Origin of the sequence: Shewanella sp. Sh95 (assembly GCF_001308045.1) — a bacterium.
Taxonomy (GTDB): Bacteria; Pseudomonadota; Gammaproteobacteria; order Enterobacterales; family Shewanellaceae; genus Shewanella; species Shewanella xiamenensis.
This window is the reverse complement of sequence record NZ_LGYY01000096.1, coordinates 1-57,671: the sequence shown is the minus strand read 5'-3', so window position 1 is coordinate 57,671 and position 57,671 is coordinate 1. Positions and strand designations below refer to the sequence as shown.

The window sequence follows — 57,671 nt, the reverse complement described above, 5'->3', positions numbered from 1 at the left end:
GTGGAAGGTTCTGAAGCCGTGGCTGAGTTTCATTGGCGTCTAGCAATTCCGTTGGCGATTCCTATTATGACCTTAATTGCAGTGCCTTTGGCTCGGGTCAATGTGCGACAAGGCAAGTTCGCCAAAATGCTCCCCGCTGTTCTCTTGTACCTAGGTTATTTTGGTCTGATGGTTGCGGGTCGTAAAGCGCTCCAAGATGGCGTTATTCCACAGTATTTAGGCATGTGGTGGATCCATTTGTCGGCACTGATTATGGGGATTTTACTGCTCGGTAAAGACAGGCCCCTATTTGCCCGTTTATCAGCGGCAATGGCGCGTAAAAAGGTGGCTGCATGAAGATTTTAGACCTTTATATCGCCCGAGTTTTATTAAGCACCTCGGCGTTATGTTTACTGGTGCTGACAGGTTTGTCGGGCATTATTAAGTGGGTGGACCAACTGCGCTTAGTGGGCCGCGGCACTTACACTATGATGGATGCGGGGATTTATGTGCTATTCCTTGTGCCCCGCGATATTGAAATGTTTTTCCCGATGGCTGTGCTGTTAGGTGCCTTGATCGGTATGGGGATGTTAGCCTCTAATTCGGAGCTTGTCGTCATGCAAGCATCGGGCATGTCGCGTTTGCAGATCACGCTATCGGCGATGAAAACCGCCGTGCCGCTGATGCTGATGGTCATGGCATTGGGTGAGTGGGGCGCCCCAATTGCGGAGCAAAAGGCTAATGAACTTCAGGCCATCAAACTCTCCGGTGGCAGTTTGATTAAATCTCACCGAGGTATTTGGGCAAAAGATGGTGATTTGTTCGTGAATATTGGTGAAGTTGCGGATATCGATAAGCTCAACAATATCACTTTATATAAGTTTAACAGTGAGTTAAAACTCACCAATGTAGTGCATGCTAAAAGTGCATTGTTCAGTAAAGACAGCTGGCATCTCTCGGATGTTAAGCGTACCGATTTAAGCTATGACGAAGTGAAACTTGAGCATTTAGATGAAGATATTTGGCGCTCAAGTTTAACGCCTGACAAGCTCAGTGTGGTATCGGTTAAGCCTGAGGCCTTATCGATACGCGGCTTAATGGGATACTTAGAGTATCTTAATAGCAATAGCCAAGACCCAAGTCGTTACGAATTAGCCCTTTGGCGCAAGGTAATGCAGCCTGTTACCGTAGGGGTGATGATGCTGGTGGCGTTATCTTTTGTATTTGGACCGTTGCGGACAGTGACTATGGGGGCGCGGGTGTTACTCGGGGTGGTTGCTGGATTTAGTTTCTATATCAGTAATGAGATATTTGGCCCCATGAGTATTGTTTATGAACTACCTGCGTATGTCGGGGCGATGGCGCCAAGTCTACTATTTACGGGTATTGCCTTTTACTTTATCCGGCGGTGATAAACGCGGGTAATAAAAAACGACGCAATGGCGTCGTTTTTTATTGGGACAATTTTATAAGCGACTAAAAGCTAAATTTAAGCGCCATGCCAATTACGCATTTGGTTAGCTTCTTTGGATAACACGACTACTTCAGAACGGGTCATCATATCCTGCAGTGCGAGTTTATCGTCGTTGATCAGTACCCACAGATTACCAATGCCGAGTAATGACCAGACGATGCGTGCATAGGCGGTGATAAGGCTTAAGTTTTGGCCATTGGGATGTTGGATCTTAAGGCGCCAAGCGCGCATTCCGAGGGTTTGGCCACCTTTACTCCAAAATAGCGCATAAAAAGTACCTACGCAGAGCGCTAACCAAAGTTGATAAATCCCATGGTAAATCGGTGTGCCATTGAGGGCGTCGGACACATGCTCGAAGCCATTCATGCTAACGAGGCCAGAGGCTGTGAGTCCAAAAAAAATACCAAAGCCAATAGCGCCCGAAAACATATATACGGCTACCGCTAGCAGTAGGTCATAGATGATTGCCCCTAGGCGGCGAAAGAATCCGGCGCGGGGAAAGTTGGCATGTTCAGCATTTAACATCGGCGATCCTAATTCTAAATGGATAAATGACGATAAGGTTTAAGCTTCTGGTTCTTCATCACGTACAAAGTGGATATTGCTAAACCCAAAGCGAGCAAATTCGACTTTGCGATAATCTTTTTCAGCCTTGGCGCCTTTGCGTGAGGTCATGGCAATTTGTTGCTCCATCGCCAGAAACTTGGTTAAGTCTATACCTTCGGCCTCCGCTACGGCCTCGTATAAATCGTGGTGTTTAGCATAACTAAAGGCAATGGTTTTCGTCTCACCTTTGAAGGTGTAAGTCACTTGACGCGCCATGGATATCTCCTGAAATGGTCTCGAAATGGTTCTGAAATTAATTAAATTCGCTTCTAAAAATAAAATACACCGCACCGAGGATGCACAGACCCGCCCAGAGATAATCGAGTTTCAGTGGTTCCTTCATGTAGAAGTAGGCGAAGGGCACAAACAAGCTTAAGGTAATGACTTCCTGTAGGATTTTTAATTGTCCGACATTCATCACTGTGTAGCCGATACGGTTAGCCGGCACTTGCAGTAGGTATTCAAACAGGGCGATGCCCCAACTGACCAAGGCGGCGATAATCCAAGGCTTTGAGCCTAAGGACTTTAAATGTCCGTACCAAGCAAAGGTCATAAAAATATTGCTAAGACAGAGTAAACCAATAGTCGTTAGGGTGGGGTTCATCATTCTTCTCGATGATTAAGTTTATAAATCATGTACATGGCATCATCAGTGTAGCTACCAAGGCATTTCTCTATGGCTTTAGGTTTAAAGCCCATTTTGCGCCAATAGCTATCAGCGCCTTGCACCGCCACTAAGGAGAGGGAGCTCAAGTTAAAGCGATCGGCAAGCTGCTTTAGACGCATTAAGGCTTTAGACCCAGCGCCTAAACCTTGAGCCTTTGCCGATATCGCAATATCGTGCAGATACAAAGTATCGGCCTTAGGTAAATGGGTGATTGGCTCATAAAGTGCGGGAGGCATATTGGTGGTCCAAGGATGAGCAAGACAATAGCCCACCACTGACTCATTTACCTCAAATACAAAACAGGATTGAGGTGAGACGTGCCACTTGCTTTGCAATACATGCAGGGGTTCAGGATCCAGTTGAGAATAACATTCTTCCTGGATCTGTAAAATAGCATCCCAATCCTGTGGGGTGATTGCACGCAGTAACATGGTCGACCTTTTTCCGTCCAAAAGCAGTTTGAATAAATAAGTCAGGGATTATATACCCAAATCGCAGCAAAAGCTTTGAAACTCCGATAGTGATGCGATTGCGGCAAGTCTAAGCGCTAGAGTGTTATTGCCAACGCTTTATGACCTAGCGCTACTGCATTTAGCCCAAATAGCGTTGAGTTAAATGCTTAGCCAGATATTGACTGTTTAACGGCTCGCCCGTGGCTTGAATGATGAGTTCATCCGTTGTCAGTAATGAGCCTTTGGACCAAATATGCTTGCCAAGCCAGTCAAATACTTGGGATAACTGACCGTTATCGATAAGGTTTTCAATGGGGCCTAAACTTCGCTCCATTGCAAAACGGCACTGAGCAGCATACATAGCGCCTAGGGTATAGCTAGGGAAATAGCCAAGTTCACCGACTGCCCAATGGATATCCTGCATACACCCATCGCGATAGTTACCATCGGTATTGATCCCGAGCAGTTGTTGCATCTGGCTTGACCAAAAGTCGGGTAGGTCATCCACACTCAAGCTACCGTCGATAAAGGCTTTTTCGGCCTCGAAGCGCAATAAAATATGGCAAGGATAGGTGACTTCATCGGCATCGACGCGGATAAGCCCTGGATTGACGCGGGTGTAGTGTCTTGCCAAGTCTTGGGCGCTGAACTCGCAGCCTAAGTGCTGTTTAATCAGTGGCTGCAATTGCCGTAAAAACGCGGGATTGGCACCGAGCTGCATTTCACAAAATAAGCTTTGGCTCTCATGGACTCCCATGGAACGAGCCAGTCCTGCGGGTTGACCGCGCCATTGTTTCGGTAAACCCTGTTCATAACGGGCGTGGCCAGTTTCATGCACTATGCCCATGATAGCACTACTAAAATCGGCTTGGTTATAACGCGTCGTGATGCGCACATCACTCGGTACACCGCCGCAGAATGGGTGGCTACTGATATCGAGCCTGCCATGGTTAAAATCAAACCCTAAATAGGCCATCACATCGAGGCCAAGGGCTTGCTGCGCCTTGATATCGAAGGGGCCATTAAGCTTAAGTGTTGGCTCACCGGCTTGTTTTTCGAGTACATTTTGGATGAGCGTGGGGAGCCAAGTTTTTAAATTACCAAAGGTTTGCTCAAGCTTTGCGGTAGTCATGCCAGGCTCAAATTTATCGAGCAGGGCATCATAGGGGGAAATATTTTGCGCTTGGGCGCGGATTAAAGCTTCTTCCCTCGCAAGGGCGATTATCGCCTTAAGATTAGGTTTAAAGCCTTGCCAATCATTGTTTTTACGTTGCTCACGCCAGGCATTTTCACACTGATAGGCCATCTTGGTTTTGGCTTGAACCAGCTCACCCGGCACTAGAGTCGCCTGTTGATACTGATATTGCATTTCCCTTAGGTTGGCGTGTTGTTCTGAGGTAAGCGCTTCTTGCGCGGCAAGAGCGAGATTGTCACCAAGGTGAGGGGACGTTTTAAGGGTATGGATATGCAATGCGAGTTCAGCCATGGCATCGCCACGCTCACTGCCGCCGCCCAAGGGCATCATTGCTGCCTGATCCCAATCACCTAGCGCACTAAAATGTTCAAAATGTGAAATTTTCTGGAAATGCGTCGTAAGTTTATCGTAACTTGGCGTAGGTTGTTTGGTGTTCATAGCGGTATCCATAGACTCAATCTTAAGGTGCGGTCGTTATCTATTAGCACGAAAAATAACAATAACTGCATGATAATATCATGCAGTCAAAAGCACACTAGACCCCTAAAGGGAGGACGTGAATATTATTGACCATAACGGCTCACGCCATTATGGCGTAATGGGGAGTTATTCAAATCTGCTTTAGGATAAATTTTTGTTTGGAAACTAAGCTTGCCTTGCTATGCTGTCACTCGTAAGTTGATAATTACAGTGAAGTAAATGGACTGCTGTATCGTTCAAGGAGATGACTATGTGGGCGTTTTTAGTTGAACAGCCTAACCTACCTTACACTATTGCCTTCGCCTGTGTGCTTGTCCTTGGTGTTTTTGAAGCCTTATCACTCGTCATAGGATTAAGTATGATGAGCGCCTTAGACCAGTGGGTGCCTGCTGATGTTGAGTATGATGCTGATATTGGTGGTAGCGGACTCACAGGGATTGCTGGCTGGCTTTGTCTCAATCGTTTGCCGCTACTTATCTGGTTTGTGCTGGCACTAACCAGTTTTGCCATTGCAGGCTATCTCGTTAATTACATTAGCTTAATGGTCTCGGCTACCTTGCTGCCGCAACTATTTACCTTACCTATCGCCGTAGTTGGCAGTGCATTGTCTTGTCGCTATCTTGGCCGAGTACTGGCCGATTTGCTCCCCAAAAATGAATCTACCGCCATCTCCCTTGATGACTTAAGCGGTTATGTCGGCACTATCACCTTAGGCTGCGCCATTAAAGGCATGCCATCGGAAGCGGTTGTTCGCGATAAACATCAACAAAAACATTATGTATTAGTCGAGCCTGAAACTTCAGGTATCGAGTTTGCTAGTGGTACTCAAGTGGTGCTGCTTAAAAGAGAGGGAAGAGTCTGGTCTGCGACTCGCTTTGATAATTAATTTTCCAAAGCTATTAACGAAGAAGGAAAGCAAATGGATGTGTTAAACGAAGTCACCAGTTCGAGCAATTTTGTGTTGTTGGTTGCCGGAATGGTATTGATTGGCCTGATTGTGATTGGTCTGATTTTCGCCAAGTTATACAAACGGGCAACGAAGGAAATGGCCTTTGTGCGTACTGGTTTTGGTGGTGAAAAAATCATTAAAGACGGCGGCGCAATCGTCTTGCCCGTGCTGCATGAAACCATTGCAGTGAACATGAATACCCTGCGTATCGAAGTGGAAAAAACTCAAAAAGATGCACTGATCACCAAAGATCGTATGCGGGTTGATGTTAAAGCAGACTTTTATTTGCGGGTGGCACCTAATGCTGATGGCATTTCGATGGCGGCACAAACCTTAGGTACCCGTACCACGCGGGTGGAAGAGCTGAAAAAGCTGATGGAATCTAAGTTTGTCGACGTGTTGCGTGCGGTCGCCGCGGAAATGACCATGACTGAGATGCATGAGCAGCGTGCCGATTTTGTACAACGGGTGCAGAACAACGTTGCTAACGATTTAGAGAAAAACGGTTTAGAACTTGAATCCGTTTCCTTGACGGGATTTGACCAAACCGACTTGCAGTTTTTCAATGAAAACAACGCATTCGACGCAGAAGGTCGCGCGCGTCTAGCTAAAATCATTGAAGAAAAGCGTAAAGAAACCAACGATATTCAGCAGGAAAACCGCATTAAGATTGAGCAGCGTAACTTAGAGGCTGAAAAAGAATCGCTGGAGATTGAAAAGTCGGAAGAAGAAGCACGTCTTATCCAGCAACAGTCACTCGAATTTAAGCGCGCCGAGCAAAAAGCCGAAATTATTAAGCAAAAAGAAAACAAGGCCCGTGAAGAACGTGAAGCCGAAATTGCCAAAGAACGTGCTATCGAAACCGCGGAAATTGAAAAGACCAAAGATATTGAAACCCGCGAGATTGAAAAACGTAAATCTATCGAACAGGCGCGTATTCAACAGCAACGTGATATCGAAGTCGCCGAGCAGGAAAAACACATCGCGGTAGCCGCTAAATCGGAAGAAGAGTCGGCCGCCCGTGCCCGCGCAGCAGAAGCGGAAAAGCTGAAAGTGGAGAAAGAGGAAGCGGTTATCACAGCGCGCCAAGTGGCAGAAGCCAATCGTCGCAAAGAAATTGAAGTGATTGATGCCCGTAAGGAAGCTGAGCGTGATGCTGTTGGTGTGACAGTACAAGCTGAAGCTGAGAAACGTGCCGCGGAAGACAGATCGAGTGCGATTTTGATTGAAGCGCGTGCCAGTGCCGATGCGAAAAAACTGCAAGCCGAGGCGGATGAAAAAGTCTATGCCGTTGAAGCGGCTGGTAAACAAGCTCTGTACGAAGCCGAAAACGTGCTGCGTGATGAGCAGATTGCGCTGCAAAAATCCCTTGCAATCTTAAAAGCCTTGCCAGAAATTGTTGCTCAAGCGGTTAAACCATTGGAAAACATCGAAGGTATTAAAATTCTTCAAGGTTATGGTGCTGGTCATCAATTTGCCACGGGTGGTGATAGTTCCGCCATCAACCAAGGTGGTATCGCTGAACAAGTGACTAGCGCAGCCTTAAACTACCGCGCCAATGCGCCAGTTGTCGATGCCATGCTACGTGAATTAGGCTTAGTCCAAGCGGATTCTGGCACTTTGAACGATCTGCTCAATGGCAATAATGCACTGACGACCGAGGCCTTAAATGTGGTGAAATCGGCCAACACTGGGCTGAATGGTTATAGTCAGCAACAGGCCATGATTGAACCAAAGATAAATAATTAAGAGTGGTCAATCACCAAAGACTAAAGCGCCTACGGGCGCTTTTTTATGCCTGAAACGGCTGTATCGATTTGTAGTATTCCACTATTACCCTAAATTTAATGGTCGGAGTAGAGTGAAATCCGCTGTTGCGTTTTCCCTTATCGAATAAAAGGAGTTTCTCATGGCCAATATTTTGATCATCGCCGGTGATTTTGTTGAAGATTACGAGTTAATGGTGCCGTTCCAAGCCCTGCAAATGGTGGGTCACAATGTAACGGTTGTTTGTCCCGATAAAGTGGCGGGGCAAACCATTAAAACGGCAATTCATGACTTTGAAGGCGACCAAACCTATACCGAAAAACCAGGACACTTATTTGCCTTAAATGGCAATTTTGCCGGTTCGAACGCGCGTGATTTTGATGCGCTGTTGCTTCCAGGTGGTAGGGCGCCAGAGTATTTACGCCTAAACCCTGCGGTGATTGCCCTCGTGGCAGAATTTGCCGCCCAAGATAAACCGATTGCGGCTATTTGCCATGGCGCGCAGTTACTCACGGCGGCAAATGTGGTTCGCGGTAAAAAAGTGTCAGCCTATCCCGCTTGCGCGCCCGAGGTGAAACAAGCTGGCGCTGAATATTGTGATATTGAAGTCACTGCGGCAATTACCGATGGCAAATTAGTTACCGCGCCCGCATGGCCAGCGCATCCTGCATGGTTGGCGCAGTTTAACAAGTTATTGAATTAACGATACTCATCCTGTGTAATTTATGGCATAACAGTTCGGGTAGAGGCTTAAGTTGAGTATTCGCTGGGGACTTAAGCAAGGCGCAATGGCTGGAGCAAAGCGCAATAGCTGCTTGGGGAGTAATATTGTGTGTGAAATCTATTCCGGTGCCGAACCCGAACTGTTTGAACTCAAAACCCGCTCCATTCGCATCGATGGTGTGGTGACGAGCGTTCGGCTAGAAGCGATTTTTTGGCAGATTATTGAAGAGATTGCCGAAGATGCCGAGCTGAGTGTCGCGGTATTTTTAACCCGTATTTACCGAGAGGTGTTAACTCGCCACGGAGAAGTGGCTAACTTTGCTTCTTTATTGCGGGTCGCCTGCACAACCCATCTTAATCAGGGGCAGCGTTTGGTGTTAAAACCTAAGGTTGCACTAAACGCGAAATCCTCTTGAATATCCATTGCATCTTTGCGATTTGAAAAGACTAAAGTTGCTGCATACTTGCCGCGTTATTGCAGAGCCATTTTCTTGTGAGTACTTGGAAACATGAGCTTTTATCGATTTAGCTTGCGAAGGCTTGGGTATATTTGTTGATAATCTGCTCTACTTTTCCATTGGCTTTTAGCTGCGCTATTGCGTGATTGAGCGCAGGTAGTAGAGCAGCATGCTCTTTCCGTAGCCTTAGCACCAGTACGCCATCAGAATGCACCGCGGCTAATCCAACGGGGATCTTAAGCTTGTTTGACCAATATAAGGCGGGATAGTTACCCGAGATAATGGCCGTGATGCGGTGTTTATCTAATGCCTTAATCAACTCTTGTTCAGAGGTAAAATCGACACGGATAAACTCCTTGTCGTCATGGTACAAATATCCCCTGACGGTACCGATTTGCTTGCCTTTAATTCCAGTGATTTCTTTAAAGGATTCAACATTTTCGGGTCTGGTCACTACGTACTCAGTGATAGGCATGATGGGATCGGATTTCACGAATAAGGGACCAAAATCTTGGTTTTCAAACCAACTGGGGCTAACCACATCAAAATCTAATTGACCCGTTTCAAGGGCGTTGTTCGTCCGTTTGGGCGGCAAGGACAGATTTTCTCCCTCAATATTCGCTAAGGATAAAATCTGCGGAATTAATTCAGAAATTATTCCCGGAGCATCGGGTTGATTGGCAATAAAATACGGATACCAAGAATATGAGCCAGTAATGTTGTACTTGAGTTGTTCTGCATAGGACTGAGGGGCAAACAAAATCAGTAATAAAACGCCTTTAACGAGGCAACGATAGAGAATACTTCCTTTACCCATCGAGTCCTTCACTCCTTGGTTGATCGAGCTTAGTGGTTACTACGCTACATTGTATTCTTTCGTTGTGAAAAAATGGTTATCTGTGGCGCAGTTTACCTATTCAAGCAGTTTTCAGCCGTTAAGCCAACAGTTGGCACAATGCAGGTTGCTGATTGTGAGGATAAATTCGATAGGTCTTATGGTGTTTGATAAGACTCGTTTTCTTATTGCCCTGGCTTATCAACAAACCATGGGAGAGGGCGATTTGAGTCAACTGTTGCTCATCGGCACGGACATATAAGTTGATGGGTTTGATGAGCTGATTATCTTGAATATGCTGGGTAAATTCTTTTACATCAATGACTAAGCTCGATTGGCCATCGCCGTCTAGCTTCAGTTTCGTATTAATTTCTGTATCGGTAAACACTAACCACTCGCGCTCAGTCAACTCGGCAATCATAGCGTTTAACGCCGTACCTAACTCCACGTGCGAGTTTTCAACGCTCTGATATTGATGAACAATTCTTTCCAATAACCGCTTAAGTTCGGCGCCAGCACCTTGGCTGCGAGCCATACGGATCCACGTGGTCAGATCCTCGGCAACCAATTTTGAAAAGCGTTTTTCCTTCAGGGCCTCAACCATCCAGTTGCATAAAAAATGGCTTTCCTGTGCGGGTGTGCGTTGGGCTTTTTTGGCTTGAGCTGAAGTGGTTAAATCGGTAAGCCCCGCCAGTGCGAGTTCGAGTATGGCTTGATTATAGGTTTGAGAATTCATTGTGGCTCCGCCGCGGGCTAAAGGGATTGATCTGATTAAATTGGGGCGATATTTATTGCGGCGGAGCTAGTTTAGCAAAGCAGTCGCTAAATCGATAACGATTCTTAGCGGCTGCTTGGGTGGGATATGGATTATTATGGCGCACCGACGAGGCTAGCCGCCGTCAGAATCAACTTAGGCGCAGGTCTCACCTTGTAGTTGGGATTCACATATTGGAAATGGATTAATCCTTGAGTATCAGCAATATAAATTGCCGGTACTGGCAGGACTAATCTTTTATCGCCTTCGGGCGTTGTCCAAAGTGGATTATCCAGTTTTAAGCGGCTCAGGTAAGTCTCAGTAACTTGCTTGCTGGTATAAAAGGCAAGCCCAAAGGCTTGCGATGCAAGCATTTTTTCATCTGAAAGTAATAAGTATTTCAGCTCATTTTTCGCCGCCGAGGCTTTTAACAGTGCTGGCGTATCGGGTGATATACCCACTAATTGAAAACCCATTTCAATGAGTTTTGGCTCGATCGCTTTTAATTGTCCCATTTGGTTGTTGCAAAACGGGCACCAGCCGCCACGGTAAAAGAAGAAAATCGTTGGTTTTTGTGCCGTTAATTTGGCTAAATCAACATTTTGGCCATTCATGTCTTGCAAAGTGATTGCGGGGATTTGCTCGCCATTGAGTAGTGGGCTAACCGAATATTCATCTTTGGCGATAGGTTGAGCGAGCGTGCTAAAACTGCCGAGCAGTAGGCTGATGGTCAGTAAAAAGCGCTGTAGTGTGGACTGCATTAGAGCATATCTCCTTGTCATTAGTTTTTGTTTCAATTAAATATTCTGCTGTTAACGGTAAACCGTTATTAGCCTGTGTGCTTGGGTGGACTGAGCATGGGTAGTAAACGTAGAAATAAGAACGGCGAGATGCGAAATTTATTGCAGTATTTGTCGTTATTTAGTGGGTTTGTTAATCAGTGCTATCACTCGGATATTGCAATAAGAACAAGATGTCCGCAAATCACTCTGAGTCAGATAGGTTTTAAATGGTAATAAAAAAGCGTCCGTTTAAGGACGCTTTAACATTATTATTAGTGTATTAAATTAGCGCGTTAAGATAGTTATCAACACAACATTATTTGAGTTTTTTGCCTTTGCTTGGGGCTTGACCAACTTTCATTTTCACGCGGCGGCCCTGCATGCTTTTTTCGGCGATGATCTGCTCGCTGACGTTGTCGAGTCGCTGTTGTTTTTTGGCAAAACTGCGACGGGTTTGCAGCTGTTTTAACAACAACTCACGGCTACCGACCTCATATCCTGGAACGGTAATGCGGCGAATTTTTTGGCCGATTAGCTTTTCAATATCCGCTAGGGTGCGCTCTTCTTCACGGCTCACAAATGAAATCGCCACGCCACTTTTACCTGCACGACCTGTTCGGCCGATACGGTGAACATAGTCTTCGGCAAGGAAGGGTAAGTCGAAGTTGACCACATACTCAAGGCTGGGAATATCTAAACCGCGGGCGGCCACTTCGGTCGCCACTAGCACACGTACTTTACCGGATACAAATTCGCGCAGCGCACGGCGACGGCTACCTTGGGCTTTTTCACCGTGGACGACTTCAGAGGGAATACCATCTAAATTTAATTCTTTAACCAGAGTATCCGCTGCATCGCGGGTCGCGGTAAACACTAACACTTGTTGCCAGTTTTTCTTACCAATCAACTCCGATAATAGCTCGCGTTTACGACGCTGCTCTACCGGATACACCACTTGGCTAACGGTATCTGCGGTGGTGTTTTGTTTATCGGCGCTGATCACTTGGGGTTTGACCATCATCTCGTTAGCCAGTTTTTTCACTGCGCTGGAGAAGGTGGCTGAAAACAGTAGGTTTTGACGCTTCTTATTGACCGCTTGAAGAATTTTTTGAATGTCGGCACTAAAGCCCATATCCAGCATGCGATCGGCTTCATCGAGCACTAAAAAGTCAACGCTGGACAGACTTAAGTTACAGGCGGTAAGGTGCTCAAGTAAACGGCCAGGGGTCGCGACAATAATATCGGCACCGCGTTTTAACTTTTGCGCTTGAGTCTCAACTTTTACGCCACCGTAGATCGTTAATACGCTGAAATTTAAATACTTGCTGTAGGCTTCAACGTTTTCTGCTACTTGGGCGGCAAGTTCGCGAGTCGGAGTGAGGATTAATACCCGCGTGTTAGATTTTAAGGTTTCACTTGGGTTTTCAACCATTTTTTGTAGTATCGGCAGTGCGAAGGCGGCGGTTTTACCTGTGCCGGTTTGCGCGCTGGCGAGCACATCTTGGCCGCGGCGGATGGCTGGGATCGCTTGCTGCTGAATCGGTGTCATTTTTTGATAACCGCAATCTGAGATAGCGCGTAAAATCTCGGGGCAAAAACTAAAAGATTCAAATCTCATTTTGGATTCCTGTCATTCACTCATTCAATCATTCAAGCGCCTTACCCTATTACAGACACTTTTACAGCAAAGTATTCTGCCATGGGCGAACGTTAACGCACTTGTTTGTGCCTTTCTAACGCTTAGCGGTCAGAAAAATGGCGGGCGCGGAGTATAGCAAAATTTTCGGTTAAAACCTGTACTTTTTAACCCTTTGGCCGTTTATAACGATATTGCTGCTGTTTTGCTGATAATCAGAGGATTAACTTAAGGCGTGGATTGGCTTGGATAAAGGATGCCGCGCTATTGTGTGTCGACAATCGCGCGGCATTACAGCTAGCCAAAGGCGCGGCGTAGGCCAAGTGCTTTTTCAGCGCTGTGTTTTAAATGATTGGCGGCATCACCAATCTGATGCGTTGCCGCGAGGTTTTCACTGCTGCTTTGGGTGATGAAATGAATATTGTTGGTGATTTCATGCACCACTTGGCGCTGCTGATCGGCGGCCACCGCATTTTGCTGTGCAAAGGTGTGGATCTCGCTGACTTCTTGGTAAATGGTGTTGACGTTTTTGGCGGAGGTTTGAATGTCGTTAGCGCATTGCTCTGCATGTTGGCGGCTTTGCTCCATTTCTTTTGCCCACGCATTTAACATGCTGAACATCTTATCGACACTCTGCGAAATACTGTTGGTCGATAACTGAGTGCGGCTCGATAGGGCGCGCACTTCATCGGCCACCACCGCAAAGCCGCGCCCTTGTTCACCCGCTCTCGCGGCTTCAATGGCGGCATTGAGGGCAAGCAGGTTAGTTTGCTCAGCAATAGAATCAATCTCACCCATGGCACTGGCAACTCGTTCAGCTTCTTGATTAAGCAGATTGGCATTATTCGCTGCATCGGCGACGGATTTAGCCAGCTGTTCGACCTTTTGGGTATTAGCCTTCATATTGGCGCTGCTTTTTAGGCAGAGATCATAGGCGGTATTAATGCTGGTTGAGGTTCGTTGAGTGTTTTGAGCAACTTCGGTAATCGTCGAACTCATTTCTTCCATTGCACTTGCCAGTTGCTCGAGCTGGTTTTTCTCTTGATCTAGGCTGGCATAGGTTTGTTCAGTGGTGACCACAAGTTGATCGGCTATCGCATGCAATTGATTAGCTTGATCTTGAGTGCGGCCGAGTACGCCATTCATCTTGGCTTGTAATAAGATCAATTGAAAATCGAGAATCGATGAGGTGTCAGCTCCCGAGTAGATGTAGCGACTAATAGAATCGTATTTTGTTTGCATATCAATCAACTTGGCCGGAATACGAAAGGCTTCATCGTAGAAGATAGCTAAGTTAAGGCCCATTAAAATCGCGCCAGCGATAATCACTCCCCAACCCCAAAGGTAACCCGCAATTAATAATCCTGTCGATGCAACTACAGCAGAGACAACACGTTTTTGCATTAAACTAAGTGGCTTAGTAATGGATTTATTGTCCAATAACCTGCGGTAAATAGCTGTTGCTCTAGTGACATAGGCTGCCTGCGGTTGCAGACGAACCGACTGATAACCAACAATTGTGCCATTCTCAAACACGGGAGAAACAAAGGCATCAACCCAATAAAAATCGCCATTTTTACAGCGATTTTTAACTATGCCACGCCAAGATTGGCCGGATTTTAGTTTTTGCCACATCTCTTTAAAAGCGGCACTAGGCATATCGGGATGACGTACTTTGTTATGCTGATGCCCAATTAATTCTTCGGCACTGTATCCTGATACTTCGGCAAATCGTTGATTAACATAAGTAATAATCCCGCGGGTATCTGTGGTGGATATCAATTCGTCTTGAGGAGTGAGGCGGATCTCTTGTGCGTGATGATGGTTGTTACTGATTTTATTGTGACTAGGGTTACTCTGGCTCATTTCGTGTGTCCATTCTGGGCCGATATTATGATTAGGGTAAATGTAATGCTAAAGCTTGTGCCGACTCTCATGGGGGGCGGCTAATTATGTGATAATGGTATCATTTTTGTGTGGATATTGGAGAGTGGTTTTTAGCATTACCCATAAGAAAAGTAATGCATTTTTATTTTTCTAACTTTTTAAAAATATTAGTTTTTTTATTGCTATTTAAACGAGTGTTTATCCTGTTCATCGGCATATTTAGTGTGATATCTACTTTAGTATTAGCGGTTTTTGTCAGGTTAATAAGGTTGTTTTGAAGCAATAGGGAGAGGGTTTATACAAGCCAACGTCAGTGCATAAAGCGCTTTATATAGTGAATATTCGTCGTCCTTTGTGAGCCTCACAGGCATTGTGCCCACATGGTGCATTGACTTAAAAGGAAGTCGCGTCAATGCACCTTGGATTGAAATACCAGTGATAGTCCGAATTGATTAGATATCTAATGTTGTTGGTATTACATGATGATCTGCGGTTTACTGACGCACAAACCTAAAATGGTGTAGCTTCAATACTCTAAAACAATAAACCCAAGACAGTATGTCTTGGGTTTATCTAGTTACGAGGGGTTTTAACGATGAGTCATTAAATAGCTTTTGTCGCCTGTGTGAGCCACTCTAGTTCAGTGCCAGACATCAAAGGCGACAGGGTATTAAACACTTTCTGATGGTAAGCATTAAACCAGTCGATTTCGCCTTGGGTTAACAGGCGCTTATCGATAAGGCGAGCATCCATGGGGATCAGCGTTAGGGCATCGAATTCATACATTTCACGTTCGGCGCCCTTTAAGGCTTCGCAATGCTGCACTACCACTAGATTTTCGAGGCGAATACCAAAACTGTCGGCGCGGTAATAACCTGGCTCATTTGATAACACCATGCCAGGCATTAAGGCGATAGCATTAAGATTTTTACCTATGCGCTGTGGGCCTTCATGCACACTCAGGAAATGACCGACGCCATGGCCTGTGCCGTGGTCGTAATCAAAGCCATGTTGCCACAGATATTGGCGGGCAAAAGCATCGAGTTGTTGGCCTGTCGTGCCTTTAGGGTAGCGGGCTTGATCTAAGGCAATATGGCCTTTAAGTACCAGTGTCACCATCTTTTTCTGTTCATCATTCACTTCGCCAATGGCGATGGTGCGGGTGACGTCCGTGGTGCCGTCCAGATATTGAGCGCCAGAATCCACTAAGTAGATGCTGTTCATCGTCATCATCGCAGGCGTGCCATTGTTATGGTTATAGTGACACATGGCCGCATTGGCGCCAGCGGCGGAGATGGTGTCGAAGCTTGGCTCGCGATACTTGGGATCTTCGAGGCGGAAACTTTCTAACTTGTCGGCAAGAGTGGCTTCATCGTGCAGACGATTAGCCACGACTTCGGCATCGAGCCATGCAAGAAAACGGCTCACTGCTACACCATCACGGATATGGCTGGCACGCATGCCCGCTAATTCGGCGGCATTTTTTTGGGCTTTAGGCAGAGAGACTGGGTCGATACCAGCAATCAATTTGGCGCCAGCATCGCGGGCAAGATTTTGCGCCCAAGCGTTAGCAGAGTTGGGATCGGCCAGCAGTTTCACGCCCTGCAAACTTGCCAAGGTATCGGCAAGTGAAGCTTCACTGTTAAAGCTCACACCCGCTCCAACGTGTTCCTCAATGCCTTCGGGGAGTTTGCTCAAATCGGTAAACAGCTGCATATCACCATTGGCATGGAGCAGGGCGCAGCCGAGCACGACAGGGAGGCGAGGAACATCATTACCACGGATATTAAGCAGCCAGCAGAAAGAATCCAAAGCGGCTATTAGCGCGACATCGGCGCCGGCTTTTTTGACTAGTGCGCCAATCTCGGTCCGTTTTTGCAGGCTGGTCTTACCCGCACTTTCATTACTAAATAAGGTGATAGCTGCGCTCGACGGTGCAGGTCGATTTTGCCAGTGCTTATCAATCGGATTCTGTTCGACTGCCACCAGCTCGATTTGGGCTTTCGCTAACGTCGCTTTGGCGTTTTCAAACCAGGCTAAGGTGTGTAAACGGGCATCAAATCCGACACGTGAACCTGCGGGTAACGTGTCGCATAACCATTCGATTTGCGGAGTGTCTGTCAGGCTTTCATAGCTAAAGAGGTTTGCATCGACCTGTAAACGCACTTGTACCGTATAACGACCATCGGTAAAAATGGCGGCTTTGTCTTTTAGGACAATGGCCATGCCGGCTGAACCGGTAAAATCCGTCGCCCAATAAAGACGCTCGTTGTGCTCTGGCACATATTCGCCTAAATACTCATCGGCGCGCGGAATAATAAAGGCGTCTAAGTTGGTGTTTGCTAGCTCGCTACGAATGGCGGTAAGACGGTTGGCAATCTTATTTGATTGCAATGGTTGTGACGGCGAAGGTAACGACATAGGGGCTCCAAATTGATGGCATGGGCTACAAAGGTAGGCTGCCAAATTATCATGGGTAATGCTGGCGAAAAGGATGCAAATTGACAGCGATTATCGCAAGCTCAGCAACGAAGTTGCAAGGTATGGAATAAAGGATTTTGTATACAATTTTGTGTTTTAGCCGACATTTTGTGATGAAAATGGCTGTGATCTCTCGCTAATAATCAAATTAAATTGTTATCTGAATCACTCTGGAATCATGACTAATTCTTACAAATTAGCTACTTAAGTTTTATTCAATCGCTAATATTGACCCATTATGCTAACATTCGCCATCTCCGCTCGGGGTCAGAGGGGAGCACATGTATCAGTGGAGTTGGCGATGCAAACATTAACAATAGACGTGGGCGGTAGCAAAGCCCTGTTCGAACTTCAACTCAAGGGGCATACAGAACAATATAAAATCCCCACGGGTGAAGGCTTTAAAATTGAAGACTTAAATAATCAAATTGCGGCGCTAGAACGGGATTATGATTTGCAGCATTACCATTTAGCGATCGCTGTACCAGGGCTTGTACAACAGAATCGTTTGGTATCTTGTAAATCCTTGCCCGGTTTAAATGGGTTGAGTTTTGATACCTTGAAAACCCAAGGTCAGCTTAAGTTTATCTGTAATGATATCGATGCGGGCATGCAGGCAACCTGTGATGAAAAATATGCCTGTGAGTTGTTAGTCATGTGTGGCACCGGTATCGGTATGTCGATTGCCTTTAACGGCAAAGCGTACACCGGCGCAACTGGCGTCGCTGGTGAGTTAGGGCATTGCCGAGTGATGACAGAATCGGGGGAGTTCACTTTAGAGCAGCTTGCGAGTGGTGATTCTATCCGTAGTCGGAAGATTTCTACTGCCGATGATGTATACCGTGCAGGTACTTATCTTGGTATGGGACTCGCATGGGCGGTAAATCTCTTTAATCCTAATCGGATCTGGTTAGCGGGCGGCATGATGAACAGTGCGCCTTACTATAAAGGATGTCTGGACAGTTTAAGACGCATGGCCTTGAGTGCGCCATTAGCCGAAATGAAGATTAATCGTGTCGATGATATGGAAACCTTAGTTTGTCGTGGTTTATCAGTGATCTTGGCAAGGGATTTTTCGGATAAAGTTAGCGCGAGTGACTAACCGACAGCTTAAGCTCAAATCTTCGTGTTACTCATGCTTGATAGTGCAATTACCCTATAAACTTGGGGTGAATTGAGCTGATAAAATTGTTGTGAAACAATGCGGTCATCGGGCCCAAGTGATTGTTAACGTAATTATTTGTTAACTTAAACACTTTTATTCGATGATCGCATTTTTATTCTCTGCGTTTAGTCGCTTTGACATACATAGTATAGCGAACGGCCCAGTTAATCGTTTCGATATTGTGAACAAACACTCCGGCTGATAGAGCAAACCAAAGGTTGTCATGACAGCTAAATCTATCCTATTAATTTCTTTTAAATACAGATAATTATTTTTATTCCCCGTAGGTGTTCTTGACGAAAAATCCTTTTTGGTAACGAGTGTTGCACTAAAAATGTTGTTATTTGGTTGCAATTGGGTTTGGTTGCAGCCTATGCTAGTTACCACAATGACAACGTTGTCATTGGTGTGAAAGGCAAACCAATCGAAAGGTTGGGACGCAAAGCCTCCGGTCTAAAGGTTTGTGAATACCTATGATAGCGGGGATACCGCAGGTTGTTTCTTCGTGTCGCTATATGCGCATGGTGTTAAGATTTTTTTCCTGTCTATGCTTTGTTTGCCTTATTGATGCATAACTTACTCAATAGGGAATTATCATGTTTAAAACTCAAATATCCACCGCAGCGATGTTGGTGGTTTCGGTGCTGGCATCGACAGCCAGTTTTCATACATTGGCTGCCGCGCCAGGCAAACCAACGATAGGATGGGGCGAAACGAAGTTCGCTATTATCGAAGTAAATCAATCCGCTTCTGCTTACAATCAATTGGTAAAGGTTAAAGATGCTGCCGATGTGTCCGTTAATTGGAACCTTTGGAGTGGCAATGTTGGTGATACCGCGCAAGTTTTGCTGAACGGCAACCCCGTATGGGAAGGGCCATCTGGCACTTCTGGAACCGCAACGTTTAAGGTGAATAAAGGTGGCCGTTATCAGATGCAAGTGCAACTATGTAACAGCGATGGTTGTACAAAGAGCGATGCTAAAGAAATTCTCGTAGCAGATACCGATGGTAGCCATTTACTACCACTGAATGCATCTCTAAAAGAGAACAATCGCCCCTATGCGAACAAATCAGGCAAAGTGGTCGGGGGTTATTTTGTTGAATGGGGTGTTTACGGGCGTAAATTCCCGGTGGATAAGGTGCCCGCGCAAAACTTAACTCATATTTTATATGGCTTTACGCCCATTTGTGGCGGCAACGGTATCAATGATAGTTTAAAAGAAATTGAGGGTAGCTTTGAGGCATTACAGCGTGCCTGTGCTGGCCGTGCTGATTTTAAAGTGGCGATTCACGATCCTTGGGCGGCGGTGCAAATGCCACAAGCTGGTGTGAGCGATTACTCCGATCCCTACAAAGGCAACTTCGGCCAATTGATGGCATTAAAGCAAGCCTATCCCGATTTGAAGATCCTCCCGTCCGTTGGTGGCTGGACGCTCTCTGATCCCTTCTACTTTTTAGGGGATAAAACCAAGCGCGATACCTTTGTAGCTTCGGTGAAAGAGTTTTTACAAACTTGGAAGTTCTTTGATGGTGTGGATATTGATTGGGAGTTCCCCGGCGGCAGCGGCGCAAATCCAAGCTTAGGTAACGCCAATGATGGTCAAACCTATGTCATTTTAATGCGCGAATTAAGGGCAATGCTCGATGAGTTGAGTGCTGAAACCGGACGCACCTATGAACTTACCTCTGCTATCAGTGCAGGTGATGACAAGATTGCGAAAGTTGATTATCAGGCTGCACAGCAGTATATGGATTATATTTTCCTGATGAGTTATGACTTTAACGGTGGCTGGACTAATACTGAACTCGGCCATCAAACCAATCTCTACGAGGCAAGCTGGGATCCAAATACTCGCTATACCACAGATAATGGTGTTAAAGCATTGCTCTCGCAAGGTGTCACGCCAGGTAAGATTGTGGTTGGTGCGGCCATGTATGGTAGAGGCTGGACTGGCGTGAGTGGCTATAGTGGTAACAATCCATTCACTGGCACGGCGACGGGTAAAGTCAAAGGCACTTGGGAAGCCGGAGTTGTTGATTATCGCCAAATTGCCAAGGATTACATGGGGGCTGGTTGGAGTTATGCCTATGACGAAACCGCAGAAGCGCCTTCTGTCTTTAATGCATCTACAGGTGACTTAATCACTTTCGACGATGCGCGTTCGGTGAAAGCCAAAGGTCAGTATGTGCTGGCAAATCAGTTAGGTGGGTTGTTTGCGTGGGAATTGGATGCCGATAATGGCGATATTCTCAATGCCATGCACGAAGGTTTAGGCCATGGCGAGGGAACCACTCCGCCAGCGAATAGATCACCTATCGCAAATGCGGGCGCAGATGTGGCTGTCACAGGCGCAGTGGATGTACAACTTAACGGCAGTGGTTCGCGTGACCCTGAAAACGCAGTTTTAGGTTATCAATGGACACAGGTTTCAGGCCCAAGTTTAGTGATTAGCAACGCAGATTTAGCGAATGCCTCGGTGCTGTTGTCAGCGACGCAGTCCGATGTCGTGTATGTGTTTAGCTTGCAAGTGACTGACCCTGAAGGTTTATCCTCAACGGATACTGTGACCATTACCCATAAGGCAGATACACCTAATCAAGCGCCTGTGGTGAATGTGCCTGCGAGCGTGACAGTTGAAGCAGGGCAATCGGTGAGTATCAATGCGACTGCGACCGACGCAGATGGCGATAGCCTCACCTACGCATGGACAGTGCCAAGCAGCCTTGCGGCGAGCGGACAAAACAGTGCCACCCTTGTGATCACGGCGCCGAGTGTTTCTCAATCGACTCAGTATAGTGTGAGTGTATTAGTTTCTGATGGTGCGTTAGATACCAGTGCTACCTTGACCTTAACTGTAACGCCTAAGGTGACGGGGGGGCAATGTGATGCTACCGACCCCAACGCGGCAAATTATCCCGTTTGGAATGCGACCAGTATTTACAACACGGGCAATACCGTTAGTCATAATCAATTGGTGTGGAAGGCCAAATACTGGACTCAAGGCAATACGCCCTCAAGAACCGCCGATCAATGGCAATTGTTGAGTCAGGTTGAGTTAGGTTGGGATGCGGGCGTAGCCTACAACGGCGGCGCGACCACTAACTATAAAGGTCGCAAGTGGCAGGCAAAATGGTGGACTAAGGGAGATGTGCCCGGTGTCGCGTCCGTTTGGACTGATATAGGTGCAGCAGCGTGCCCGTAAGGGATATTAATAACGCTTAAATAAAACAAAGCCCTGCAATGCAGGGCTTTGTTTTTAATATGGAAACTAATTTATCTTCAACAGTTCAACATCAAAAATCAGTACCGAACCACCACCAATTTTGCCTGTGCTACGATTGCCGTAGGCAAGCTCACTTGGAATAAAGAAGCGATACTTATCGCCTTCAACCATCAGTTGCACGCCTTCGGTCCAACCTTTAATCACCCGATCCAACGGGAAGGCAATGGGCTCACCGCGCTCGACCGAGCTATCAAATACGGTACCGTCGATCAAAGTGCCGTGGTAATGCACAGTCACTGTATCACTCGCCTTAGGATGAACAGTGCCTGAGCCTTGATTTAACACTTTATATTGCAAACCTGAAGCTGTGGTAACCACATCTTCTTTGGTTTTGTTTTGCGCTAAAAATTCATTACCTAAACGGATATTTTCCTGCGCTGCTTTTTGGTTGTTCATCGAGGTAAAGAAGTAAAAAATCACCCCAGCAATCACAACAACGGCAAGTAACATTTTCATTTTAAAGAGTACCTCAGTCAATTTTGGTCATGTTATCAGTTTTTTAGCGTGTGAGGCTAGCGATGTTCGTGCGCGTAGCCGTGGATGCTTCGCGTTACATTTTATCACGCTTTAAAAGTACCCAAAGGCTTTATCCCGCTTTAGATATCGCTTAATCTGTGGCATTAGACGCTGCAAAAACTCAATAAAAACAGATAAAAAGAATAAACAAGGACAGTCCTATGTTAACCAAAGCGGCAAAACCTCTGGTCAAGCTGGTCGACCGTTATTTACCCGATCCCTATATTTTTGTCTTACTCCTCACGTTGGTCGTGATGATATCGGCCGTGGTGGCCGAGCAAAAAACACCCATGGACGTCATCAGCTACTGGGGCGATGGTTTTTGGGCACTGCTGAGTTTTTCGATGCAGATGCTGTTAGTGCTGGTGGCTGGATTTATGCTTGCCAGCTCACCACCGATAAAAAAATTGCTCGATGCCATCGCCGGCTTGGCTAAGTCTGCGCCGCAGGCGATTATCTTAGTGACGCTGGTTTCTCTGGCTGCCAGTTGGATTAACTGGGGTTTTGGTTTGGTAGTCGGCGCGTTATTTGCCAAGGCGTTGGCCCGTAAGGTACGAGTGGATTACCGTTTATTGGTTGCCAGTGCGTACTCGGGTTTTGTGGTTTGGCACGGCGGCTTGGCGGGGTCTATTCCGTTAACCATTGCCACTGCGGGGCATTTCTCAGAATCACAAATTGGCATTATCCCTACCAGTGAGACCATTTTTGCCAGTTTTAACTTGCTGTTAGTGTTGGTTTTATTTGTGGTTATGCCACTGGTAAACCGTTTTATGTTGCCAGAAGAAAAAGACAGCATCTATATCGACCCTAAGGCGCTTGAAGATGTGAGCAGTGAAGAGAGCAACACCGGACATGCGCCAAACGCTATCACTCGTCCCGCAGATACATTAGAAAATAGCCGTTTACTGGGCTGGAGTGTGGGCGGCGCAGGGCTGGTGTATTTAGGCTATTACTTTGCAGTGCAGGGCGGCAGCTTAAACCTTAATTTAGTTAACTTTTTATTTTTGTTCCTTGCCATAGTGCTGCATCAAACGCCACGCAGTTTATTGCAGAGTCTTAACGAAGCGATTAAAAGGCGGTGCGGGCATTGTGATTCAGTTCCCCTTCTACGCAGACATTATGGCGGTGATGATGCAATCGGGTTTAGCCCAAAGTATCTCCGAAGGATTTGTAGCCATCGCCAGTGCAGAAAGCCTGCCATTTTGGAGCTTTATCAGCGCAGGCATTGTGAACATTTTTGTGCCTTCGGGCGGCGGACAATGGGCGGTGCAGGCGCCGATTATGTTGCCAGCGGCTGAAGCGCTGGGCGCCGATGTGGCACGTGTTGCTATGGCGGTGGCTTGGGGTGATGCATGGACCAATCTTATTCAGCCTTTCTGGGCTCTACCTGTGCTGGCCATCGCCGGATTAAAGGCGCGGGATATTATGGGATTCTGTTTAATGCAGTTGATTATCACAGGGGTCATTATCAGTATTGCCCTAAGCTGGTTTTAAGTACTGATATAGCTCAAAATTTCCCCGTTAAAAGAATTAACGGTTAACGGGGCTAATTTTTTCATTGCGACTTCCGTATTGTGTCAATTCCAAATGTGGCCGACATTTTGTTATGTATGAGCCTTGAATTGGTGTCCCTAAGGGCTCTACAACTTGTAGGCATGCTGACATTCGTATCTTCAGGTTGATTGGAGATGCGCGCTTTAAATCAATCTATCCATCACTCCGGTTTGGAGCCCATAACCCAGCAAGGCCAAGTTGGTTACTACCGTTAGCCAAAACAGTTTACGAAAGGCCGTTTTTACTGATTTATGGCGTAGAAGGTGCTGGGCAAACAGTGCACCGGGCCAGCCGCCCATCAGCGACATCAGGTGCAAAGTACTTTCTTTGGTGCGCCATTTACCTCTTTTAGCGGCTGATTTATCAACGGCGTAGGTGAAAAAAGTGCATAAACTCAGCGCCAGATATAAACCAGCAATCGCGATTGGCAGCATATGCCACCAAGCCGCGCCAATTAACATGGCGAGAAAGACCAGCGCTAATAACAATGGCATCGAACTCGCCTTGCTGTGAATCACTCTCGGCTTTGAGGCGCGGGGCGAGCGGGTGTGAGTCGTTTTTTTGTTGTTCATTTGTTCTGGTGCTAGGGACGAATGGATTTAAAGGCAAGGTGGCGCCAGAGTTTTTCGAGCGGCCCTTGCTTAAAGTAGCGTAAATATACACTCGCAAGCAGCAATTGCAGTAGCGAATAACCCAAGGCTATTGCCATATAACCGCCTCTATTGAGGGTTAACAGTAACTCAGGGGCAAAGTGGCGAAAGATAAATACGCCAACGATAGATTGCAGAATATAAAGGCTAAAGGCGAGTTTGCCGACATTTTGCAGTGGCTTTAGCACGGTCGAGCGGTTTTGGCAGATATAAACCACTATATGGATATAAATCAGCGCCATCGGGATAGCACTCAGCATGACTAGAATGTCTGAAAACATCACCAGTATGGGGTTTTCGGTTAAGCCTAATAGGGTATCCATGGAGGATAACACTAAGGTGGCTAAAGCGAGTTTGAGTAAGGTGTTACGGTCAAAACCCTGTTCAAAGATGCCCTGTTGATAGAGTGCCATCCCCAGCAACATTAAGCCTGCCGTAAACCACATTAAGGTAAAAGGGATCACGAGCGCCATATAGCCAACTTGAATTAAATGCAGCAGCAGTTGGTTGGGGTAACTCGATGTCCAAGCGCTGTATTGCTCGGCAAAAAGCACTGATTCGCGGGTAAACAGTTCGTCACTGCCGCTAAGCGCTATTAAGCTGATCATCACTAAGGCAATGAAAATAAAAATATTGGCCTTACGTTTTAACTCGTCGATGCTGGCATCTCGGTAACAAAGTGCTAAAAAACCGCTGATCCCATAGGTCAGTAAAATATCACCGGGCCAGATAATAATGCCGTGGAGCAGGCCAAAGACAATTAACCATTTCAAGCGTGAGCTTAGCAGCGAATAAGCGGCCAAGCCCTTGTTGCTAAATCGCTGAAATTGAATATAAAGCCCAACACCAAAAAGGATAGAAAATAGGCTGATAAAGCGCCCTTCAATAAAGAAATTGCTAATGCTTTGGAGGATTTGGTCTGAAAGTAAGGGGATTTGATGGGGCGCATAGCCATAAAAACTTATCCCCATAAAATAGATATTCATAAAAAATATCCCCAAGACGGCTAAGCCCCGAATCGCATCGAGGTTGGCATTGCGAGTACTTGGGATCGAGTGATCGTGAGTGTGATTCGCCTTTGAGGGATTTGCCCAAGGATCTTTAGCAGCTTGAGTGATAGGTTTGATAGTAGGCATCCTTTCTCTACACGAAATGGGGTAAACCGAGTCAGAGCTCTGCTCCGTTCAATTTTATGGTACGAGGCCTTCGCCGAACTGGTGCTTAAGGTATATCACTGCTGAGCCATTCGATAAGAGCTACAAACAGCGTTGCTATTCACCAATATCTTCGTTCCATAGCTGTGGCTTGGCGGCGATAAAATCGCGCATCAGTTGTTTACACTCGGGGTTGTCCACCACTGTCACGTCGACTCCGCGGGACTGTACATAGGCTTCCGGCCCTTGAAAAGTGACATTTTCACCGACCACTACCTTAGGGATGCCGTAGAGTAAAATTGCGCCACTGCACATATCGCAAGGGGAGAGGGTTGAATAGAGCGTGGCCTTTTGATAATCGGCGGCGGTCAATCTGCCAGCGTTTTCGAGGCAATCCATCTCAGCGTGTAACACGGCGCTGCCTTGCTGCACGCGTTTATTATGCCCGCGGGCGATAATTTTACCGTCAATCACTAATACTGAGCCAATGGGGATACCGCCTTCGGCTAATCCTTGTTTGGCTTCATCAATGGCGGCCTGTAAAAATTCATCCATGTTGTCCCCCTGTTAGATTGTTTTGCTTAGCATAGCAGTCCGTAAGGTTTGGGCAAGACAACTTAACTTGTTATCTTGCTTGACGATTAACCTTGGCTCGGTGGCGTTAACTTATTTTTGCGGCTTTTCTGAAATCCATAATTTGATATGCCCCTTCACGACCACGACTCCTTGAGTGTCGTAGGCGGTTACGGGCACCAGCATATCGCCGGGGGCCCATTGCTCTGGCGTGACTTCAGCCACACACAAAATATCGCTGCCCGCTTTGGCGGTGTAATCCACACTCATGCCCTTAGGGATCCAGCGTAAATGGGCGGGTATCGAGGCTTCGGCCATCACGCCCATTGCCATTTCTAGGCCATTACAAATCGCAATCACGTGCACCGTTTTTATATGGTTATGAACAGCATGACGTTTTTTTATTAAACATGAACAGTAGTTAAGGCGTAATTCAGTGATCAGTGGTTTGATGGTGCCAAAATAAGGCGCCATACGTGACACCATCATTGAGAAGATTTTTTGGCCAAAGGGTAAACCTTGGGTCTTGTGGTAAAGCGCAAGCACCTTGTTAGGTTTGGTACGGGTTTCTTCGTGAGTACTCATGTTTATCCTTCATCGGAGTGCAAACTAAGGGGATAATCTTTGGCCAATGATGTTAGGTCTTAGTGGCGCGGTTATCTTTTTCTGGTCGGATGAGTGTAACATTGAGGTAACAATAATTGCCAGTCGGCTGAATTAAGTAAACTTCATTTCGCTGTTTTTAGGCTAACACCGTATAATCACGACAAATTTGTCATCAATGACACCACATATTGATTTAGCAACAAGGACTTACATTGAAATATTTGCTGACCTATTTTAAGGGCATGGCCATGGGCGCCGCCGATGTGGTGCCAGGGGTTTCGGGCGGCACCATCGCCTTCATTACTGGCATTCTTGATACCTTGCTTGAAAGCGTTAAGCGCATCAATCCATCCCTTTGGGGTGTGATTAAGTCGCAGGGGCTAAAAGGCGCTTTTATACATATCAATGGCGGATTTTTAGTGAGTTTATTGGCGGGGATCCTGACCAGTATTTTTAGCTTCGCTAAGCTGATTTCGTGGTTGCTGGTGGCGCATCCCATTCCGATTTGGTCATTCTTCTTTGGCTTAATCATTATTTCTGTGGTGCATATGCTCAAGCAGGTGAGCGGCTTTACGCTGGCACGCTTAGGTTTATTCGTGCTCGGCGTGTTAGCTGCTTGGGCAATTACTGTGCTTAATCCTGTGTCGGTGGAAGCCAGTTACTTAAATATCTTCTTTGGCGGTGCGATTGCGATTTGTGCCATGGTGTTACCCGGGATTTCGGGCAGTTTTATCTTATTATTGCTTGGCTTATATCCCGTTGTATTAGCAGCAGCCAAAAATATTCAACTCGATATTTTGGCGTGTTTTGCTGTGGGGGCCGTAATGGGGTTACTGACATTTAGCCATTTATTGTCGGCGCTGCTACGTAAATACCATGATGCCACTATCGTGTTTTTAACCGGATTGATGCTTGGTACCTTAGGCAAAATTTGGCCTTGGAAACAAACTTTAACCTGGCAGACCAACTCCCATGGCGAGCAAGTGCCTTTGCTGGAACAAAATATTTCGCCACTTAATTTTGAGCAAGTGACTGGCCAGCCCTCACAACTCTTGTTTGCTATTGTGTGCATGTTAGCGGCGATTGCCTTAGTGTGGGGCTTAGAAAAGGTTGGTAAACGGGATTAGCTAATTCTGTGGATGATGTGAATAAAAGCAGCGAATATCGCTGCTTTTCTGTTTTAAGGGCGATGGAATATCTCGACTTTAGGGCAATGTCATTTTGCTCGTTCTTTAGTTACAATCGCCCAATTATAGTGAGTGCTCAGCCATCGATGTTGTGCATCCGTTTAAACTCAGTGAGAGTTTGTTGTTACGATAAGGATATAGTTGTGGAAAAAAAACAGGTTCCCTGGGTTGGTGTGGCGCTAGCAATTTTTGCCTTAGGTCATGTAGTTAACTTACTCATTGATAAACAAGATTCTGAAATATCACCTGAATTAAAGCAGCAAATTTCTGACACGATCTTAGCTCATCGGCCATCATCCGCCGTGAATAATGTTGTCACTTCCACCCCGAACAACCTTGAGCTGGTTGACGATTCGCCCAAAATCCCGATGCCCGCTCAGTTAGCCCAAGTGAGTCAAATCTACAGTAATCTCAGTGCATTTGCGGCGCTCAAGCAAGATGGCACTGTGGTGGCATGGGGCGAGCCTGACTGTGGCGGCGATATCAATAATGCCGCCGAGCCTCTGGTCAATATAAAACACCTATATGCGGCAGAGGATAGTTGTGGTTTTGCGGCCTTAACCCATGACGGAAAGCTTATTCCTTGGGGAATGGCGATGAAGCAAGTACTGACAGGTGTTCGTTCTTTTGTGTTGGGAGAGGTGCTGTATGCGGCCATCAAACAAGATGGCAGTGTAGTGAGTTGGTCTAACTTGGATTCAACGCCTGCCGAACTGATCTCGGGGCAATATGCCGCGCCTGCTATGACCAATATTGACACAGTGTTGATTAACAAAGGTGCCTTTGCTGCCTTAAAGCAAGATGGAACTGTAGTCTCTTGGGGGGGCGCCGATTATGGCGGCGATAGTCGTCACGTAGCCTCTGAACTTACCCATGTCGATTTGCTCTATGCTAATGATAATGCCTTTACCGCGAGGACCGCGACAGGGAAATTAGTGTCTTGGGGCGGGCCCAGCGATGAGCAAAAAGGCCGTGAACAATTAGCCAAACTTAGCCAATTAGCACCAGCCGTGAAAGTTGTTAACACCGATCATGGGTTTGCGGCACTGCTGGCGGATGGCAGCGTATATTCGTGGGGTGAGGGCGAATTGACTGAGTATCATGCCGCGTTTCCAGCGCGTTTATCTACCACAAGTCGCGCCAATAAAGTAATTGATATTTATGCAAATCGTGGTGCGTTTGCCGCTCTAACCATTAGTCGTCAACTGTACGTATGGGGCAGTAAATTCAATGGTGCCGATACGTCAGTCATACAGGAAAAGTTGCAAAACATTGATAAGGTTTATCCCTTTGATGAGGGATTTGTCGCGCTACGTCGGGATAATACGGCCGTTGCTTGGGAAGGTTGGGACTTGGGACAGCATCAACCACGTTATCAAGAAATCCCGCAGGTGGACAAGGTGGTGACCTATGAGCGGGAGTTTGCCTTTTTAAAACAGGATGGCACTGTGGTTGATGGTCACTCTGGACCTAAAACTCAAATCACTCAAGCATCGGATATTTTCCCGACAGGCTTTGGGTTTACGGTTAAACGCCAAGATGGTTCCATTGCTGTATGGATGGGTGAAGAGCCTGCGATGACCTTAGATAAGCAAGCCGTTGATTTGAGTCAAATGCGTGAGATTCGAAGCAATTTGTTTGATGCCATTGCGTTAATGGCCGATGGCACTGTACAGGCATGGAATATGATGGGCTTGAGCGGACAAGCCTCGCAATAACGAGCGCAAAATACTAAAACGCAAGGGCTAAGGTTATTAGATCTTAGCCCTTTGTTTTAGGCTGAGACTTTGTCGTTTTCAGCTTGATTGGCTTTGATTTCACGCAAATAGCGGTAAATGGAATGCACTGAAATCCCCAATCGAGTGGCGGCGACTTGGGCGCTATCCTTGAGTTCAAAAATCCCTAATTCATGGAGTTGATTGACGATTTCGCGACTTTTTTGCGAAGGTGAAATCGCAGCGTTAGCACGAACTTCGTGGTTCACACTGTCAATCGCACTATGTAGCGCCTCATCAATATTGCGTGCGAATACTTCGGGTGAATGGGTCTGCTCATTGCTAAACAGTTGTTCTGGCATCATAGTGCGCAGGACTGATTGCAATGGGGCATCCATATCCGTGTTGATACAGAGCAATCCAATCGGTTGATCTTTGCTATTGCGGATAATGGTGGTGGTTGATCGGAGTGTTTTACCGTTGGCACATTTTGTCAGGTAAGCGTTAGAAATATCTTGTCCCGATTTTAGTTTTTGTATCGCAAGATTGGTAATCGGCGCGCCAACTTCTCGCCCGGTTATATGACCATTGGCAATTTTAACCACCGAAGGATGCTTAGCATCTAAGCTGTGCAGCACTACCTCTGTATGCTGGCCATACATGGCGGCAATCCCATCGACGATATTTTCGATCGACTTGAGTATATCCAGATCGCTTTGGGTTAAGTCATGTAATTTCATCATGTTAGCCTTTATTCAGAAGCCTATCAGGAATAACCGTCTTACTCTGACATGATGTTAATAATGGTGACATCCGTTGATGACATACCATTAAGGACCATTCTGCCAATGTTTTTGATGGTCTTCTCAACATCTTTGGCAATGATGCCTTGCCCAGAAACGTTTTGGCTGTTGAGCGCCATTAAGAAGGAGCGCACCGCCGCACTCGATGAGGTACTGACCTTCATAGCGCAGGAGGCTTTCGCACCATCACAGACCATACCCGAGCTGTCGCTGATAACGTTTTGAATCGCAAAGCAGGATTGCTCGAAACTGCCGCCTGCTAAATACACCATCGCCATAGAGGCGGCGGCGCTGGTGACCGTATTGCCACAAAATGCCGATAATGGCGGGTAGTGTGACTTAATATAAATCGCCCCTAAGTGGCTCATAATTAAGGCGCGCGCCAGCTTTTCTTCACTGACTTTATAACACTGAGCGGTGATCACTACCGGAATCGTGGCCGCAATCCCTTGGTTACCACTGCCTAAATTGCTCATGGCGGGCAGATTAGCGCCGCCCATACGCGCATCGGAAGCTGCCGCAGTTAGCATCACAATTTTATTGAGTAGGTCTTCGCCAATAATCCCCGCGGCAATACCGTTTTTCATGGTGCGGCCGACTTCTAATCCATAGGGTTTGGACATACCTTCATCGGATAATTTGCTATTTAACTCAGAGGCTTTAAGGATAAATTGGATTTCTTCGAAGGGGACTTCTTGGGCGAAGTGGTAAATCGATTCAATATTGATATCGACGCCGTCGCAGATTGAGCCTGTAGCCTTGGCTTGGGCGTTATCGGCGGTAAAGACTAACTCACCATTTAGGCGCTTCTCGGCTATTAAAGTATGGCCGCCGCAGATTTTCACCATGGCTTCTTGTTCACCCGCGGTTAATGTCACACAGCAATAGATAAATTCGTCGGTCGCGGTACGCTCAACCTTCACTTTACCCGCATCAATAAGGGTTTGTGCTTGCGCCACTTGCTCTGGGGTGACGCTGGCTAGTACTTCCAATCCTGCGTCGGCATTGCCCGCAAGTGCGCCAGTGGCGGCAGCGATCGCAAGACCTATTTTACCTGTTCCAGGCACATAGACGCCCATTGAGTTTTTATACAGATTATCAGAGACCTGCACTGCAATTGCGTCTGGATCACCAGTCAACAATGTGCGTGCAACCGCCGCCGCGTAAGCTGCGGCAATCGGCTCTGTGCAGCCTAAAGCAGGTTTAACAACTTGGTTGATGATGTGAATATACTGCTGCCATTGGGGTTTCATCGGGCTACAACCTTACAGATGCTTAATCGTTAACGTGGGCGATGGCTTCGATTTCCACTTTGACACCCAGTGGGAGATCCTTCACCGCAAAACAGCTGCGCGCTGGGCAGTCGGTTTTAAAATAGGTTTTATAAACGTCGTTAAAAGCGGCAAAATCACTGATTTCGCTTAAGTAACAAGTGGTTTTAAGTACGGTTTCAATGCTGCCGCCGCCAGCTTCGAGCACGTATTTTAGATTCTCAAGGCATTGCACCGATTGCTCGCTGATGCCGCCATCAACCACGCCACCTTTGTCTTTGCATACTGGCAGTTGTCCTGAGGTAAAAATAAGGTTGTTACAGCGAGTGCCGTGGGAATAAGGGCCAATGGCCAGAGGCGCGTGTTCTGCGTGAATAATGCTTTTCATGATTGAATCACCAAAGTCTAAATTTGCAACATTATTTGCATTTTTTGGCGATAGAGCAATCGTTATTGCAAATATTTTTGTATCCATAGAAAGTTTTTGTATTTTTTATTTAGCTATATCAGATTGTTATGTTTTGTGGCTGCTACTGTTGGAAACACTCAACTTGGCTTTGACTCAAATGAATTTGCATTAGATAGCGGTTTTATGACTCGGTAATACCCTTGTTAGCTTTAACTCTGGTTAATAGGATTAATAGTATTAAGAGGATTAAGCCCAAATGAATCCGAGCGAAGATTTTGGCTAGATTCTAAAGCTGTTGCCAAATTTAGTTGACCACTACAAGGTGAGTTTACGCGTCAATCGTGAGCTTATTGCAAGTCCATTGAACGTAGTTATCATTGCAATAAGCTGTTTGATATACATTTATTTATCCGAGCTTGGTGTCTTCTGGCAAACGCTTACTCTTACATTTTGTCATAAGAGCTGCTCGACATTGAAGTAGAATAACTAGGCGTTATTCCTTGTTTCACGAGCACGATCTTGCCATAACGAACAACATTTAATCTCGAAACATTCCATACGCCCGAGAAATGAGCACACACTCAAAATTTGTTTGAAGGTGTGTGAATCAAGCTAAAGCTTAAACTGCGAAGTCGCATTCTTCAGTTCATCGGCAAAATCGACTAAGCCTTCCGACACATTTCGCACCTGTGACAAAATCTGTAAGGTTTCGTCAAAGGAAGCATTCATACTAACCACATTATTTACAACGAGAGAGGCGACAGAAGCTTGTTCTTCGGTTGCAGAAGCAATATTCGTGTTCATTCCATTAATACTGACGATTTGCTCTTGGATTGATTTTAAGGCGAGGCCAGTATTTTTCGCGTTGGTTTCATTTTCTGAGGATTTGGTTAAGGCGGCATTCATGGTATTGACGGAAGAAACCGCGGCGGTTTTAAGATTTTGTAATACTTGACGGATTTCAGTGGTTGCATCGGCGGTTTTAGAGGCTAGGGCGCGCACCTCATCGGCGACGACCGCGAAACCTCGGCCTTGTTCACCCGCACGTGCGGCCTCAATCGCGGCGTTTAGCGCTAACAGATTGGTTTGTTCTGCAATCGAGGTAATCACATTTAAAATTGAGGTGACATTTTCAGTATCTCTAGCCAACTCATTGATAGAATTTGAAGCAACTTGGATTCCTTTGTTGAGATCTTGGGAGATATCTATGGTTCGTTGCACCACATTCATGCCTTGCATGGCTTCTTTTTCGGCAACTTGGGCGGCACTGGCGGCTTGTCGAGCATTTTGCGATATTTCAATCACGGAATGACGCATATCCTCCATTGAAACTTGCACTGTACTCGCATCTTGACTCTGTTGCTGAGTCGCTTTAGTCGCATCTTCCATCCGCTGTTTTAACGAATGTGAACTCTCTAACAGCGGGTCTGTTACGTTCACTACTTGGAGGATGGAATCGGCAAGTAATCTTAGAAATCGATTGAAGTTGCTGGAAACTTGGCCTAACTCATCAGTGCCAGAAACAGTGAGTTGATGATTTAAATCCCCTTTGCCATCAGCGAGTTCTTCAAGCGAGCGGGCAACGCTATGGGCGGCGGAGCTAATCGAGCGAGCAATTGCAATGGTCACAATAAACATCACGATAAGTAATGCAATACCAGAGGACACCGTTAGCCACAGGCTTTGCTCCGATCTGTCTGCGGCTTCTTTGATCGCTTGTTTAAACTCAATGATTTTACTCTGTTTGTAGGCTTGTACCTCATTGAGAACCGCTTCAAAGGCTTGGGACTTTTCTTGGCTGATTTGGCCAATATTTGCCATATCGATAGTCCCAGCCAGCATGCCTTTAGCTAGCTTTAGCGTCATGTCATTGTAGCGGGTGAGTTTATTAGATAAGCCGTTTAACTGAGTTGCCTGCGAGGGATCAACGCTATCAAGCTGTTGTAGATTCTTACGAACTGACTCGTACATATTTTCCGCGTTGGTCAATAAATCTTCATCTGCAAAGGAAACCGATTGGGTATAAAGTTCATCGAGTCGTTGCACAAAAAATACGTTTTGATTGGCTAACTCTACTCTTTGATAAACTTGTTGCTCCATATAATTAAGCGTTGCGCGATTTTTATTAATTGAAATAACACTAATGCTTAAATTTAATGTGAATATAACGACAGCTAAAATAAAAATTGCGCCAACTTTTTTAAAAATAGAAACGTTGTTAAAAAAATTCATTATCAGCCCCCAAAAGGTGCCGGAGTATACTCCGGCACACCAACTTAAAATTCGGCAACCACTTTGACCGAATCATTGGCCTCACTACTATCAATATAGCCAATAATATTGGGGTTTGAAGAAACAAGTTTAATCATTTCTGCCCCACTAGTGACTTCTTTGGGCGGTGTTCCTTTACCGGTAAATACTTTTTGTGACCAATAGGATTTGAGTTGACTCGATGATTTACCTAAGACTTTTGAGTCAAAGGTTTCCCTTAATGGTACGGCACTGTCCAAATTCACTGGAACAGCGGAGGCACCGTTAGGGAAGGTTTTTGTTTTTCCTAGATAAATGTTTTCTATCGCTTTTTGATCAATAGTATCGCCATTGCTCGGATGAACAATTACCACCACGCCTGCCCAAATGGGCATTGATACTAAGCTAAGTAGGATTGAGCAAAGTAATTTTTTCATGTCTCTCTCCTAAAATACCAAGTCAACGCCGAGGCTGATGGATTGCGAGTCTCCCGCGACCTTCATGCCTGGGCCGCCTTCATCTTTTACATCATCGTATTGAATTTTAAAGGCGGCAGAGGGATGGAAATCCCAACGTATACCCGCAGAAGTGGTGTGATGGACTTCACCACCTTCACCATCATTAAAGTCAGAATACGAGACATAAGGCATAACAGATTTTATGCGGTATCCCAATGTGACGAGATAAGTGTCTAGATTACTGCCATCTAGATCCAATCTATTCAGCTCAGATAAAAATAAGAAGTTGTTATAATCGATATTGACCGATAAGCCGTAAAATTTACCTGTTCTTTGTTTATTGCCATTCCATTCTTGTTGTACACCACCAATATAACGCTCATTGGTATATTGCATATGGGTTAAGCGAATATCCAACCAGTCACGATTTAATTGCACTACGATTCCACCAATATCTTTCCAAACTTCGCGAGTGTTCTCGAGAAAGAAGAAATCGGAGAGTAATTTATTGGGGTCACTATCTTCACTGCCGTAATAGACCTGTCCAGACATAGTCCATTCGCCAATAAGATAGTTATATAGCGCACTAACACCTGTGTAGTTAAATATTTGCCATGTGTAGTTGTCTGCTGGTGGACGGATCCAAGGATAGGCATATCCCACGTCGAAAAAGTCACTGTAATAATAGAGTGGCAGTCTTTTTTTACCGCCTTGTACCGTCCAGTGTTCATTTAATTCGTAGGATAAATAGGCCCACTCAAAATCGGCTGAAAAGTCATCGGCACCTCGGGAAACCACCTGAGCGGTGGCGGATAATCCTTCTAGTAAATCGGCTGAAAATTGAATACCAAAAAGTGTGTCGGGTTTAAAGCTGATATCTTCATCGTATGCGCCCACGAGTGGATAATCAGCTAGGAAGGTTGGGCCAAGGTCAAACTCTGCAACGCCAGTGCCATCTATTACTCTACCCGCAACCACTGAGGCAAAACCTGAAATATTCACTTCGGCTTGGGCACTGGTGGCAAGTAAGAGAGAACAGAGACTGAATAACAGTTTATGTTTCATAGATAAACCTACTTTTGTAAGGTATGTGCATTTTTAAGCCTAGAATGAATGTGGTTTTTTACCATTATTTTTGGAACAATTTTGCAACAATCACGTCTAAGTTTCATTTTCCGGCAGAGCTTCAGGGCTTTTTTACTTTGATTTTGATTTATTTGGTGTTTAGTCATTTTGACCATGCATCAGTTAAGAGGCTGTCGAGCCAAACATGGATAAGTAATGTGTGACAACGTTTTTAAGAGTACTGAATTGACCGACCGCTAAACTCAATACCTTTGCGACAAAATGTCCCACTTATCTTAACTATTCTTGCATTTATGTGCTCTTTAAGGGGTTTTTGGTACATCGATCCCATTCCCATCCACGACACTATTGAGGTGCAGATGGGACTTTCTATAATCGCTATCAAGTACTTTAGTGGTCTCTTTTTTTCTAATACTTATCCATATAAGGAATGTCTAATGCAAAGGCGTGATTTTTTGAAAGGTGCAGCAATTCTCTCGGCAGCGGGAACCGTGATGCCAGTGTTGGCGGCGTCGACTCAAGGTTCAATGGTCGATAAAGCCTGCGGCCGTCGCCGTTTTACCTTAACCAATACCTATCAATTAGTCGCGCCAGAAGGCTCATCCGGTGTGGTGAAGTTATGGGTGCCGCTACCCGAAAACACGGCCTTTCAACAGGTTGAAAAACTTAACTTTAGCGGCACTTATCAAGATGCTTATATCAGTGCTAATAACCATTATGGCGCCAAAACCCTGTTTGCGACTTGGCCCGATGCTAAAGGTAAAATGACCTTAACATTAGAATTAGTGATAGAAACCCAAGATTGGGAACCCCTTAAAAGCGGCGAGTTAAGCCATTATCGCGCGCCAGTAAAACCTGAGTATCCTGCTGAAGTCGCTATCTACCTTAAGCCAACCAAGCATATGCCAGTGGACGGTATCGTGAAGCAGACCGCCGATAAGATTGTGGGTAAAGAGACCGAACCACTCAAACAAGCACAACTCATTTTTAACTGGGTGAGTGCCAATATGTACCGTGATAACAGTGTGATAGGTTGCGGTAATGGTGATGTGGCCGCGATTCTTGAAAGTGGCAAACTCGGTGGAAAATGCACTGATATCAACTCAGTGTTTGTGGCGCTGATGCGCGCAGTGGGTGTGCCCGCCCGTGAGATGTTTGGTATTCGTTTAGGCCAAGCGATCAAGATGGGGAAATACTCTAAAAAAGCCTTTGGCAGTGCTGATGAAAAAGGGGTTGCCGATGTCACTGGTGGCCAACATTGCCGTGCCATGTTCTACCTTGCTGGTTATGGCTGGTTACCCGCTGATCCTGCGGATGTGACTAAAATGCGCCTCACCGAGAATAAAGAACATAACGACCCTGCAGTGCAAGCGGTGAACGACTACCTATTTGGTAACTGGGAAATGAATTGGGTAGGCTTTAACTATGGCCGTGACTTTGACTTATTCCCCGCCGCAGAGCAGACTCCACTCAACAATTTTGGTTACCCTTACGCTGAAGTGGATGGCGACCCTGTCAATTACTATGAGCCAAAAGTATTTGCCTATGACTACCAGTCAAGCGAACAGCGTTAAACAGCTGTTAGCCACCATGACCGCCGCAGTGATTGCGGCGATCGCCTCCAGCCTTTGTTGTATTGCGCCCTTAATCTATTTAGTGTTTGGCGTCTCTGCGGCGGGGCTGTCGGGGCTATCGAGTTTAGGTTGGTTACAAGTGCCTATGTTGATCCTGTCAACCGGGCTTATCTTGTTTGGGTTTTGGCGTTTGTACTTTGCTAAAAAGCCGCTTTGTACCGGCAAGTTTAGCCGAGGACAAATGTTGCTCATTTACTGGCTTAGCGTGCCGATTGTGTTGGCCTTTCAGCTGTATCCCTTTGTTTTACCTTGGTTGCTTGAGGTGTTTGAATGAAGCCACTATCACGTATCACAGGATTTACCACACGATTAACCACACTATCGACCCTATTAGCCATCACATCATTAGGATTTACGCCCTCCACTTGGGCAGACAATCTGTTGGTCACACTCGATGTTAAAGGCATGACTTGCCCATTATGCGTTACCGTCGTCAATCAAGCCCTGCGCAAAACCGATGGCGTGATTAAGGCCAAAGCCAATTTGAAAACTGAGCAAGCGGTAGTGACAGTCGCTGAGGATTATAACCTCGATAATCTGCTAAAAGCTGTTGATGCCACCGGATATAAAGGCAGCATCAACAAGGTTGAAAAGCAGAGTTGAGAAGCTTTTAGCCGTTCGAGTGAATCGTTAGTACAGGCTAATCTTGGCTTTCAAGAACGGCTTTTAAGCGCGCAAAGGTTTTCATTGAGTCCGTGGCTAACATCGTTTGATAGGCTGGATTTTGGGCGTGCAACTCATATTTATTCGGCGCTGTTTTTCTAACAACGCGGAGCAAATACTGGTTATCCCCCGTATCTTGCTTTATCTGGTGGTGTTGTGGTTTTTATTAAAACGATTCAGATTGCTCTTGCTACAGTTAATATTAAGTCCATTTTGCGTATTTCCTAATAAGTTCAGTCTTTTAAATAGCTTGATATTAAGACACATAGCTTGGGTTGACGAGTTTTATTAGGGATTGCAGATGTTAACTATCGCGCTGGCGGGCTAATAACAAGGGGTTAACAGGTGAGTGTTAACCCCTTTTTTGAAGCGTTTTACTTCAGTTTTTTAAATCATTTTTGACTAATTTTTAAATCATTTTTTGAAGAAGGCTTCGTTGGTGCCGTATGGGCCTAAATCTAAGTCGCGTTTGCGGATGGCATCTACACGGTCGAAGGCTTCTTCGGCCACGCGTAGGTTTTTCACATCTTTACGCCAGTAGTATTTAAATCCATCAAAGTGGGCGTTGTTTGGATACCAGTAAAATACACCTAAACCTTCTTTATTGAGGATTGGGGTGTTGTGAATATGGGCACCAGGAATATAGAAGTACTGACCTTTTGCTAAGGTTTCAAATTTATTGTTTGCCAGTGTTTTACTGGTGCCGTTGACCACGTAGTAACACTCTGGTTGACCATGGAAATGTGGCTCATGGTCTGATTTCAAACCATTGGTGATACCGATAACCATTGGGCTGTCTGAGAGTTCTTTCCAGATATAACCCACTGGTGAGTTTTTAGGATCGCAGTTTTTGGCTTCGAGTACGTTACCGTGGTCATCCAAGGTTTTACAAAAACGTTGGTCTGCAGCAATGCTGTCATTGGGTTTGATGGTGTTAAAGTCGATTTTGCCTGCTTCCCAATCAGCAATGTAGGCCTCGATTTCTGGGTTACTGCACTGCTCTGGCATGGTGTTTTGCGGCACATAGGGTGTGCTGTCGTACGGCACTGGTGTCATTTGTTGATAGGGCAGTTGCGCATGGTTACATTGGGGGCCTTGAGCCATAACCGCTGTAGACGTTAGTGCGGCTAATCCAAAAAGCATTTTTAATTTCATCATTCCAATCCTATTTTTGCATCGCTTAGTGGCGATATTGTGTTGGTTATGTTGTTACGTGACTAACAATAAAGTGATTGGTTGATGGTAAAGGTGAATTGGATCACGGCATATTTTGAGTGGCAAACTTATTCGTGACTCTACTCGCGAATAATCTTACCGTCTGAGCCGCTTTACAGCTGCAATTGCATGCTGAGCTGGGCATAGTTGGCCATTCCCTGCTGCGCATAGGGATGGGCTGAGCTGTTGTTATCTTCAATTTGATAGCGGCCCACTTCAATACCTAGGGTGAGTGCTTGGGTTAAATTGGTAAACAAATTCACACCAACGTGGCTGCGATCCGTTTGTTCTCTCTCTGTGCGAGTATGACCAAAAAAGAGTGTCGAGCGGGTGTAGTCAGTCCAAAAGTGCCTGTAGGCAAACATGGCTGATGTCGAGGTTTCTAATTCTCCTTCAATAATATCGCGCGCAGCGTCGGTGCCGACATAACGACCTAGGTGGCCGTAGTGCAATTGTAGGCGCAGATCATCTTGGCCAAAGGTAAGGAGTTTGGCAGCAAGGGAGAGCCCGCCAGCCCATTGCGATGTGCCCGCTGGATCTAAATAACGCACTAAGCCTGAGATAGACACATTGCCCCACTCGCCGGATTGGTTGTAGCGGGCAATCATATCTGGGATGTAGTCATGGCTGGTATCAATCCAGTTTGGTTTGGCTGCTGTAACGCTGGTTAGTCCATCCGTTTGGGCTTGGGTGCCGTAGGTGTAGGGATTTTCGAGGGCGAATTGCCATTGTTCGGTGCTATAGCGGATAAGTGCTTGTCTTACCATGGCTTGTCCAACTAATGGCCCACCTAAATCGGCTGTTTCGGCAAAGGTACTGGTATTGACTAAGGTTGACCAGGTTTGCCCGGCGGTGATGCCTTGATAACTGATATAGGCATGCCTAAGCCGTGGACTGTAGGAGTTAGAGATAATCGGATTTCCTTGGCTGGAGCCAACAAAATCGATTTCGGCAAAGGCTTTGGCCTCATCGGTGTTAAGTGTCAAATTAAAGCGGCTTTCTTGGGCGCCAAATTGGGTGCGTTTGCTGTGCTCGACAACCTTGCCTCCACCTGTCCAACTGTCTTGAAAGGCTAGATTTCCTTCAACAAAGCGAGTGTTGGCCTTAATAAAGCCGCCTAATTGCACATCGGCGGCATATAGTGAGGATGAACAAATAAAATAAACGGCAAGTGTAGGTAAATATTGTAGTTTCATCGTTCACTCTATAAGAAAAAAGCATAAAAAAAAGCCCTAACGAATAGGGCCAAAAAAGGTATCGCAGTCTAAAACGGCAGGGAGGAGGGACGTCCTAAACTGCGCAAATATTAGAAGTAGTAACCAAAGTTGATGTTGATACGTTTATCCCAATCGTTACCGACTTCAGGTAGGCCAACGTGGTCGTTATTGGCGGTCGAGAAGGTCATGTTTTTACCCATGACAAAGTCAATCATGGTGTAAGTTGGGCCAGCAGAAATCGCCATACCGGTGACGTTTTGCATGCTGTTGTCGTAGCTATCGTCATCAACATCAGGCGTCATTAAACCAAAGTCGTTATAAAACTTAATGCTGCCCCAATCTGTGTTAACCGTTTTGGCAATGTTGATGTTATAGGCTTGGCCTTTTGAGGCGATTTCGTACTGCCAGCTCACCACCGATACGCCAATTTTGTTGTCGTCGATAGCATCTGCAGCATTGTATTCATACTGCATGGCTTGCATTTGTAGGTTCCAGCCGTTGTAGCTGCTGTCTAAATGCAGTGCGACGGCATAGCGGTCGCCATTATTACCGGTTTTGCTGTTGTAGATTTGGCCGACCTGTACTGAGCCACCAAAAGTGGTTGCGCCACCTTCGTATTCGGCGGTGTAGGTTTGGCGCACGTTGAGTTGGTTGGTTTCTTCGTTGTTGTATTCAGTGCCATTGATGGTGCCGGTATACAAGTCAGTTGAATAACGCTTGTTTTCGGTTGGGCCGTATTCGGCATTTTTATAAAACGCTAAATCCGTGTGCCAGCCGTTTTTCTCATAGGTCGCTTTTAAGCCGATGTCATGGTCATCTTCAAAGCCTAAATAGTAAGGCAGACCAAACCACCAACTGTTAGAGATAAACTCGTGGTTACCAAAGGGCACTTTGTTGATACCAAATTGCAGTTGCCAGTCTGGATCAATGTTGTAGTAGCCATAACCATACTTGATGTAGTTAGTGCCTGAGGTAAAACGGTATTCCGCCGCTAAACCGAAATCGCCTTTTTTACCATCAAATTTAATCGCGGCCATGTCGAAGTTAAAGTCGCCGCCTTTATCCTTCGATTTTTCATCATAATCGCGATAGCCATAGTTAACGCGCACGGCGCCGCCAACATTGATGCCATCTTCTTGCTCTGCGGCAAAGGCGTTAGTTTGAGATAGTGCGATAGCGGTTGCCACCATGGACAACATAAACCGGGTGGATTTTTTCATCATCATTACCTTTCTTAAGTTTTTGTATTATAAAAATTAAATTACATTTCTTTGAACCAAGTGCGGTGGCATTCAGCGCACACTGGCGCCTTTTTCTCATGCTCGCTGTGACAGGCTAAGCAGCTGGCACCTTGGTTGTAGTGCAGTGATTTGTGTGGATGGGCTTCAGGGATGGCAAGCTTGGACTCATCCACCGCAATACTGGTGATTTCGCCATGACATTCAACGCAGGCCGCATCGGTGGCATTTTGTTTACCCGAACCTTGGTGACACCCTTTACAACCATCTTGGTAGATAAATTCGTGGTTGGTTCTGCCTTGGGTGCTGCCTTTCATCTTGACGAGGTCTCCGGCATTGGCTGCGCCAGTGAACAGGGTTGCAACAACCAGTGTGAGTAGTAATGTTTTCATCATGATTTAGGCCTGCATGTCAGATTTGATGGTTTCAGCAACAATAATTCCCATCGTTAAGCACTCCAGACAAGCTGTTGAACTTAAACGGGTTCCACCGTGAGTGCCGCCAGTTGCTTCGCCAACGGCATAGAGATTTTTCATCGGAGCTAGGGTTTGACTATGCAGTACTCTCGCGCCTAAATCGGTTTTTAAACCGCCCATGCAGTAGTGCACCTTTGGCCAAATCCGCGACACAATAAACGGTGGTTTAAGCTCGACAGCCGTATCCATCATGCGGCCAAACAAGGGGTCAATGCGCTGTGGCACTTGCTTGTTGTACTCGGCAACGGTTTGTTTGAGCTGTGCAAGTGGAATATTGAATTGCTTAGCTAATTGCTCAAGGCTATCGACTTTCCAAGCGATTTGGTCACGTACCGCGCGGGTGACTTCTTCTGCACCAACATGATCGTCATGGTTAAAAAACACCACGGGATAGGCGGGTGAGCCATCTGGATGACGGTTTTTCATAATGGCATCGGAGCAGGTTTTTCTATCGGCGCGTTCATTCATAAAACGCTTACCGTCTAACACATTGACTGAAATTCCTTTATGGAAACCAATCGAGAGCAGAGCATTTGACCAGCCAAAGCCGCCTTCATCGGGCGAGCCCCAGTGACCTGTTTGAATAAAGCTCATATGAACCGGAAAAGCACCGTGGGCCATAGCCGTTAGCGTGACTTCGCCAGTTGCGCCGAGGGCATTGGTACAATCTAAGGTTTTATCTAATGCAGGGTCGACCAGTTCACGTAGTACTAAGTTACGTGAGAAACCACCGTGGGCAAGGATAACGGCCTTGTTGGCTTTGATGTAGATCGTTTTACCGGTTTTGAGATCCGGAAAGCGATAATTTTGACGCACTTTCAAGCCAACAATCTCTTGGCCATCCATGATGAAGTCTTCAACATAGTGCTGTAGACGGTATTCAACGCCTTCTTTTTTACCTGCTTCGTACAGCTTAGTGGTGATATCGCCACCGACACCGTGCTGAGTGCGAATAGCACGTGCTTTATTGTGGCCACCCACTTGTTGGTTAAAGCCTTCGCGGAATTTGACGCCAGTGTCGATACACAATTGGTAGGCATCGAGGGCGCGATTGGCAATTTGTCGCAGCATGTCGGTATTTTGCATACCGCGGCCAGAAATGATTTGATCCTTCACTAGCTCTTCGGGCGAGTCATCGTTGATCCCTTGAGCTAATTGAATTGGGTTTTTAGGGATAGCTAACCAGCCACCGTTGATCGCAGAGTTGCCCCCGATCACCTGCATTTTTTCTAATACCAGTATCGAGCCTAGACCTTGACGCTTAGCATTTAGTGCGGATGACAGACCCGCAAAACCCGAACCCACGACAATCACATCGCGAGTTTCATCCCATTTAATGTTTGAGGCGCATTCAGTGGCTGATGCCGCACTTGGTAGTGCCGCTGCGATACCACCGACCGCTGCGCCTGCACCTAGCTTTAAAAAACTTCTTCTATCATGCATTTTTTGTTAACCCTCTATGTCAGTTATCAGCAAGATAGAGGTTATGAACCGCGCCTAAGGAGAAGTGAGTCACGACTTTTTTTCAGTGACAATTTTATTCGTGAGTTATCTCGTGAATATCTTTTCTTTGAAGTAGATTGCTTTAATAACGAACGAGATGAAGATAATTTAATCTATGAAAGTATGCTGTTGATAAAATGTAAGTTTGAGGTAACTCACAAAGGTTGGTATTTAAGAGGTTTGGATGTGACCTTTATCCCGATTAACTATTTACTGTCTATAAATATTATTTGTTAGCAACACATAATGTACTTTTTACGTATGTTGGAATAAATGAATGAAATGTCCATCTGATTCACTCTCTATTTTACGTTGTAATCAAATATTGGATGCGGCTGAAAGGCTGATTGAATCACAAGGTATTGTATCATTTAAGTTTTCCCAGCTGGCACACGAGGTTGGATGTTCTACAGGTACTTTATATAAGTTTTTTGAACGTAAAGAAGATGTGTTGGTTTGTTTATTTTTAAGAAGTGCAACATCAAATCACTTACCGATATTTATCCATAAGAATCCAGAGTTAACTGCACAAGAGAAAGTGCTTTTACCGATATTATTTACTTTTGAAACCATTAAGCGCAGTAGTAGCTTTTTTACGCTGCGTTCGGTGTCGGTAAATACCATGGTTTGGAAATTGGCGAGTGATGAAAAAGTTGAACGTTTTAAAAAACGTATTAATGCTTTTTGGGGGTGGTTTACAGACTCATTACATTTAGCGGTTGAGAATGGTGAATTAGTCGCCACTCCATTACAAATAAAAGAATTAGTTCAAGGAATTACCTTTTATCTAACGGGTGCTCTGACACAATTTGAAAGTCAATTGATTGCGCCTGAGTTTTTATCTGATCGCCGTGAAACCTGTTATCGACATTTGGCAAACCTGATGGCGCGATACGATTGGAAAACGCCGTTAACCTTTGCGCTGTTTGATTCGTTAGAGGCCAGAACCATCAAGTTTTTTGACCAACATTATCGTGACCATATGACCTGCGCAGCCTGTAGCGCGCTATCAAATACCGACACCAAGGCATTATCTCCCTGTACTCGTCAGTGTGGTTAGGGCGTCCTGCAATTCGGGTTTTATTCCACGCGCAGTGAGCGAGCTTTGTCTCACTGCGACTAAGAATTAGGCTGATTAAATCATAAGCTTAATTTCAAAATTTATGATTGGCTAGCAACCAAGCAAGTTCGGCGGCGTTACTTACCTGCATTTTTTGCATGACTTTTTGCCTGTGCAACTCAATGGTTCGCTGCGCAATATCTAGCTCCGCCGCGATGACTTTATTCATTTTTCCCGCCAGAATACCCTCCATCACCTGCGTTTCACGCTGGCTGAGGGTGGCGAGTCGATTGGCAATGTCTGATTGCAAATTTTGTTGATGCCATTTTTGCTCAGTATGTTGTTGAGCTTGGGTTAAAAGCTGAAATAGCTTCTCACCATCAACCGGTTTTTCAAGAAAGTTGAGTGCGCCTTGTTGGATGCAGTCTACGGCCATGGCAATGGTGCCGTGACCGGTGAGCATGATGACGCTGATTACACTTTGCGCTTGATTTAAATGGCTTAGCAGTGCCACGCCATCCATACCTGGCATTTTGATGTCGAGCAAAAGTACGGCGGATTGCTTGATATCAACACTTTTTAAAAACGTATCCGCAGCGTTAAAGCTTTTGCAGTTAAGCCCCATTCCTTCAAGCATCCAGCTTAACGAATCCAGTACATCTTGATCATCATCTACAAGGTAAAGTGGTGTCATTTGAGCTCTCTTAAGCTGATGGCTGGTTGAGTGGCAGGGTGACTTTTACCGTTAACCCCGGCGCGGCATGTTGTGCTTCAATTTTGCCTTTGTGTTCCTCAATAATGCGTTTGCAGATAACCATGCCTAGGCCAAGCCCTTGGGGTTTGGAGGTTTCAAAGGGAAAGAATAAGCGTTCGAGGGCGTTATCACTCAGGCCGCAACCCGAGTCAGTGATATGAATATAGACGCTTTCGCTTGTGGTACCTGTGTCGATAATCAATGACTTACGGGGGCTGTTTTCCATGGCATCTAGGGCATTGCGTAATAAATTCACCAGCACTTGCTGGATCAAACTGGCATCGGCAAATACGGGTAAGGTTTGTAAGTTGACTTTAGGGCTGAGTTTGAGCCGCTGAAATTCAGGTTGCATCAAGGTCAAGGTTTCTTCTATCACGGCGCGTAAATCACAGGGCTGGTAATCACTGGTTTGTTGGCAAAATGTGCGCAGACGATGGATAGTGGTTTGGGCTCTATCGACCTGGTTGATGACCTTATTGAGCGCGGTAGCAAGCTCGGCTTGGGTGTTATCTAGCCGATATAAACAGCCTTGGGTGAGATAGCGAATACCGGCCAGGGGTTGTTTTAGCTCGTGGGCAATGCCTGAGGCCATTTCGCCCGTCAGCAGTACCCGTTGGGCGCGGTAAAACTGTTGTTGTTGCTCGAGTAAGATTTTTTGGGTGTGCTGATGATGGGTTATTTCGGCAGATAGGGCTTGGGTGCGTTTAACCACTAAACGTTTAACCCTTAAGTGATGAATATAGCCCAGTAGCAAGGCAAAAATGAAGCTTGCACCCCAAGGTAAGGCATTGTGCAGTAATCGCTGCCAGTTAGTGACAAATGGCCATTGCTCTAATTGTTTTAACAGTTCAAATACCGGGCTATCGTCCACGGGAGCCGACCAATATTGATATCTTCCTTGCACCGCCGCTTGGCTCTCTGGGGGTATTTGCAACAGGCTGGTGACCACTTGGGTGGCGAGTTTATGATCCGTATGGCCTAATTTGGTTAAGGCGTAGCCGGGATACAACTGGGTGGACACTTCGCAGGCAAAATCAGGATGCGGTTGCTTAAGGACCACTTTTAATTTATTCGCTGGAATGAGTCCTCGCTCTAGTGCATTTTCCAATACGCAGCTAGGTAATATCGCAACATCAGCCTCACCCGATAACAGCATTTGCAATAGTTTTTGCTGTGGAAAACCAATAAAGCGCAGCTGAGGAATATCGCGGTAGGCATTGATGCCTTTGGTTGCCATCGTCGCTGCAAAAATTTGAAATCCGCCAAAGGCTTGTGGATCGCTTGATACCAACTTTTCATCTTTAAGTTGTGCCCATTGGCTCAGGTTGTTGTCAATTCGCGTGACGATGGCAGAGCCGATGCTCTGCTCTGGTGAATGCACGCGGTTATGGACTAGGGTGAGTAAGTGACTGGTACCATAGTTTTTTTTAAATGCGACCGTGGTGAGGGCATTGCCAATTAAAAAGTCGATACGTTGCTTAGCGAGTGCTTCATCTAATTGAGTTGGCGTTAATGGCGTGAGTTGTACCGGACGATGCAACTGCTGGCTCAGCCAATCAGCGGTAGGCTGCCAATTGGCCATGACTTCATCGGGTTCATTAAACGCCATTATGCCTATTCGCACCGGATCACTTGTATGGCTATCGGCGGCAATGGCTGGCAGCTTAAAGCCGATAAAAAGGGCCAGGATAAACATTAATCGAGTGAAGAATTGATACATGATTTAATCCAGGCTGGGCGATTTCATTTAGTGGTTAACACAACAAGACGTTACAGCATCGCTGTAAAATAGGCTGCGCGATGCTGAGCTGATGGCCAACAATATTGGCCATATTATGCCTATTAGTGATTGCTGATATATTGAGCCGCTTCACACATTAGCCTAAGGGTTGAACTTAGCGCGATATTGTTCAAATTGTGGGGTGGCGATTTTGTTGCCTTGTTCATCCAGAAACCATACCGCTTCAATATCGCCAATACGCTTTATTAAAGCTTGCGCTTCTGGCATCGGTAATAAAAACAAACTGGTTGAAATCACATCAACAAGAATGGGATTATTCTTCATAATAACCGATACTGAGATACCTTCTTTTTTCGGGTAAAGTGTCGTTGGATCAATAATGTGATGATATTCTTGACCATCTACAGTGTAATAGTTTAAATAATTACCACTGGATACAATGGTAATATCTTCACCTTGAATTATTTCATGGTAAATATCACCGCTATTAATCTCGATATTATCTTTATGTTCTAGTTGATATTTGCGGATTAATGGATTTTCGATTGCTGTAATAAATTGGCGGCCATCTGGGTGGGTGCCAAAATGGCGAATATTTCCACCGGCATTAATCATAAAGGCAGTAATATTATCGGCTTTTAATTGGTCGTACACTTTTTCAACCATCCAACCTTTAGCAATACCACCTAAATCCAGCTTCATTCCTGATTTCATTTGAATGGTATTATTGTTCACATCGAGTTTTATCTGTTTTATATCAATGTGTTTTGCCGCATTGGCTAACTCGATATCACTGGGTAGTTCGCATGTGCCGACCTGTTGGCAACGTTTTCGATAGCTTCGCCAAACTTCTAACACGGGGGCTAAAGCAACGTTAAATCGGCCTTGGGTAATGCCATGCCATTCAATACTGGTTGCTAATAATTCGGTGAGTTTTGCATCGATATGGTGTAATTGTTCAGGATTGTTATTGATAGTCTGGATATTGGTGTAGCCAGGGTAAGTGCTAAAGTTTGATGCTAAATAATGATATTCCTGCACCACATTAAGTGCATGGCATAATGCTGAGTAGGCTTTGTTTTTGTCTGCCTCATAAATATCAATGGTAATGGAAGTGCCAAAATATTTTAACGTATTCATACTGCCTTTTCCGTGCTCATAATTAAATGTTGCATTGGTATTGCAGTCGAATGGTGAAAAAGTCGCATTTGCCATTGTTGGCGTAAAAAAGAGATAAATTAATACAGTAAAAGATAATAAATATTTCATACAACCCCCATCTTGATGACGATTAAATTAGTAGCATGAATTTCAGTTGATGACAGTAATCAATCAGCAAAGTGTTAGCTAACTCAACTATTTTGAATTGAGGTTGGCATATTGCGGTTATCCGCAATTGTCGAATTCTTTCCGAGGTCTATGCTGGCGGCAAGTTCATTAGTTGAAGAGCGTTATATGATGAAAACTGAATTACATTTTAAAAAAGTTTGCTGGTTAGTGCGGTTGCATTCGCAACATTTGCCTTAGCAGGTTGTGCTAATACCGCACCGCAGGGGAAATATATTGATGGCGTCCATCATGTCAGTGGTAAGGGTAAAAAGAGCGACATCACCCTTGAAGTTAAGGTTGAGCAGGGGAATATCACTCAGGTAAAAACTCTGTCACATAAAGAAACCGAGTCACTGTACCTTAATGCTGAGCGTTTGCTACCCGAGATTGTGAGCCGTAATGGTCATGAGGGGATTGATGCCATCTCAGGCGCAACCTACTCATCCAATGGTATTTTAAAAGCAATCAATGATTTACCTCGTGTAGATGGCAGTAAGCCTGAATATCAAAGCGTGGGTGCTCGCAGCCAAACAGGGGATGATGATTTTAAACTGAAATGGTCTATCCAACCGCGTTTAGGCTTAGTGAAAGGTGATTACTACTTTGAAGAAGCCCGTTTCCGTCAAGGGCATATGGGTAGCATGTTGGTGGTAGTGGATTCAAACAACCTTCAGGATGTGATTCTGGCCGAGTTTAATGAAAGTGGTCGTCCGAATTACTACACTCGCCTTTACCAAAATGTGCCTAAGCGTATGTCCGAGTACAATTTCTCTATGGGCAAAAAGAAAGGTACCGCATGGGTTCAATCCGCATTAACCATGGAAAAGTTAATGATGGAAAAAGACCAACTTACCTTTGAGTTAAATCCTCACTACGATCCTAAGTTAGGCAACCAGCTCAGCGAGCCTAACCGCTTAAAATATCAAGGTATTGATATTGTTGCTGGCGCCTCAAACAGCATTCAGCAATCGATGATCCCCTTGACCGCTAAGATCCATAGTCGGATTCAAGCAGGAGCGAGTGATGCGCTTTTTTATCAGCAAGCCGAAAAATTGCTCGATGAAAAAGGTCGCTGGACAGGCGTTACCGCGATGTTGCGGTTAGTGGTTGATAAAAATAGCCACAAAATTACCCATGCCCATTACGATGAAATCTTTGCTGACGAGAAGAAAGATATCCAAGACGCCTCATTGAAAGCATTTTATCGCCAATCCAAATATGACTCGATTAATTATGTTGAACCCGCGCGTATCGGATTTAACGTGATGATTGATGCCTTATCTTCGCATCTGAAAGAGGGTGGTTCGCTGTTCAATATTAATGATTTACCTGCGGCAGGTGATACCGGTAGTTACGCTCAAACCGGCTTTACTAAGCGTTCAGATGCCTGGGACAACTATCTGCGACTCGCTGATGTGTTGTACAAGCAAATGCGTGCCGATGGCGTGATTAATGAACATGCCTTACCTGCTCAGTAATATTGGATACTTAACATGATGAATAAATCATTTGCTATTTCGATGCTTACCTTGGCGCTATGTGCTACACAGACCGTTGCCGATGAACATAAGTTTTATGGTCGTATCGATTATTCGGTAACCAATTCCGATAGTGGCAGTGCGACGCATAAAAATAAAAGCGGCACCGTATTAGAAAATAACTTTACGCGCATCGGTATTAAAGGCGCTAGCCAATTAACCGACAGCACCTCACTGTTTTACCAAATTGAGGTTGGCGTAAATGGTGAGAGCCAAGATAGTGGCGATAAACCATTCTCAGCACGCCCAACATTTATTGGTGTGAAGCACAGCACTTATGGTGCCTTAGCGGTTGGACGGATTGATCCGGTATTTAAAATGGCTAAGGGGATGTCTGATGCAATGGACAATTACTCCTTAAAACATGACCGTTTATTTGCCGGTGATAAGCGTTGGGGTGACTCCTTTGAATACAAATCCGCCCATTGGAATAAGTTGCAATTAGGTGTGAGCTATTTATTGGAGGACAATCATTACACTAATAATGATAACCGCCGTGATAATGGCAATTACCAGTTAGCGGTTACCTATGGTGATAAGTTCTTTAAAACGGGTGATGTGTACGCTGCAGTTGCCTACAGTGACGGTGTGGAAGATATTGAAGCTTACCGTGGCGTTGTCCAATATAAGTGGGATAAGTGGCAGTTTGCGACAATGCTACAACATTCAAAATTGGTGAATACTGATAAAACCGATTGGCAACAGCGTGAAGGTGATGGTGTTATCGTTAGTGCCAAATATCAATTAGGCCAATTATCATTAAAGGCCCAATATGGATTTGATAACTCCGGTACCGGATTAATCGCTAATCGTGTTTATGCCAGTAAAAACACCCTAATTGATGAGGTGCCAGAAATCTCTCAGTGGGCGATTGGTGCTGAATATAAATTAAGTAAGTCAACACGGCTACACACCGAAATTGGTCAGTTTGATGTGAAGCAATATGATGATTTTGACGATACCATTGTTAGCCTTGGTATGCGTTACGACTTCTAAAATTTATCAATAGTTTGTCACCTTGCTAAGTTATGTACTGTATTTAGCAAGGTGATAATTATTTAGCTTAGTTGTTATTTTCGCAACATAGTGTTTACTTTGTTGCACTGGCAGTATTTTTTGCTTTAAACCACTATTTAGTGATATTTTGAGTTCGGTGCTTTTCTAATTATTTAATATTCCCTCCTTCTTCAGCCCTCGAAAGATATAGCATTAAGTGACACGCCAAATAGCCGTTAAGCCTGCATAGAAAAATACTATGCTAATGACTACTATATAAGTAAAAAATAACCTAATAATTTTCTTTATGTTGCATGAACGGGCATAATGCGGCGTTTAATTATTTAGTTACAAGGAATAACCATGAAGTATTTGGTTAGCGTAGTGAGCTGTTTTCTATTATCGGCCTGCTCTTTTGGGGATGCTGATGTGGAGTTTAATCCTAAAAAAGGTGAAGAGCGTGCATATCAAGTGTATAGCTCCACCAAGATTACAGTTGATACGGATAGTCGTACCGAAACAGTGAATACCACATCCCATCAATTATTGCGTTATAAGGTTCTCGATACGGGCACAAATAGTCGGTTTGAAGTGCATGTCGATTATATGAAAATGCGTGATGGTCAAGGGAGTGGCGTGAGCAGCGGTGAACGGGCTGAACGGAACCCTGAAATGCACGCTATTTTTTCACAGGGTTTTGAATTTACATTAAATTTAGACGATGGCAGCGTTAAAGCATTTAGCGCACTCAACAAGCCTGTATGGCAAGCGCAGTTGGCTGAGCGGGGGCTTGAACTGGAGCAGGAGCTTAAAAAGCTATTTAGTTCATCGGTCTTTCTTAACAGCATACCCGCTAAAGAGGGCGCTATCGTTGCGCTTCCAGCCTATCAAGGCCATGCTAATGCCAAGCTTACCGTGTTAAAAGTCACAGAGACACATGTACTGGCTCAAGTGCAAAGTGACGGTGCCCAAGCCAACATTTACGGCCAACTGATGCTAGAGCGTGAGCGAGGTTGGCTAGTGCAGATGGCTTTAGTCGCTGAAGCGCCATTTGAGCGTTATGGCTTTAAAGGTGTGATGCGCAGCAATGTGATAATGGTGCCCAGTGAGCGAAAGCTGGGTGACCTGTCGCAACGAGTGGGTTTTGATTACGATTTCCCGCCAACAGAGTACCCAAAACAACCTGAATTAGTGCTAGAAGATGCGAATAAAACCTTAGCGGAAGAGGCGGTATTTGCGCTTGATGCAGGTTACTTTGACCTAAGTGATGACCAACTAAGCCTTGCTTATCAGCATGATGTTTCAGGTTTAAAAGCCTCTGGTGATTTTCACTTAACCGATATCACCGCCCACAGTGCCGATGGCAGCGTGCTGCCAATACAACTATTTAAGGTCGGTGGTTACAGTTACCCTGAAAAGGGTGGTTTTTATCGTTCCCTTGAGCAACATTTGCTTATCGGCTGGAACGAGCCCTCGACACTGTTTGATCAGGTAGCTGAGTTTCGTGCTAAAGCCCATTATCAAGGGGCGAAACTGGTCAAACTGACCTTGACGCCAGATCCAAGCAAAACGGTGACCTTGCAGTATCAAGATTTACAACTGGAGTTGACCCCCGTTGCCGATAAACCCTTCACTTATCTGCTGACATCGAAGGATGCGACCAATAAATCTTGGTTGACTGGCCGATTTGACGGGGCTGAAGGCGCTATGCTGAAGTACCAAACCCCGACTACGACAGGGCCGGATTGGTTAACCCCTGCTGAGCTGAATATGTTGGCGTTAGTCTCATCGGAGCAATATCAATCCACCACCCTGTTTAGCTTTCCTGCTGAGCCGCCGACGCTCACCATTTATGTTAATACTGCCGCGGATAGTCGCGAATTGACTAAAAATGTTCGTTTTATTCCTATGAACGATTACATGCAAAATACCAACTATCCCCCAGTGTATGAGACAACGCTTTACCGTGATGACATGTATGCGCGTTACGATGAGCAGCCGCACCCCTCTATTCCCGATGATCCCGCATTACTCGAACCACAAATGCTGGCTAAATACGGCGTTGGTTTACAATTAACCTCCGAGCAGGCCGCCGTGTGTCGTTTAAGCGTGGTGGATGCGCCCCAAGTCGATGGTCACACGTTGCAATGGACATCTATCAAATCTGAAAACAGCTTAGTGGAGCAGCTCGATAAGTCTGTACAGTATCAACTGACGAGTGCCGATGGCATCCGTCGCAACTTTTATGGTATCCGTGTGGCCAGCACTTTAGCCTGCACTGGTACTCCTCAATGGCAAGCACTTACCTATCAACCTAAACAAGGTTGGCTGATTGATATCACCCAACTGCCCAATTTAGATACTACTCAAACGGTGGCCGACTTTATGCGCCGTTATCGTTTTTTAAATGCGCAGAATGTAGCGTTAGCTCCAGCTATTCAAGGTGATGGCAGTGATTTTTATCAGCGCCCGTTGCTGCAAGTATTACGTGAGGAGCGCTGGTTTGTGCTGGCAGGGCGAGCTGCCGCGATAGAATATCTGACCATCAGCGGCGACCCCGTTAATAAGCAGTGGGTTACCACCTTCCCAGCATTACCTTAAGGAGCCGAATATGAGAGTTTTATTAATATTATCAGTGCTCTTTATGTCATTTAATTTGTCTGCGGAGCGGATCTTACTCGACGAACAATGGCGCCTTAGCGATGTGCCGGGTGAAGCCATCTATTATCAGCAGCAAGCGGCAACAGCGCAAAATGGCGAGTGGCCAGTGCAGCTATTTTATCTGGAGACGGATAAACCGGTTTTTAAGGGCCGTGTCAACAGTCCCAATTTAGCGGAGAGTTATATCGTTGGTGATTTCGAGTTCTTCTACCCCGACGGTCAACTGTCTCGCAAGGGCAGTAGCGATGCACAAGGGCGTTATCAGGGAACACATTTGCATTACTGGGAAGATGGAAAACTCTCGGGGGAGTACCACTATCTGAATGGCCAGTTGCATGGAGAGCAGAAAAGTTACCACACCAATGGTCAATTACGCGACCATCAACATTATGTGAATGGTGTGGAATCTGGATTAGCGCAAAGTTATTTTGACAATGGCCAGCTGCAAACACGGGTAACCTATGGCGCTAACGGTATGGAAGGGCTTTATGAAAGCTTCCATAACAATGGGCAGCCGGAGCAAACCGTGAATATGGTGGCGGGAAAAAGAGAAGGTGAGCGACTGTATTGGACAAAGGAAGGTTGGTTATTCACCAAAGAGTTTTATCTTAACGGCAAAATACATGGCGAAGTGTTGGTGTACCAAGCGGCAGATGTGTTACAGGAAATTAAACATTATCAGCATGATAAGCAGGTAGGGATACAGCAGCGTTTTGATCCACAAGGGCGGTTAGCAGCGCAACAATTGTATGATAAGGATGGCCGCGAAATTCAAAATATTAGCTACGATGATGAAGGTAAAGTAACAAGCCAAACTGACACTCAGTATCTTGCCAAAGGCCAGCTAACTACTGAAAAACGTTTCGATGCAACTGGAGCATTAACCGCTCAATATCAGCGTGATACTGTAAAGGACTGGAGTCTGCGTCAGCGTTTTACTGCAACCGGTGAGTTGATTGAACGGGAAGAACAACTCAAGGGACTGTATGACGGTTTGTATATTGGGGATGGCTGGAATGGTTATGTCCGACGGATTAACTACAGCAAAGGTAAAATGCACGGTGCATATCGCGAAGATAATGCTTTAGACGGTGGATTTGTCACCGGGCAATATCATTTCGGTGTAAAGGTCGGTAGGTGGGTGACCAAAAACGCTGATATGACCCGTAATGAGCAGTTTAATCAACAAGGCCTGCTTAACGGTGAACAAACCGAAATCGCCGCCGATGGCACGCTAATGCTGCAAGCGTTTTATCAAAACGAAAAATTACATGGTGCGTATTTACAGCGTGGCTTTGATAAACAATTGCAGGCTCAAGGCCAGTATGTGAACGGTCAACGTGAAGGTAAATGGTTGGTTGATGACAGTAGCTATAACCATGTTAAGCTCTGGCACGGGCAGTATCGTGCGGGCCACGAAGTTGGTCGCTGGCAAGCGTTTTCGGCAAATGGCCATTTATTAGGGCTGATGCAATATGATGATAAAGGCCGCTTGCAAGGTAAAAGCTACAGTTTTAACGAAGATGGCAGCTTGGAGCGAAGCGAGGAGTACGTTGATAATCAATTACACGGTCAATTAGTGTATTACTTCAATGGTGAAGCCTCATCCGTGTATCACTATCAAAAAGGGGTTGATGTCGGTCAATAGCAGAACGGTAATCGCCCAGAACCCATCTTGGGCGATTTGAGGTGAACTGAACGTATTAGCTCAAGGATGAGTTAATGCACATCAGCGCTAACGGTGTGCTTTAAGCCAGCGTCCTGGTGGCATTCCAAATTCTCGTTCGAATGCGCGTGCAAAGGTTGCACTGCCACTGTATCCACCACTCAGTGCAACCTGAGCAATAGGTTCCCCAGCCAATAATTGTTGGCATGCCATCATCATTCGCCACTGAGTCAGATACTCAAGTGGCGATAATCCCGTCAACAGTTGAAAATGAGCCGCAAAACGTGAGCGAGACATGCCCGCTTCTTTCGCGAGTGTTGCTACTGTCCATTTTTCCTCATAACGCTTATGCATCACACCAATCGCACGCGCTAGTCGTGGATCAGATAATCCAGCCAATATGCCTTGTTGAGTGTGGCCATTATCAACGATGTAACGCAACAATAAGATAAATACGGTCTCCAACAAGCGAGTGATAATGGGGGCTTGGCCATATTGATTCGCAAATGCCTCTGAAAAAAGTAGGGTGACTAGCGGTTTTAATTCTGGCTGTTCACTCAGCGGTAGCACTAATACATTGGGGAGTGCCATTTGTATTGGGGATTGGTTTCCTTGTCCAAATGAAACGCTCGCACAGACGAGATCACATCCTTCAGCATCAACGGGTTCCATGCTGTGTTTAAGCCCCCGAGGAAAAAGGATTAGGCAAGGTTCTGTTAACAATCGTGGTTCATCAAATTCCTGATAAAGCGTCATCGCACCCGCGTTAAGCAAGTGTAGATGGCCCCCTTCAGGATAATCTTGGCTAAGCGAGGTTTGGCATAAGTTACCAGCGAAAAACATCGAAGCACGTGGCGCTGTATGAGCCAATAGAATTGAGAGAGGATCCATTTTGAGACGATAGGTGTTTAATTAAGGACTATTTGCGATAAATCGTATCATTGTGGGCTGTAAGCTATCAACCGTAACTTACACAATTAAATTGGAGCACGACTATGAGCCGTATTAAACCTGTTTCTCAACCTTCTTCAACTGTTGCACCAAGCTTTGCGGCAATGCAGCGTAACCTTGGTATGGTACCTAACCTATATGCCACGTTAGCTCACTCGCCAGTGTTATTTAATGGATTTTTGGCTTTTGCTGACGCACTAGGTAAGGGGCGGTTAACGACGACTCAGCGTGAATTACTCGCGTTGGCAATTGGCCAAAGTAATGAGTGCCAATATTGCCTATCTGCACATACATTGTTAGCGAGTAAGGCCGGCTTATCAGTTGACGCGATAAAGTCTGCGCGTCAAGGAAATGCAGAGTCTCCTCTCGATAATGCTTTGCTGCAACTGGCGACCGCGTTAGTTCATCAACGTGGAGTGCTCACCGATGAACAACTTGCTAATGTTCGTCACGCTGGCGTTGATGATGAATTAATGCTTGAAGTACTCGGCCAAGTTGTAGTCAACACCCTGACCAACTATGGAAATCATTTGGCTGCAACAGAAATTGATTTCCCAATAGTTCCTTTGCGTCCTTAGCCAAGGAGCATTTATGAAACAATATGATAAAGGTTTTTTGCTTGCTCTTGGCGGTGTGGTACTGACACTCCTCTGGATTGGCATATTTAAGTTTACGCCAACCGAAGCGGCAGCAATTCGTCCTCTCGTTGCAAGTCATCCTTTGATGAACTGGCTCTATAGCATTTTATCTGAACAGGGAGTATCTAACTTAATTGGTGTGGTTGAGATAGTCACAGCAATAGGGCTGGTGATAGGGATTTGGCGCCCACGTGTTGGTTACTGGGTGAGTTTGAGTGCACTCATCACTTTTATCATGACGCTGAGCTTCCTGTTGACCTTACCCTCGGTATGGAAGTTGGTTGATGGTGTACCCGTTACCGAGTTCTTTATTCTCAAGGATCTGGTATTTCTGGGTGTGGTTTGGTCTTACCTTAATCAAAATAAGGCGCAACTCATTCGGGCATCTTGAGCTATTAGCATGACAACGTAAATATATGTGCAGTGCATATCGTCCATTTAAATAAAGTCATTGATATAACCGACTTTCCGCACCTGATTTAGGAATAAATTTGCCGATACCGTTCGCCTAACACGTCGAGAATGATCTGCTGGTCCACTGTGAGTCCTGTGACTTGAGGTGGCGCCTCTCCCAACTGGTACTCG

At 45.6% G+C, this 57,671-nt stretch carries 51 protein-coding genes, 1 pseudogene and 1 riboswitch (1 of these 53 running past the window's edge); of the genes and pseudogenes, 21 read left to right on the top strand and 31 right to left on the bottom strand.

Features of this window, described 5'->3' with window-relative positions; all coding sequences use genetic code 11:
* Together lptF and lptG are read left to right on the top strand one after the other, a co-directional pair.
* A protein-coding gene (lptF, locus tag AEA42_RS07195; protein WP_037415652.1) for an LPS export ABC transporter permease LptF crosses the window boundary here: on the top strand, positions 1–336 show its 3' portion. Its footprint begins 777 nt before the window's first position; the window shows 336 of its 1,113 coding nt (coding positions 778–1,113); the start codon falls outside the window, past its left edge; it ends in the stop codon at positions 334–336.
* Positions 333–1,391 (top strand): LPS export ABC transporter permease LptG, encoded by a 1,059-nt coding sequence (gene lptG / locus AEA42_RS07190; RefSeq protein WP_037425424.1) that lies wholly within the window; start codon positions 333–335, stop codon positions 1,389–1,391. Before lptF ends, lptG begins: the two co-directional genes overlap by 4 nt.
* Positions 1,392–1,468: 77 nt before the next feature.
* On the opposite strand, the gene AEA42_RS07185 is transcribed toward lptG, so the two are convergent.
* The 5 genes from AEA42_RS07185 to AEA42_RS07165 form a co-directional block, all read right to left on the bottom strand.
* Positions 1,469–1,978 carry an RDD family protein gene (locus tag AEA42_RS07185; protein ID WP_047538033.1) on the bottom strand — a complete coding sequence of 170 codons (510 nt, stop codon included), beginning with the start codon at positions 1,976–1,978 and terminating at the stop codon, positions 1,469–1,471.
* 39 nt (positions 1,979–2,017) lie between these two features.
* Positions 2,018–2,275, bottom strand: a complete 258-nt coding sequence (locus tag AEA42_RS07180; protein ID WP_011071581.1) for a DUF2960 domain-containing protein — start codon at positions 2,273–2,275, stop codon at positions 2,018–2,020.
* Positions 2,276–2,312: 37 nt separating this feature from the next.
* Positions 2,313–2,663 (bottom strand): DMT family protein, encoded by a 351-nt coding sequence (locus AEA42_RS07175; protein WP_037415674.1) that lies wholly within the window; start codon positions 2,661–2,663, stop codon positions 2,313–2,315.
* Positions 2,663–3,157: a GNAT family N-acetyltransferase gene (locus tag AEA42_RS07170; protein WP_037425427.1), complete on the bottom strand. Its 495-nt coding sequence runs from the start codon at positions 3,155–3,157 to the stop codon at positions 2,663–2,665. Before AEA42_RS07170 ends, AEA42_RS07175 begins: the two co-directional genes overlap by 1 nt.
* Before the next feature lie 160 nt (positions 3,158–3,317).
* Positions 3,318–4,823: a carboxypeptidase M32 gene (locus AEA42_RS07165; RefSeq protein WP_055647343.1), complete on the bottom strand. Its 1,506-nt coding sequence runs from the start codon at positions 4,821–4,823 to the stop codon at positions 3,318–3,320.
* A 280-nt stretch (positions 4,824–5,103) separates the two neighbouring features.
* Here AEA42_RS07165 and AEA42_RS07160 point away from each other — a divergent pair, with 280 nt between their 5' ends.
* The 4 genes from AEA42_RS07160 to AEA42_RS07145 all read left to right on the top strand — a co-directional run bounded on the left by AEA42_RS07160 (position 5,104) and on the right by AEA42_RS07145 (position 8,708).
* Entirely contained in the window at positions 5,104–5,739 is a 636-nt protein-coding gene (locus AEA42_RS07160; RefSeq protein WP_037425429.1) for a YqiJ family protein, read from the top strand.
* A 33-nt stretch (positions 5,740–5,772) separates the two neighbouring features.
* Positions 5,773–7,551 carry a flotillin domain-containing protein gene (locus tag AEA42_RS07155; protein ID WP_037425431.1) on the top strand — a complete coding sequence of 593 codons (1,779 nt, stop codon included), beginning with the start codon at positions 5,773–5,775 and terminating at the stop codon, positions 7,549–7,551.
* 160 nt (positions 7,552–7,711) lie between these two features.
* Positions 7,712–8,272, top strand: a complete 561-nt coding sequence (locus AEA42_RS07150; RefSeq protein WP_037425433.1) for a DJ-1/PfpI family protein — start codon at positions 7,712–7,714, stop codon at positions 8,270–8,272.
* Positions 8,273–8,399: 127 nt separating this feature from the next.
* Positions 8,400–8,708 (top strand): ribbon-helix-helix domain-containing protein, encoded by a 309-nt coding sequence (locus AEA42_RS07145; protein ID WP_037416089.1) that lies wholly within the window; start codon positions 8,400–8,402, stop codon positions 8,706–8,708.
* Between the two features lie 109 nt (positions 8,709–8,817).
* On the opposite strand, the gene AEA42_RS07140 is transcribed toward AEA42_RS07145, so the two are convergent.
* The 6 genes from AEA42_RS07140 to AEA42_RS07115 all read right to left on the bottom strand — a co-directional run bounded on the left by AEA42_RS07140 (position 8,818) and on the right by AEA42_RS07115 (position 17,065).
* Positions 8,818–9,567: a transporter substrate-binding domain-containing protein gene (locus tag AEA42_RS07140; RefSeq protein ID WP_037415702.1), complete on the bottom strand. Its 750-nt coding sequence runs from the start codon at positions 9,565–9,567 to the stop codon at positions 8,818–8,820.
* Between the two features lie 118 nt (positions 9,568–9,685).
* Positions 9,686–10,321, bottom strand: coding sequence for a DUF2913 family protein (locus AEA42_RS07135; RefSeq protein WP_037425436.1), 636 nt, complete (start codon positions 10,319–10,321; stop codon positions 9,686–9,688).
* A gap of 134 nt (positions 10,322–10,455) precedes the next feature.
* Complete coding sequence (locus AEA42_RS07130; RefSeq protein ID WP_037415710.1) at positions 10,456–11,100, bottom strand: peroxiredoxin-like family protein; 645 nt, start codon at positions 11,098–11,100, stop codon at positions 10,456–10,458.
* Positions 11,101–11,437: 337 nt separating this feature from the next.
* A complete protein-coding gene (locus tag AEA42_RS07125; protein ID WP_037415712.1) occupies positions 11,438–12,739 on the bottom strand; it encodes a DEAD/DEAH box helicase in 1,302 nt (433 codons plus the stop codon).
* A gap of 315 nt (positions 12,740–13,054) precedes the next feature.
* Positions 13,055–14,623 carry a PAS domain-containing methyl-accepting chemotaxis protein gene (locus tag AEA42_RS07120; RefSeq protein ID WP_055647342.1) on the bottom strand — a complete coding sequence of 523 codons (1,569 nt, stop codon included), beginning with the start codon at positions 14,621–14,623 and terminating at the stop codon, positions 13,055–13,057.
* A 624-nt stretch (positions 14,624–15,247) separates the two neighbouring features.
* Complete coding sequence (locus AEA42_RS07115; protein WP_055647341.1) at positions 15,248–17,065, bottom strand: aminopeptidase P family protein; 1,818 nt, start codon at positions 17,063–17,065, stop codon at positions 15,248–15,250.
* A 361-nt stretch (positions 17,066–17,426) separates the two neighbouring features.
* On the opposite strand from AEA42_RS07115, the gene AEA42_RS07110 reads away from it, so the two are divergent.
* Together AEA42_RS07110 and AEA42_RS07105 are read left to right on the top strand one after the other, a co-directional pair.
* Positions 17,427–18,227 carry an ROK family protein gene (locus AEA42_RS07110; protein ID WP_055647340.1) on the top strand — a complete coding sequence of 267 codons (801 nt, stop codon included), beginning with the start codon at positions 17,427–17,429 and terminating at the stop codon, positions 18,225–18,227.
* Between the two features lie 467 nt (positions 18,228–18,694).
* A riboswitch (cyclic di-GMP riboswitch) is annotated at positions 18,695–18,783 on the top strand.
* 103 nt (positions 18,784–18,886) lie between these two features.
* Positions 18,887–21,493 (top strand): glycosyl hydrolase family 18 protein, encoded by a 2,607-nt coding sequence (locus AEA42_RS07105; RefSeq protein WP_055647339.1) that lies wholly within the window; start codon positions 18,887–18,889, stop codon positions 21,491–21,493.
* 66 nt (positions 21,494–21,559) lie between these two features.
* Here AEA42_RS07105 and AEA42_RS07100 read toward each other — a convergent pair whose 3' ends face one another.
* Positions 21,560–22,030 carry an FKBP-type peptidyl-prolyl cis-trans isomerase gene (locus tag AEA42_RS07100; RefSeq protein ID WP_037425453.1) on the bottom strand — a complete coding sequence of 157 codons (471 nt, stop codon included), beginning with the start codon at positions 22,028–22,030 and terminating at the stop codon, positions 21,560–21,562.
* Between the two features lie 221 nt (positions 22,031–22,251).
* Here AEA42_RS07100 and AEA42_RS07095 point away from each other — a divergent pair.
* Positions 22,252–23,584: pseudogene (locus AEA42_RS07095) on the top strand (short-chain fatty acid transporter).
* A 203-nt stretch (positions 23,585–23,787) separates the two neighbouring features.
* Here AEA42_RS07095 and AEA42_RS07090 read toward each other — a convergent pair.
* The 4 genes from AEA42_RS07090 to AEA42_RS07075 form a co-directional block, all read right to left on the bottom strand.
* Positions 23,788–24,138: a DUF1294 domain-containing protein gene (locus tag AEA42_RS07090; RefSeq protein WP_055647338.1), complete on the bottom strand. Its 351-nt coding sequence runs from the start codon at positions 24,136–24,138 to the stop codon at positions 23,788–23,790.
* Between the two features lie 89 nt (positions 24,139–24,227).
* Positions 24,228–25,430, bottom strand: a complete 1,203-nt coding sequence (locus AEA42_RS07085) for a DUF418 domain-containing protein (RefSeq protein ID WP_055647337.1) — start codon at positions 25,428–25,430, stop codon at positions 24,228–24,230.
* A 135-nt stretch (positions 25,431–25,565) separates the two neighbouring features.
* On the bottom strand, positions 25,566–26,003 hold the full coding sequence (locus AEA42_RS07080) for a nucleoside deaminase (RefSeq protein WP_011071603.1): 438 nt from the start codon (positions 26,001–26,003) through the stop codon (positions 25,566–25,568).
* Positions 26,004–26,114: 111 nt separating this feature from the next.
* Positions 26,115–26,606 (bottom strand): hotdog fold domain-containing protein, encoded by a 492-nt coding sequence (locus AEA42_RS07075; RefSeq protein ID WP_037415749.1) that lies wholly within the window; start codon positions 26,604–26,606, stop codon positions 26,115–26,117.
* A 233-nt stretch (positions 26,607–26,839) separates the two neighbouring features.
* On the opposite strand from AEA42_RS07075, the gene AEA42_RS07070 reads away from it, so the two are divergent.
* Positions 26,840–27,754: a DUF368 domain-containing protein gene (locus tag AEA42_RS07070; protein ID WP_037415751.1), complete on the top strand. Its 915-nt coding sequence runs from the start codon at positions 26,840–26,842 to the stop codon at positions 27,752–27,754.
* Positions 27,755–27,957: 203 nt separating this feature from the next.
* The gene (locus AEA42_RS07065; RefSeq protein ID WP_055647336.1) at positions 27,958–29,532 is read left to right on the top strand and encodes a hypothetical protein; all 1,575 of its coding nucleotides are present in this window, start codon (positions 27,958–27,960) and stop codon (positions 29,530–29,532) included.
* Positions 29,533–29,588: 56 nt separating this feature from the next.
* Here the strand turns inward: AEA42_RS07065 and AEA42_RS07060 are convergent, their stop codons facing one another.
* The 6 genes from AEA42_RS07060 to AEA42_RS07030 form a co-directional block, all read right to left on the bottom strand.
* Entirely contained in the window at positions 29,589–30,269 is a 681-nt protein-coding gene (locus AEA42_RS07060) for a PAS domain-containing protein (RefSeq protein ID WP_055647335.1), read from the bottom strand.
* A gap of 41 nt (positions 30,270–30,310) precedes the next feature.
* Positions 30,311–31,585: an L-serine ammonia-lyase, iron-sulfur-dependent, subunit alpha gene (locus AEA42_RS07055; RefSeq protein WP_037415760.1), complete on the bottom strand. Its 1,275-nt coding sequence runs from the start codon at positions 31,583–31,585 to the stop codon at positions 30,311–30,313.
* 22 nt (positions 31,586–31,607) lie between these two features.
* Positions 31,608–31,991, bottom strand: a complete 384-nt coding sequence (locus AEA42_RS07050) for a RidA family protein (RefSeq protein ID WP_055647334.1) — start codon at positions 31,989–31,991, stop codon at positions 31,608–31,610.
* Positions 31,992–32,624: 633 nt separating this feature from the next.
* Positions 32,625–34,244 (bottom strand): methyl-accepting chemotaxis protein, encoded by a 1,620-nt coding sequence (locus tag AEA42_RS07040; protein ID WP_055647332.1) that lies wholly within the window; start codon positions 34,242–34,244, stop codon positions 32,625–32,627.
* Between the two features lie 44 nt (positions 34,245–34,288).
* Complete coding sequence (locus AEA42_RS07035) at positions 34,289–34,699, bottom strand: phosphate ABC transporter substrate-binding protein (RefSeq protein ID WP_037425478.1); 411 nt, start codon at positions 34,697–34,699, stop codon at positions 34,289–34,291.
* A gap of 9 nt (positions 34,700–34,708) precedes the next feature.
* On the bottom strand, positions 34,709–35,785 hold the full coding sequence (locus tag AEA42_RS07030) for a hypothetical protein (protein ID WP_055647331.1): 1,077 nt from the start codon (positions 35,783–35,785) through the stop codon (positions 34,709–34,711).
* Between the two features lie 458 nt (positions 35,786–36,243).
* Here AEA42_RS07030 and AEA42_RS07025 point away from each other — a divergent pair, with 458 nt between their 5' ends.
* The 3 genes from AEA42_RS07025 to AEA42_RS07015 are packed head-to-tail and all read left to right on the top strand — an operon-like array spanning position 36,244 to position 38,043.
* Complete coding sequence (locus AEA42_RS07025; RefSeq protein WP_055647330.1) at positions 36,244–37,380, top strand: transglutaminase domain-containing protein; 1,137 nt, start codon at positions 36,244–36,246, stop codon at positions 37,378–37,380.
* Between the two features lie 16 nt (positions 37,381–37,396).
* Positions 37,397–37,714: a mercuric transporter MerT family protein gene (locus AEA42_RS07020; protein ID WP_047540796.1), complete on the top strand. Its 318-nt coding sequence runs from the start codon at positions 37,397–37,399 to the stop codon at positions 37,712–37,714.
* Positions 37,711–38,043, top strand: coding sequence for a heavy metal-associated domain-containing protein (locus AEA42_RS07015; protein ID WP_055647329.1), 333 nt, complete (start codon positions 37,711–37,713; stop codon positions 38,041–38,043). The genes AEA42_RS07020 and AEA42_RS07015 overlap by 4 nt, the downstream gene beginning before the upstream one ends.
* A gap of 474 nt (positions 38,044–38,517) precedes the next feature.
* Here AEA42_RS07015 and AEA42_RS07010 read toward each other — a convergent pair whose 3' ends face one another.
* From AEA42_RS07010 to AEA42_RS06990, 5 genes are all read right to left on the bottom strand, one after another.
* The gene (locus AEA42_RS07010; protein ID WP_037425485.1) at positions 38,518–39,261 is read right to left on the bottom strand and encodes a cupin; all 744 of its coding nucleotides are present in this window, start codon (positions 39,259–39,261) and stop codon (positions 38,518–38,520) included.
* Positions 39,262–39,431: 170 nt separating this feature from the next.
* Positions 39,432–40,514: a hypothetical protein gene (locus AEA42_RS07005; protein ID WP_055647328.1), complete on the bottom strand. Its 1,083-nt coding sequence runs from the start codon at positions 40,512–40,514 to the stop codon at positions 39,432–39,434.
* Between the two features lie 110 nt (positions 40,515–40,624).
* Complete coding sequence (locus tag AEA42_RS07000; RefSeq protein ID WP_055647348.1) at positions 40,625–41,758, bottom strand: hypothetical protein; 1,134 nt, start codon at positions 41,756–41,758, stop codon at positions 40,625–40,627.
* Positions 41,759–41,796: 38 nt separating this feature from the next.
* The gene (locus AEA42_RS06995) at positions 41,797–42,168 is read right to left on the bottom strand and encodes a cytochrome c3 family protein (protein ID WP_086023967.1); all 372 of its coding nucleotides are present in this window, start codon (positions 42,166–42,168) and stop codon (positions 41,797–41,799) included.
* A gap of 3 nt (positions 42,169–42,171) precedes the next feature.
* Entirely contained in the window at positions 42,172–43,692 is a 1,521-nt protein-coding gene (locus AEA42_RS06990; RefSeq protein WP_055647327.1) for a flavocytochrome c, read from the bottom strand.
* A gap of 337 nt (positions 43,693–44,029) precedes the next feature.
* Between AEA42_RS06990 and AEA42_RS06985 the strand changes: the two genes are divergently transcribed.
* Complete coding sequence (locus AEA42_RS06985) at positions 44,030–44,812, top strand: TetR/AcrR family transcriptional regulator (protein ID WP_047539632.1); 783 nt, start codon at positions 44,030–44,032, stop codon at positions 44,810–44,812.
* 94 nt (positions 44,813–44,906) lie between these two features.
* Here AEA42_RS06985 and AEA42_RS06980 read toward each other — a convergent pair whose 3' ends face one another.
* From AEA42_RS06980 to AEA42_RS06970, 3 genes are all read right to left on the bottom strand, one after another.
* Complete coding sequence (locus tag AEA42_RS06980) at positions 44,907–45,506, bottom strand: response regulator (RefSeq protein WP_055647326.1); 600 nt, start codon at positions 45,504–45,506, stop codon at positions 44,907–44,909.
* A gap of 10 nt (positions 45,507–45,516) precedes the next feature.
* Positions 45,517–47,286, bottom strand: coding sequence for a PhnD/SsuA/transferrin family substrate-binding protein (locus AEA42_RS06975; RefSeq protein WP_055647325.1), 1,770 nt, complete (start codon positions 47,284–47,286; stop codon positions 45,517–45,519).
* Between the two features lie 162 nt (positions 47,287–47,448).
* Positions 47,449–48,576: an FAD:protein FMN transferase gene (locus tag AEA42_RS06970; protein ID WP_055647324.1), complete on the bottom strand. Its 1,128-nt coding sequence runs from the start codon at positions 48,574–48,576 to the stop codon at positions 47,449–47,451.
* A gap of 218 nt (positions 48,577–48,794) precedes the next feature.
* Between AEA42_RS06970 and AEA42_RS06965 the strand changes: the two genes are divergently transcribed.
* The 4 genes from AEA42_RS06965 (at position 48,795) to AEA42_RS06950 (ending at position 55,479) form a co-directional block, all read left to right on the top strand.
* Positions 48,795–50,114 carry an FMN-binding protein gene (locus AEA42_RS06965; protein ID WP_055647323.1) on the top strand — a complete coding sequence of 440 codons (1,320 nt, stop codon included), beginning with the start codon at positions 48,795–48,797 and terminating at the stop codon, positions 50,112–50,114.
* A 15-nt stretch (positions 50,115–50,129) separates the two neighbouring features.
* Positions 50,130–51,170 (top strand): porin, encoded by a 1,041-nt coding sequence (locus AEA42_RS06960; protein ID WP_309297556.1) that lies wholly within the window; start codon positions 50,130–50,132, stop codon positions 51,168–51,170.
* 363 nt (positions 51,171–51,533) lie between these two features.
* Positions 51,534–53,771 carry a hypothetical protein gene (locus AEA42_RS06955; RefSeq protein ID WP_055647322.1) on the top strand — a complete coding sequence of 746 codons (2,238 nt, stop codon included), beginning with the start codon at positions 51,534–51,536 and terminating at the stop codon, positions 53,769–53,771.
* A gap of 10 nt (positions 53,772–53,781) precedes the next feature.
* Positions 53,782–55,479: a toxin-antitoxin system YwqK family antitoxin gene (locus AEA42_RS06950; protein WP_055647321.1), complete on the top strand. Its 1,698-nt coding sequence runs from the start codon at positions 53,782–53,784 to the stop codon at positions 55,477–55,479.
* An 87-nt stretch (positions 55,480–55,566) separates the two neighbouring features.
* Here AEA42_RS06950 and AEA42_RS06945 read toward each other — a convergent pair whose 3' ends face one another.
* Positions 55,567–56,388 (bottom strand): AraC family transcriptional regulator, encoded by an 822-nt coding sequence (locus AEA42_RS06945; protein WP_037415791.1) that lies wholly within the window; start codon positions 56,386–56,388, stop codon positions 55,567–55,569.
* Between the two features lie 104 nt (positions 56,389–56,492).
* Here AEA42_RS06945 and AEA42_RS06940 point away from each other — a divergent pair, with 104 nt between their 5' ends.
* On the top strand, positions 56,493–57,026 hold the full coding sequence (locus AEA42_RS06940; protein ID WP_037415794.1) for a carboxymuconolactone decarboxylase family protein: 534 nt from the start codon (positions 56,493–56,495) through the stop codon (positions 57,024–57,026).
* 13 nt (positions 57,027–57,039) lie between these two features.
* A complete protein-coding gene (locus tag AEA42_RS06935; protein ID WP_055647320.1) occupies positions 57,040–57,477 on the top strand; it encodes a DUF417 family protein in 438 nt (145 codons plus the stop codon).
* Positions 57,478–57,671 lie beyond the last annotated feature (194 nt).

What these genes read in the sequence shown, in the direction of transcription:
- lptG (WP_037425424.1), top strand. Translation starts at nt 333, where the DNA reads ATGAAGATTTTAGACCTTTATATCGCCCGAGTTTTATTAAGCACCTCG.
- AEA42_RS07185 (WP_047538033.1), bottom strand. Translation starts at nt 1,978, where the DNA reads ATGTTAAATGCTGAACATGCCAACTTTCCCCGCGCCGGATTCTTTCGC.
- AEA42_RS07180 (WP_011071581.1), bottom strand. Translation starts at nt 2,275, where the DNA reads ATGGCGCGTCAAGTGACTTACACCTTCAAAGGTGAGACGAAAACCATT.
- AEA42_RS07175 (WP_037415674.1), bottom strand. Translation starts at nt 2,663, where the DNA reads ATGAACCCCACCCTAACGACTATTGGTTTACTCTGTCTTAGCAATATT.
- AEA42_RS07170 (WP_037425427.1), bottom strand. Translation starts at nt 3,157, where the DNA reads ATGTTACTGCGTGCAATCACCCCACAGGATTGGGATGCTATTTTACAG.
- AEA42_RS07165 (WP_055647343.1), bottom strand. Translation starts at nt 4,823, where the DNA reads ATGGATACCGCTATGAACACCAAACAACCTACGCCAAGTTACGATAAA.
- AEA42_RS07160 (WP_037425429.1), top strand. Translation starts at nt 5,104, where the DNA reads ATGTGGGCGTTTTTAGTTGAACAGCCTAACCTACCTTACACTATTGCC.
- AEA42_RS07155 (WP_037425431.1), top strand. Translation starts at nt 5,773, where the DNA reads ATGGATGTGTTAAACGAAGTCACCAGTTCGAGCAATTTTGTGTTGTTG.
- AEA42_RS07150 (WP_037425433.1), top strand. Translation starts at nt 7,712, where the DNA reads ATGGCCAATATTTTGATCATCGCCGGTGATTTTGTTGAAGATTACGAG.
- AEA42_RS07140 (WP_037415702.1), bottom strand. Translation starts at nt 9,567, where the DNA reads ATGGGTAAAGGAAGTATTCTCTATCGTTGCCTCGTTAAAGGCGTTTTA.
- AEA42_RS07135 (WP_037425436.1), bottom strand. Translation starts at nt 10,321, where the DNA reads ATGAATTCTCAAACCTATAATCAAGCCATACTCGAACTCGCACTGGCG.
- AEA42_RS07130 (WP_037415710.1), bottom strand. Translation starts at nt 11,100, where the DNA reads ATGCAGTCCACACTACAGCGCTTTTTACTGACCATCAGCCTACTGCTC.
- AEA42_RS07125 (WP_037415712.1), bottom strand. Translation starts at nt 12,739, where the DNA reads ATGAGATTTGAATCTTTTAGTTTTTGCCCCGAGATTTTACGCGCTATC.
- AEA42_RS07120 (WP_055647342.1), bottom strand. Translation starts at nt 14,623, where the DNA reads ATGAGCCAGAGTAACCCTAGTCACAATAAAATCAGTAACAACCATCAT.
- AEA42_RS07115 (WP_055647341.1), bottom strand. Translation starts at nt 17,065, where the DNA reads ATGTCGTTACCTTCGCCGTCACAACCATTGCAATCAAATAAGATTGCC.
- AEA42_RS07110 (WP_055647340.1), top strand. Translation starts at nt 17,427, where the DNA reads ATGCAAACATTAACAATAGACGTGGGCGGTAGCAAAGCCCTGTTCGAA.
- AEA42_RS07105 (WP_055647339.1), top strand. Translation starts at nt 18,887, where the DNA reads ATGTTTAAAACTCAAATATCCACCGCAGCGATGTTGGTGGTTTCGGTG.
- AEA42_RS07100 (WP_037425453.1), bottom strand. Translation starts at nt 22,030, where the DNA reads ATGAAAATGTTACTTGCCGTTGTTGTGATTGCTGGGGTGATTTTTTAC.
- AEA42_RS07090 (WP_055647338.1), bottom strand. Translation starts at nt 24,138, where the DNA reads ATGCCATTGTTATTAGCGCTGGTCTTTCTCGCCATGTTAATTGGCGCG.
- AEA42_RS07085 (WP_055647337.1), bottom strand. Translation starts at nt 25,430, where the DNA reads ATGCCTACTATCAAACCTATCACTCAAGCTGCTAAAGATCCTTGGGCA.
- AEA42_RS07080 (WP_011071603.1), bottom strand. Translation starts at nt 26,003, where the DNA reads ATGGATGAATTTTTACAGGCCGCCATTGATGAAGCCAAACAAGGATTA.
- AEA42_RS07075 (WP_037415749.1), bottom strand. Translation starts at nt 26,606, where the DNA reads ATGAGTACTCACGAAGAAACCCGTACCAAACCTAACAAGGTGCTTGCG.
- AEA42_RS07060 (WP_055647335.1), bottom strand. Translation starts at nt 30,269, where the DNA reads ATGAAATTACATGACTTAACCCAAAGCGATCTGGATATACTCAAGTCG.
- AEA42_RS07055 (WP_037415760.1), bottom strand. Translation starts at nt 31,585, where the DNA reads ATGAAACCCCAATGGCAGCAGTATATTCACATCATCAACCAAGTTGTT.
- AEA42_RS07050 (WP_055647334.1), bottom strand. Translation starts at nt 31,991, where the DNA reads ATGAAAAGCATTATTCACGCAGAACACGCGCCTCTGGCCATTGGCCCT.
- AEA42_RS07040 (WP_055647332.1), bottom strand. Translation starts at nt 34,244, where the DNA reads ATGAATTTTTTTAACAACGTTTCTATTTTTAAAAAAGTTGGCGCAATT.
- AEA42_RS07035 (WP_037425478.1), bottom strand. Translation starts at nt 34,699, where the DNA reads ATGAAAAAATTACTTTGCTCAATCCTACTTAGCTTAGTATCAATGCCC.
- AEA42_RS07030 (WP_055647331.1), bottom strand. Translation starts at nt 35,785, where the DNA reads ATGAAACATAAACTGTTATTCAGTCTCTGTTCTCTCTTACTTGCCACC.
- AEA42_RS07025 (WP_055647330.1), top strand. Translation starts at nt 36,244, where the DNA reads ATGCAAAGGCGTGATTTTTTGAAAGGTGCAGCAATTCTCTCGGCAGCG.
- AEA42_RS07020 (WP_047540796.1), top strand. Translation starts at nt 37,397, where the DNA reads ATGACCGCCGCAGTGATTGCGGCGATCGCCTCCAGCCTTTGTTGTATT.
- AEA42_RS07015 (WP_055647329.1), top strand. Translation starts at nt 37,711, where the DNA reads ATGAAGCCACTATCACGTATCACAGGATTTACCACACGATTAACCACA.
- AEA42_RS07010 (WP_037425485.1), bottom strand. Translation starts at nt 39,261, where the DNA reads ATGATGAAATTAAAAATGCTTTTTGGATTAGCCGCACTAACGTCTACA.
- AEA42_RS07005 (WP_055647328.1), bottom strand. Translation starts at nt 40,514, where the DNA reads ATGAAACTACAATATTTACCTACACTTGCCGTTTATTTTATTTGTTCA.
- AEA42_RS07000 (WP_055647348.1), bottom strand. Translation starts at nt 41,758, where the DNA reads ATGATGAAAAAATCCACCCGGTTTATGTTGTCCATGGTGGCAACCGCT.
- AEA42_RS06995 (WP_086023967.1), bottom strand. Translation starts at nt 42,168, where the DNA reads ATGATGAAAACATTACTACTCACACTGGTTGTTGCAACCCTGTTCACT.
- AEA42_RS06990 (WP_055647327.1), bottom strand. Translation starts at nt 43,692, where the DNA reads ATGCATGATAGAAGAAGTTTTTTAAAGCTAGGTGCAGGCGCAGCGGTC.
- AEA42_RS06985 (WP_047539632.1), top strand. Translation starts at nt 44,030, where the DNA reads ATGAAATGTCCATCTGATTCACTCTCTATTTTACGTTGTAATCAAATA.
- AEA42_RS06980 (WP_055647326.1), bottom strand. Translation starts at nt 45,506, where the DNA reads ATGACACCACTTTACCTTGTAGATGATGATCAAGATGTACTGGATTCG.
- AEA42_RS06975 (WP_055647325.1), bottom strand. Translation starts at nt 47,286, where the DNA reads ATGTATCAATTCTTCACTCGATTAATGTTTATCCTGGCCCTTTTTATC.
- AEA42_RS06970 (WP_055647324.1), bottom strand. Translation starts at nt 48,576, where the DNA reads ATGAAATATTTATTATCTTTTACTGTATTAATTTATCTCTTTTTTACG.
- AEA42_RS06960 (WP_309297556.1), top strand. Translation starts at nt 50,130, where the DNA reads ATGATGAATAAATCATTTGCTATTTCGATGCTTACCTTGGCGCTATGT.
- AEA42_RS06955 (WP_055647322.1), top strand. Translation starts at nt 51,534, where the DNA reads ATGAAGTATTTGGTTAGCGTAGTGAGCTGTTTTCTATTATCGGCCTGC.
- AEA42_RS06950 (WP_055647321.1), top strand. Translation starts at nt 53,782, where the DNA reads ATGAGAGTTTTATTAATATTATCAGTGCTCTTTATGTCATTTAATTTG.
- AEA42_RS06945 (WP_037415791.1), bottom strand. Translation starts at nt 56,388, where the DNA reads ATGGATCCTCTCTCAATTCTATTGGCTCATACAGCGCCACGTGCTTCG.
- AEA42_RS06940 (WP_037415794.1), top strand. Translation starts at nt 56,493, where the DNA reads ATGAGCCGTATTAAACCTGTTTCTCAACCTTCTTCAACTGTTGCACCA.
- AEA42_RS06935 (WP_055647320.1), top strand. Translation starts at nt 57,040, where the DNA reads ATGAAACAATATGATAAAGGTTTTTTGCTTGCTCTTGGCGGTGTGGTA.